At 54.9% G+C, this 56,812-nt stretch carries 50 protein-coding genes and 4 pseudogenes (2 of these 54 only partly in view); 28 read left to right on the top strand and 26 right to left on the bottom strand.

Features of this window, described 5'->3' with window-relative positions; genetic code table 11:
• Both ascF and E0E17_RS18530 read left to right on the top strand, forming a co-directional pair.
• A protein-coding gene (gene ascF / locus E0E17_RS18525) for a PTS cellobiose/arbutin/salicin transporter subunit IIBC (protein WP_130835646.1) crosses the window boundary here: on the top strand, positions 1-311 show its final stretch. It extends 1,141 nt beyond the left edge of the window; the window shows 311 of its 1,452 coding nt (coding positions 1,142-1,452); the start codon falls outside the window, past its left edge; it ends in the stop codon at positions 309-311.
• Between the two features lie 35 nt (positions 312-346).
• Positions 347-1,777 carry a 6-phospho-beta-glucosidase gene (locus E0E17_RS18530; protein WP_130835647.1) on the top strand — a complete coding sequence of 477 codons (1,431 nt, stop codon included), beginning with the start codon at positions 347-349 and terminating at the stop codon, positions 1,775-1,777.
• A 66-nt stretch (positions 1,778-1,843) separates the two neighbouring features.
• Here E0E17_RS18530 and E0E17_RS18535 read toward each other — a convergent pair whose 3' ends face one another.
• A complete protein-coding gene (locus tag E0E17_RS18535; protein ID WP_130835648.1) occupies positions 1,844-2,761 on the bottom strand; it encodes an alpha/beta fold hydrolase in 918 nt (305 codons plus the stop codon).
• Between the two features lie 102 nt (positions 2,762-2,863).
• Between E0E17_RS18535 and E0E17_RS18540 the strand changes: the two genes are divergently transcribed.
• The 3 genes from E0E17_RS18540 to rluF all read left to right on the top strand — a co-directional run bounded on the left by E0E17_RS18540 (position 2,864) and on the right by rluF (position 6,284).
• Positions 2,864-3,859, top strand: coding sequence for an AraC family transcriptional regulator (locus E0E17_RS18540; RefSeq protein ID WP_130835649.1), 996 nt, complete (start codon positions 2,864-2,866; stop codon positions 3,857-3,859).
• 169 nt (positions 3,860-4,028) lie between these two features.
• A complete protein-coding gene (locus E0E17_RS18545; protein WP_237680845.1) occupies positions 4,029-5,273 on the top strand; it encodes an OprD family outer membrane porin in 1,245 nt (414 codons plus the stop codon).
• Between the two features lie 135 nt (positions 5,274-5,408).
• Positions 5,409-6,284, top strand: coding sequence for a 23S rRNA pseudouridine(2604) synthase RluF (gene rluF, locus E0E17_RS18550; protein ID WP_130835651.1), 876 nt, complete (start codon positions 5,409-5,411; stop codon positions 6,282-6,284).
• Between the two features lie 25 nt (positions 6,285-6,309).
• Here the strand turns inward: rluF and E0E17_RS18555 are convergent, their stop codons facing one another.
• Positions 6,310-7,218 carry a LysR family transcriptional regulator gene (locus E0E17_RS18555; RefSeq protein WP_130835652.1) on the bottom strand — a complete coding sequence of 303 codons (909 nt, stop codon included), beginning with the start codon at positions 7,216-7,218 and terminating at the stop codon, positions 6,310-6,312.
• Positions 7,219-7,316: 98 nt separating this feature from the next.
• Here E0E17_RS18555 and E0E17_RS18560 point away from each other — a divergent pair, with 98 nt between their 5' ends.
• Complete coding sequence (locus tag E0E17_RS18560) at positions 7,317-8,162, top strand: SDR family oxidoreductase (RefSeq protein WP_130835653.1); 846 nt, start codon at positions 7,317-7,319, stop codon at positions 8,160-8,162.
• Between the two features lie 126 nt (positions 8,163-8,288).
• Here the strand turns inward: E0E17_RS18560 and E0E17_RS18565 are convergent, their stop codons facing one another.
• The 3 genes and pseudogenes from E0E17_RS18565 to E0E17_RS18575 form a co-directional block, all read right to left on the bottom strand.
• Complete coding sequence (locus E0E17_RS18565) at positions 8,289-8,570, bottom strand: helix-turn-helix domain-containing protein (RefSeq protein ID WP_130835654.1); 282 nt, start codon at positions 8,568-8,570, stop codon at positions 8,289-8,291.
• Positions 8,551-8,880: a type II toxin-antitoxin system RelE/ParE family toxin gene (locus E0E17_RS18570; protein WP_130835655.1), complete on the bottom strand. Its 330-nt coding sequence runs from the start codon at positions 8,878-8,880 to the stop codon at positions 8,551-8,553. Before E0E17_RS18570 ends, E0E17_RS18565 begins: the two co-directional genes overlap by 20 nt.
• Positions 8,881-9,122: 242 nt before the next feature.
• Positions 9,123-10,068 (bottom strand): annotated as a pseudogene (locus E0E17_RS18575) (LysR family transcriptional regulator).
• Positions 10,069-10,210: 142 nt separating this feature from the next.
• On the opposite strand from E0E17_RS18575, the gene E0E17_RS18580 reads away from it, so the two are divergent.
• Both E0E17_RS18580 and E0E17_RS18585 read left to right on the top strand, forming a co-directional pair.
• A complete protein-coding gene (locus E0E17_RS18580) occupies positions 10,211-11,641 on the top strand; it encodes an MFS transporter (RefSeq protein ID WP_130835656.1) in 1,431 nt (476 codons plus the stop codon).
• 263 nt (positions 11,642-11,904) lie between these two features.
• Positions 11,905-12,525, top strand: a complete 621-nt coding sequence (locus E0E17_RS18585; protein ID WP_130835657.1) for a hypothetical protein — start codon at positions 11,905-11,907, stop codon at positions 12,523-12,525.
• A 136-nt stretch (positions 12,526-12,661) separates the two neighbouring features.
• Here the strand turns inward: E0E17_RS18585 and E0E17_RS18590 are convergent, their stop codons facing one another.
• Positions 12,662-13,585, bottom strand: a complete 924-nt coding sequence (locus E0E17_RS18590; protein WP_237680842.1) for a LysR family transcriptional regulator — start codon at positions 13,583-13,585, stop codon at positions 12,662-12,664.
• Positions 13,586-13,776: 191 nt separating this feature from the next.
• Between E0E17_RS18590 and E0E17_RS18595 the strand changes: the two genes are divergently transcribed.
• The 6 genes from E0E17_RS18595 to E0E17_RS18620 all read left to right on the top strand — a co-directional run bounded on the left by E0E17_RS18595 (position 13,777) and on the right by E0E17_RS18620 (position 21,620).
• Positions 13,777-15,045, top strand: a complete 1,269-nt coding sequence (locus tag E0E17_RS18595) for an ABC transporter substrate-binding protein (protein ID WP_130835659.1) — start codon at positions 13,777-13,779, stop codon at positions 15,043-15,045.
• 90 nt (positions 15,046-15,135) lie between these two features.
• The gene (locus tag E0E17_RS18600) at positions 15,136-16,140 is read left to right on the top strand and encodes a carbohydrate ABC transporter permease (RefSeq protein ID WP_130835660.1); all 1,005 of its coding nucleotides are present in this window, start codon (positions 15,136-15,138) and stop codon (positions 16,138-16,140) included.
• A gap of 2 nt (positions 16,141-16,142) precedes the next feature.
• The gene (locus E0E17_RS18605; protein WP_439654643.1) at positions 16,143-16,982 is read left to right on the top strand and encodes a carbohydrate ABC transporter permease; all 840 of its coding nucleotides are present in this window, start codon (positions 16,143-16,145) and stop codon (positions 16,980-16,982) included.
• 79 nt (positions 16,983-17,061) lie between these two features.
• The gene (locus E0E17_RS18610) at positions 17,062-18,177 is read left to right on the top strand and encodes an ABC transporter ATP-binding protein (RefSeq protein WP_130835662.1); all 1,116 of its coding nucleotides are present in this window, start codon (positions 17,062-17,064) and stop codon (positions 18,175-18,177) included.
• Between the two features lie 30 nt (positions 18,178-18,207).
• Positions 18,208-19,866 (top strand): glycoside hydrolase family 13 protein, encoded by a 1,659-nt coding sequence (locus tag E0E17_RS18615; RefSeq protein WP_130835663.1) that lies wholly within the window; start codon positions 18,208-18,210, stop codon positions 19,864-19,866.
• A gap of 74 nt (positions 19,867-19,940) precedes the next feature.
• The gene (locus E0E17_RS18620; RefSeq protein WP_130835664.1) at positions 19,941-21,620 is read left to right on the top strand and encodes a glycoside hydrolase family 13 protein; all 1,680 of its coding nucleotides are present in this window, start codon (positions 19,941-19,943) and stop codon (positions 21,618-21,620) included.
• A 47-nt stretch (positions 21,621-21,667) separates the two neighbouring features.
• Here E0E17_RS18620 and E0E17_RS18625 read toward each other — a convergent pair whose 3' ends face one another.
• From E0E17_RS18625 to E0E17_RS18645, 5 genes are all read right to left on the bottom strand, one after another.
• Positions 21,668-22,978, bottom strand: a complete 1,311-nt coding sequence (locus tag E0E17_RS18625) for an MFS transporter (protein ID WP_130835665.1) — start codon at positions 22,976-22,978, stop codon at positions 21,668-21,670.
• 105 nt (positions 22,979-23,083) lie between these two features.
• Positions 23,084-23,722 (bottom strand): N-carbamoylsarcosine amidohydrolase, encoded by a 639-nt coding sequence (locus E0E17_RS18630; protein WP_130835744.1) that lies wholly within the window; start codon positions 23,720-23,722, stop codon positions 23,084-23,086.
• Positions 23,723-23,732: 10 nt separating this feature from the next.
• Positions 23,733-24,485 (bottom strand): aspartate racemase/maleate isomerase family protein, encoded by a 753-nt coding sequence (locus E0E17_RS18635; protein ID WP_130835666.1) that lies wholly within the window; start codon positions 24,483-24,485, stop codon positions 23,733-23,735.
• Positions 24,482-25,303, bottom strand: a complete 822-nt coding sequence (locus tag E0E17_RS18640) for an alpha/beta fold hydrolase (RefSeq protein ID WP_130835667.1) — start codon at positions 25,301-25,303, stop codon at positions 24,482-24,484. The genes E0E17_RS18635 and E0E17_RS18640 overlap by 4 nt, the downstream gene beginning before the upstream one ends.
• Positions 25,303-26,448, bottom strand: a complete 1,146-nt coding sequence (locus E0E17_RS18645) for an FAD-dependent monooxygenase (RefSeq protein WP_130835668.1) — start codon at positions 26,446-26,448, stop codon at positions 25,303-25,305. Before E0E17_RS18645 ends, E0E17_RS18640 begins: the two co-directional genes overlap by 1 nt.
• Before the next feature lie 322 nt (positions 26,449-26,770).
• On the opposite strand from E0E17_RS18645, the gene E0E17_RS18650 reads away from it, so the two are divergent.
• From E0E17_RS18650 to E0E17_RS18675, 6 genes and pseudogenes are all read left to right on the top strand, one after another.
• Positions 26,771-27,823, top strand: coding sequence for a 2,5-dihydroxypyridine 5,6-dioxygenase (locus E0E17_RS18650; protein WP_130835669.1), 1,053 nt, complete (start codon positions 26,771-26,773; stop codon positions 27,821-27,823).
• A gap of 79 nt (positions 27,824-27,902) precedes the next feature.
• Positions 27,903-28,364, top strand: a complete 462-nt coding sequence (locus tag E0E17_RS18655; RefSeq protein ID WP_130835670.1) for a MarR family winged helix-turn-helix transcriptional regulator — start codon at positions 27,903-27,905, stop codon at positions 28,362-28,364.
• A 48-nt stretch (positions 28,365-28,412) separates the two neighbouring features.
• Positions 28,413-28,937 carry a (2Fe-2S)-binding protein gene (locus E0E17_RS18660; protein WP_439654644.1) on the top strand — a complete coding sequence of 175 codons (525 nt, stop codon included), beginning with the start codon at positions 28,413-28,415 and terminating at the stop codon, positions 28,935-28,937.
• The gene (locus E0E17_RS18665) at positions 28,934-32,515 is read left to right on the top strand and encodes a molybdopterin cofactor-binding domain-containing protein (protein WP_130835672.1); all 3,582 of its coding nucleotides are present in this window, start codon (positions 28,934-28,936) and stop codon (positions 32,513-32,515) included. Before E0E17_RS18660 ends, E0E17_RS18665 begins: the two co-directional genes overlap by 4 nt.
• A 158-nt stretch (positions 32,516-32,673) precedes the next feature.
• Positions 32,674-32,989, top strand: a pseudogene (locus E0E17_RS20475) (type II toxin-antitoxin system RelE/ParE family toxin).
• Positions 32,990-32,992: 3 nt separating this feature from the next.
• Positions 32,993-33,323 (top strand): annotated as a pseudogene (locus E0E17_RS18675) (helix-turn-helix domain-containing transcriptional regulator).
• 345 nt (positions 33,324-33,668) lie between these two features.
• Here the strand turns inward: E0E17_RS18675 and E0E17_RS18680 are convergent.
• The 5 genes from E0E17_RS18680 to E0E17_RS18700 form a co-directional block, all read right to left on the bottom strand.
• On the bottom strand, positions 33,669-35,300 hold the full coding sequence (locus E0E17_RS18680) for an FGGY-family carbohydrate kinase (protein WP_130835673.1): 1,632 nt from the start codon (positions 35,298-35,300) through the stop codon (positions 33,669-33,671).
• 50 nt (positions 35,301-35,350) lie between these two features.
• Positions 35,351-36,079, bottom strand: a complete 729-nt coding sequence (locus E0E17_RS18685; RefSeq protein ID WP_130835674.1) for an SDR family oxidoreductase — start codon at positions 36,077-36,079, stop codon at positions 35,351-35,353.
• A 29-nt stretch (positions 36,080-36,108) separates the two neighbouring features.
• Positions 36,109-37,359 (bottom strand): sugar ABC transporter permease, encoded by a 1,251-nt coding sequence (locus E0E17_RS18690; protein ID WP_130835675.1) that lies wholly within the window; start codon positions 37,357-37,359, stop codon positions 36,109-36,111.
• Complete coding sequence (locus E0E17_RS18695) at positions 37,356-38,174, bottom strand: ATP-binding cassette domain-containing protein (RefSeq protein WP_130835676.1); 819 nt, start codon at positions 38,172-38,174, stop codon at positions 37,356-37,358. The genes E0E17_RS18690 and E0E17_RS18695 overlap by 4 nt, the downstream gene beginning before the upstream one ends.
• Before the next feature lie 63 nt (positions 38,175-38,237).
• Positions 38,238-39,260: an ABC transporter substrate-binding protein gene (locus E0E17_RS18700; RefSeq protein ID WP_439654645.1), complete on the bottom strand. Its 1,023-nt coding sequence runs from the start codon at positions 39,258-39,260 to the stop codon at positions 38,238-38,240.
• A 299-nt stretch (positions 39,261-39,559) separates the two neighbouring features.
• On the opposite strand from E0E17_RS18700, the gene E0E17_RS18705 reads away from it, so the two are divergent.
• The 3 genes from E0E17_RS18705 (at position 39,560) to E0E17_RS18715 (ending at position 42,269) form a co-directional block, all read left to right on the top strand.
• On the top strand, positions 39,560-40,579 hold the full coding sequence (locus E0E17_RS18705; RefSeq protein WP_130835678.1) for a LacI family DNA-binding transcriptional regulator: 1,020 nt from the start codon (positions 39,560-39,562) through the stop codon (positions 40,577-40,579).
• Between the two features lie 45 nt (positions 40,580-40,624).
• Positions 40,625-41,422 (top strand): hypothetical protein, encoded by a 798-nt coding sequence (locus E0E17_RS18710; RefSeq protein ID WP_130835679.1) that lies wholly within the window; start codon positions 40,625-40,627, stop codon positions 41,420-41,422.
• Positions 41,423-41,528: 106 nt separating this feature from the next.
• Positions 41,529-42,269 carry an SDR family oxidoreductase gene (locus E0E17_RS18715; RefSeq protein WP_130835680.1) on the top strand — a complete coding sequence of 247 codons (741 nt, stop codon included), beginning with the start codon at positions 41,529-41,531 and terminating at the stop codon, positions 42,267-42,269.
• Positions 42,270-42,307: 38 nt separating this feature from the next.
• Here E0E17_RS18715 and E0E17_RS18720 read toward each other — a convergent pair whose 3' ends face one another.
• The 4 genes from E0E17_RS18720 to E0E17_RS18735 all read right to left on the bottom strand — a co-directional run bounded on the left by E0E17_RS18720 (position 42,308) and on the right by E0E17_RS18735 (position 46,564).
• Complete coding sequence (locus E0E17_RS18720) at positions 42,308-43,234, bottom strand: alpha/beta fold hydrolase (protein ID WP_130835681.1); 927 nt, start codon at positions 43,232-43,234, stop codon at positions 42,308-42,310.
• 85 nt (positions 43,235-43,319) lie between these two features.
• Positions 43,320-43,937, bottom strand: coding sequence for a TetR/AcrR family transcriptional regulator (locus E0E17_RS18725; RefSeq protein WP_130835682.1), 618 nt, complete (start codon positions 43,935-43,937; stop codon positions 43,320-43,322).
• Positions 43,938-44,146: 209 nt separating this feature from the next.
• The gene (locus E0E17_RS18730; RefSeq protein ID WP_130835683.1) at positions 44,147-45,235 is read right to left on the bottom strand and encodes a tartrate dehydrogenase; all 1,089 of its coding nucleotides are present in this window, start codon (positions 45,233-45,235) and stop codon (positions 44,147-44,149) included.
• A 15-nt stretch (positions 45,236-45,250) separates the two neighbouring features.
• Positions 45,251-46,564 carry an MFS transporter gene (locus E0E17_RS18735; protein WP_130835684.1) on the bottom strand — a complete coding sequence of 438 codons (1,314 nt, stop codon included), beginning with the start codon at positions 46,562-46,564 and terminating at the stop codon, positions 45,251-45,253.
• Between the two features lie 123 nt (positions 46,565-46,687).
• Between E0E17_RS18735 and E0E17_RS18740 the strand changes: the two genes are divergently transcribed.
• Both E0E17_RS18740 and yjbD read left to right on the top strand, forming a co-directional pair.
• Positions 46,688-47,596 carry a LysR family transcriptional regulator gene (locus tag E0E17_RS18740; protein WP_130835685.1) on the top strand — a complete coding sequence of 303 codons (909 nt, stop codon included), beginning with the start codon at positions 46,688-46,690 and terminating at the stop codon, positions 47,594-47,596.
• 90 nt (positions 47,597-47,686) lie between these two features.
• The gene (gene yjbD, locus E0E17_RS18745) at positions 47,687-47,992 is read left to right on the top strand and encodes a DUF3811 domain-containing protein (protein WP_130835686.1); all 306 of its coding nucleotides are present in this window, start codon (positions 47,687-47,689) and stop codon (positions 47,990-47,992) included.
• A gap of 52 nt (positions 47,993-48,044) precedes the next feature.
• Here yjbD and E0E17_RS18750 read toward each other — a convergent pair.
• Positions 48,045-49,449, bottom strand: a pseudogene (locus tag E0E17_RS18750) (MFS transporter).
• Between the two features lie 495 nt (positions 49,450-49,944).
• Here E0E17_RS18750 and E0E17_RS18755 point away from each other — a divergent pair.
• Together E0E17_RS18755 and arsC are read left to right on the top strand one after the other, a co-directional pair.
• Entirely contained in the window at positions 49,945-50,868 is a 924-nt protein-coding gene (locus E0E17_RS18755; protein ID WP_130835687.1) for a Kdo(2)-lipid IV(A) acyltransferase, read from the top strand.
• A 180-nt stretch (positions 50,869-51,048) separates the two neighbouring features.
• Positions 51,049-51,504 (top strand): arsenate reductase (glutaredoxin), encoded by a 456-nt coding sequence (gene arsC / locus E0E17_RS18760; RefSeq protein WP_130835688.1) that lies wholly within the window; start codon positions 51,049-51,051, stop codon positions 51,502-51,504.
• 102 nt (positions 51,505-51,606) lie between these two features.
• Here arsC and E0E17_RS18765 read toward each other — a convergent pair whose 3' ends face one another.
• Entirely contained in the window at positions 51,607-52,536 is a 930-nt protein-coding gene (locus E0E17_RS18765) for a DUF7916 family protein (RefSeq protein WP_130835689.1), read from the bottom strand.
• A 398-nt stretch (positions 52,537-52,934) separates the two neighbouring features.
• Positions 52,935-53,522: a TetR/AcrR family transcriptional regulator gene (locus E0E17_RS18775; RefSeq protein ID WP_130835690.1), complete on the bottom strand. Its 588-nt coding sequence runs from the start codon at positions 53,520-53,522 to the stop codon at positions 52,935-52,937.
• A 134-nt stretch (positions 53,523-53,656) separates the two neighbouring features.
• On the opposite strand from E0E17_RS18775, the gene E0E17_RS18780 reads away from it, so the two are divergent.
• Positions 53,657-54,055 (top strand): RidA family protein, encoded by a 399-nt coding sequence (locus tag E0E17_RS18780; RefSeq protein WP_130835691.1) that lies wholly within the window; start codon positions 53,657-53,659, stop codon positions 54,053-54,055.
• A gap of 40 nt (positions 54,056-54,095) precedes the next feature.
• On the opposite strand, the gene E0E17_RS18785 is transcribed toward E0E17_RS18780, so the two are convergent.
• From E0E17_RS18785 to E0E17_RS20280, 3 genes are all read right to left on the bottom strand, one after another.
• Positions 54,096-55,007 carry a LysR family transcriptional regulator gene (locus E0E17_RS18785; RefSeq protein ID WP_130835692.1) on the bottom strand — a complete coding sequence of 304 codons (912 nt, stop codon included), beginning with the start codon at positions 55,005-55,007 and terminating at the stop codon, positions 54,096-54,098.
• 20 nt (positions 55,008-55,027) lie between these two features.
• Positions 55,028-56,005: an MBL fold metallo-hydrolase gene (locus tag E0E17_RS18790; protein WP_130835693.1), complete on the bottom strand. Its 978-nt coding sequence runs from the start codon at positions 56,003-56,005 to the stop codon at positions 55,028-55,030.
• Positions 56,006-56,727: 722 nt separating this feature from the next.
• On the bottom strand, positions 56,728-56,812 hold the 3' portion of the coding sequence (locus E0E17_RS20280) for a hypothetical protein (RefSeq protein ID WP_165446266.1). The gene runs 53 nt beyond the window's last position; the window shows 85 of its 138 coding nt (coding positions 54-138); the start codon falls outside the window, past its right edge; its stop codon occupies positions 56,728-56,730.

Consider the following 56,812-nt stretch of genomic DNA (forward strand, 5'->3'; position numbering starts at 1 on the left):
TTGCCGTACGGCTCAAACGGCCGTTAATAGCCGCGCTGATCAGCGGTTTTATCTGCGGTGCGGTTGCCGGTATTGGCGGACTTGCCAGCCACTCTATGGCGGCCCCCGGACTCTTCACCAGCGTGCAATTCTTTGACCCGGCGAACCCGTGGAGCATTGCCTGGGTGGTGGGCGTCATGATTCTGTCTGTGGTGCTCTCCTTTATTCTGACGCTGATCCTCGGCTTTGAGGATATCCCGGAAACGAATACGGTGGAGCGCAGCAGCCATGAAAAAGCCGTTGAGCCGGTCAAGATGGTAAATCCCGGTTAATTAATTGATTTTATTTGTTATTGAATGAGGTAATCATGTCTGGAACGGCTTTTCCGAAAGGATTTCTTTGGGGCGGCGCACTGGCCGCCAATCAGTCGGAAGGGGGGTATCGTGAAGATGGAAAAGGACTCACCACCGTTGACATGATCCCCCATGGCCCCCACCGCATGCCGGTAAAGCTGGGGCTGGAGAAGCGGTATACCCTGCGTGATGATGAGTTCTATCCCAGCCATCAGGCGATCGATTTTTATCATCGCTATAAAGAGGATATCGCGCTGATGGCGGAGATGGGGTTCACCGTGTTCCGCACCTCCATCGCCTGGAGTCGGCTGTTTCCTCAGGGGGATGAACTGACACCGAATCCGCAGGGGATTGCCTTTTACCGTGACCTGTTTCTGGAATGTCGCAAATATGGCATTGAACCACTGGTCACTCTTTGTCATTTTGACGTGCCGATGCATCTGGTCACGGAATATGGTTCCTGGCGGAACCGCAAAATGATCGATTTTTTCGCGCGTTACGCGCGCAGCTGTTTTGAAGCCTTTAACGGACTGGTGAAATACTGGCTCACCTTTAATGAAATTAACATCTTGCTGCACAGCCCGTTCTCGGGTGCCGGTCTGGTATTTGAAGAGGGTGAAAACCCTGAACAAGTGAAATATCAGGCTGCCCATCATGAACTGGTGGCCAGTGCGCTGGTGACGCGCATTGCCCATGAAGTCAACCCGGAAAATCAGGTGGGCTGTATGCTGGCGGGCGGGAATTTCTATCCGCGCACCTGCAAACCGGAAGATGTCTGGACGGCGTTAGAAAAAGATCGTGAAAACCTGTTTTTCATCGATGTGCAGGCCCGGGGCGCATACCCTTCCTATTCCGCCCGCACCTTTCGCGAAAAGGGCATCACTATTGTGATGGAAGAGGGAGATGCGGAGATACTGAAAAATACCGTAGATTTTGTCTCCTTCAGCTACTATTCATCACGCTGCGCCTCTGCAGAGATGAATGAGAACAACAGTAGTGCGGCGAATGTGGTGAAGTCGCTGCCGAACCCCTATATCGAACGCAGCGAGTGGGGCTGGGGCATCGACCCGCTGGGCCTGCGCATTACCATGAATATGATGTATGACCGCTATCAGAAACCTTTATTTCTGGTGGAAAACGGGTTGGGCGCACGGGATGAAATCGATGCTAACGGTGAAATCAATGATGATTACCGGATCAGTTACCTGAAGGAGCATATCCGGGCGATGGCTGATGCGATAGCGGATGGCATCCCGGTCATCGGCTATACCACCTGGGGCTGTATCGACCTGGTGGCGGCGTCAACGGGTGAGATGAGTAAACGCTACGGTTTTGTCTATGTTGATCGTGACGATTTGGGTAAGGGCACGCTGGCGCGCACCCGTAAGAAATCGTTCTGGTGGTATAAAAAGGTGATAGCCAGCAACGGTGCAGATTTAGATTAAGTCTGACTGTTTTTCCAGGCGGCCTGGCGGGCCGCCTGGAACCACACCCTGGCGTGTCAGGCTCTTTTACTGACCGCGACGCGCTGCAACCTTCTGTACAAAAGCTGCTAAATCCTGATTAAAACGCGCGGTCTCTTCCAGAAAGGGCGCATGGCCTGAATTCTCATAGCGCTGCGCTTCAATCCGCGGATTAAATTGCCGGGTACGCGCAATACTGGCTTCCGTGTTAACCAGTTCATCTTTCGCTCCATACAGCAGCAGGATCGGCATGTGCGCTTGCGATAAACCCTCGGCAGCGGCCAGGGTCATGGTCGGGATGGTGCGAGTCAGGGTCCAGGAGGCCATAGCCGCATTTGCCAGCAACCGCTCCCATGTTGCGCGGTCGGGCTGCTGGTAGAAGCAGAGCCGGAGGAAATCACGTACCGCATTAAGATGGGTGTGAAGGTTGTCAGAAGCCATACCCGCATAAACTTGCGGATGCGGCGTAATAAGCGTGGAATTCAGTTCAATGACACCATCTGCATAGAGGGCGCCACCGATGTTGCTATCGCCATAAGCGGCGAGGTAACTGGAGATAACCGCGCCTCCCAGTGACCAGCCCACCAGCACCGGCTGTCTGGCATCAGTCGCTTTCAACACTGCAGCCAGATCGTCAGCAAAATACCGGCCGTTGCGGTAAGCCTCCACCTCGTCCGGCTTATCCGATAATCCATGACCGCGCATATCGTAAGTAATCATCCGGTAACGCTGGAGAACCGGGCTGTTGATCTGCTGTTCCCAGTTGAGACGGCTGCCAAGCAGACCGTGAATAAAGACAATCGCCGGGCCGTCCGGATTACCGGCCTCCTGCACGGCAAGGCGAATGCCATCGGGTGCCGTGACGGTATAATTTTTTTCGCTGGCGGCGGCCATGCATGACAGGCAAGTCAGTAAGACCACCAGCCATACACTACGCAGTTTATTAACGAGAGAATAATGATTCATAAGTTGCTCCGTGAAGAATGAACTCCGGAGTCTAAAAGGATGTACCGGGACGATCTATGATGTAGAGTACCTGTATATTGATAATTCGTCCCGATAACAGCGATGCCAACATCCTCCCCCCGCAAGCCCGGTGAACTGATTAATGAACTGCTCACCGGCATGCACGTGTCCGGCGTGCAGTATCGTAAAATTGTTATGGCCGGTACGCCGGGTCTGGGGTTCAGCAACAGTGCCGGACGGGCGCAGTTTCATTTTGTGGGACGCGGTCCGGTGTGGCTGCGCAGCCCTGGCGGGGCATTGCATGAACTCAACACGGGAGATGCGGCGCTGATTCCGCGCGGCGGGGCGCATGCGGTATTGTCTTCTGCCAGCGTCGCGGCGCGTGACGTTATCACTTTTGAGCCCGCCGCCTGTTGTGGCTGGACAGCGCACCCCGCTGATGCAAGCCACGCCCTTATCTTCAGCGCCTGCATGGAGTTTGATTTGGGCGGCATGCAGCCGCTGATTGCGGCGATGCCTGAGATCCTGCTGGTCAGCACGCTGATGGCGGCTTTACCGGAGCTGCAACCCATGCTTGATGCCATGGAACGTGAAACGCTCAAAGCTCAGGCGGGCTATGCCGGTATTCTGGCGCGCCTGGCGGAAGTGGTGGCGGCGCTGATTGTCCGCGGCTGGGTGGCTAGTGGTTGTGGTGAAGCCACCGGCTGGATCGGCGCGTTGCAGGATCCGCGTCTCAGCACCGCCATCGTCCTGATGCATCAGGTGCCTGGCAGAAACTGGACAGTGGCGGAACTGGCAAAAGAAGCGGGAAGCTCTCGTTCGGTGTTTGCCCGACGTTTTCTGGCGGCTACGGGTGTTTCGCCGCTGCGTTATCTGACAGATTTAAGAATGCGTCTGGCTTTCAACCGCCTGAGCCGTGAGGGGCAGCCGGTAGAAGCGGTGGCCATTGAGCTGGGATATGGCTCGCTGGCGGCCTTCAGTCGTGCTTTCAAGCGTAATCTGGGCATTTCACCCGGCGCGGTGCGCGCCAGTCGATCCCAACTTTCTGCCGCTACACCCTTTCCGTTCCCCCCTGACCGGCTGGATGACATGCGCTAATTTGCATAATAATTCGCATAATTTGATAAATTTTTTTCCGATAATTTTAAGAAAAATGATAAGTTGTGCGCCCGCAGGGAAAAGGGAAACCGGATTGCTGCGTTATTAGTCCATAAAATGAATAAGATCAGGTTAACACAACGTGAATAAAGCACTGTTAGTAACGGCAATTGCAGCCCTGTGCGCGCAATCTGCTGTGGCCAGTTCCGGGCCGGAAAACAACGGGTTTATTGAAGACAGTCATCTGGATGTACTGCTGCGCAATGCCTATATCAACCGTGATTATAAAGACAACGGTGTCAGAGATCGCAGCGAGTGGGGGCAGGGGATTATTGCCACTTACTCATCCGGCTTTACCCGGGGTCCGGTCGGATTCGGCGTTGATGCCATTGGTCAATACGCGGTGCGTCTGGATGGTGGTCGCGGGCGTAGCGGTGCGGGCGGTATCGACTTCTTTGCTCAGGATCAGGATGGCCGCGCGAAATCTGATTTAGCCAAATTTGGCGCCACGGCGAAAATGCGTTTTTCAGACACCGTATTAAGTTACGGTACGCAGCGCCCGATCCTGCCGATCCTCTATGCGGATGAATCCCGTCTGCTGGATGAAACCTATACCGGCTTTATGCTGAATTCAAAAGAGATCGCGGGTCTGGATATCAGCGCCGGTTATTTCACTGCCGAGCAGCGTAAAAGCGATGACAGCCACGATTCCGGACTGAAAAAGCTGACCTTTGGCGGGGCGAGCTATCAGTTTAACGATCAAATCAGCGGCGCTTTCTACGCCTCTGATGTGCAGGATGTCCTGAACAAACAGTATCTGGGACTGAACTTCCAGCAGCCGCTGGCGGCGGGACAACGTTTCGCGCTGGACTTTAACGGCTACAACTCACGACTCGACCAGGATTATGCGAACCAACTGGGTACCGGTCGCAGCAATACCATCTGGAGTCTGGCGGCAAGTTACGTCTGGGATATCCATACCTTTAAAGTGGCTTACCAGCAGAGCAGCGGCAGCACCGGCTATAATTACGGCGGCTACCGCAATCAGGGCGGCGTGGGCGATGGTGGTAGTACTATCTGGCTGGCCAACTCCTATTGGTCTGACTTCAACGGCGAAGATGAGCGCTCCTGGCAGCTGGCATGGTCGGTAGACCTGAGCGGTCTGGTGCTGCCGGGTCTGAGCTATGACGTGGCCTATGTGCGTGGCGATAACATCAAAACCGCGCAAACCAGCAACGGCCATGAGCATGAGTTCTTTAACCAGCTGCAGTACAAAGTACAGGATGGCCTGGCCAAAGATCTCAAACTTAAGCTGCGTTATTCCGCGCTGCGCGTCTCTTCTGACGCTGCCGCTTATAATGTCGGCGGGAATGAGATCCGCGTCTTCGCGGAGTATCCTTTCTCTCTGATGTAACGGCCGACCCGCCCGGGACGTCGGGCGGGTAGCAGGCTGCCGGTTTGCCGCTGAGGTGCTCTCAGCGGCAAACCGCGCTTCAGACTTCGCAACCTCACGCCACTCATGTATAGTCCGCTTCTTTCTGGAGGAAGCATGCTGACCAACTTGTCCACCCGTCTTAACAAATACATTAGCGAGAGCGGTATCTGTTCTCGTCGCGACGCCGATCGTTATATTGAACAGGGTAATGTTTTTATTAACGGTAAACGTGCTGCCGTGGGCGCGCAGGTATTTGCCGGCGATGTGGTGAAAGTGAACGGCCAGCTGATTGAGCCGCGTGCGGAAGATGATCTGGTGCTGATTGCGTTGAATAAGCCGGTTGGCATTGTCACCACCATGGAAGAGGGGGAGCGGGATAACATCAGCGATTTTGTGAATCACAGTAAACGCGTTTTTCCCATCGGGCGTCTGGATAAAGATTCACAGGGGCTGATTTTTCTCACTAACCATGGCGATCTGGTGAATAAGATCCTGCGTGCCGGTAATAACCATGAAAAAGAGTATCTGGTGACCGTCAATAAGCCGGTCACCGATGAGTTTATTCAGGGCATGAGCGCCGGTGTACCTATGCTCGGCACAGTGACCAAGAAATGTAAGGTGCAGAAAGAAGCCCCCTATGTTTTTCGTATTACCCTGGTGCAGGGACTGAATCGTCAGATCCGCCGCATGTGTAAACACTTTGGTTATGAAGTTACGAAGCTGGAACGCACGCGTATCATGAATGTCAGCCTGAAAGGGTTGCCGCTGGGCGAATGGCGGGATCTGACCGATGATGAACTGATCGCATTGTTTAAACTGCTGGAAAACTCATCGTCGGAAGAGAAAAAACCGGCCAAAAAAGCCCCGGCGAAAGCGGTCGCGGCAAAAAAAACCGGCAGTAATACGCGCAAGAGCCCGGAAAAAGCGGAAGGCAATCCGGCTTCCCGTAAGCGCTTTGTGCAGCCCGGGCGGAAAAAGAAAGGGCGCTAAGCCTGACCCGACCGCTGCTCTGGTTTCAATGCGCGTCGGCAGCGGGCAGGGATGATCTCACCCTCTGTAAAAACGCCGTCATCGCAAAGGAGAGATGCCTGTTATGGGGAAAATAGAGAAACAGGCCATGCGAGACCGGGCTCCATGCCTCAAGAACGCTGACCAGCGTGCCGTTATCGAGTGAAGTCCGGGCATACCATTCAGGTACATAAGCAATACCCAGCCCTTTGCGCGCCGCGTCGACCATCAACTGACTGTGGTTGAGCGTCAGGGAGCCGGGCACATCAATGGAAAGCGCAGTATTATCGCGCATAAACTCCCAGGCATAGCGTTTCCCCCCCGGAAGGCGGTGGCGAATACAGCTATGCGCAGCCAAATCTTGCGGCACCTGAAGCGGCGGTGACGCCTGCAGATATGCTGGCGAAGCAACGGCCAGAAAACGTAGCTTATCGCTGATCCTGACGGCAACCATATCCTGCGGAATATCTTCATATAAACGAATCCCGGCATCAAACCCCTCTTTAATCACATCGCCGAAGCGATTCTCGATCACCAGATCCAGCTCGATACCAGGATACTGCGCAGTGAAAGCCGGGATAACCTCATCCATTAAAATGCTGATCGCGGCGTCATTGCCGTTGATGCGCAGCGTACCGCCTGGCTGGTTGCCCAGCGCCGTCACGCTGCTCAGCGTATCATCCATTTCCTGCAGCAGGGGCTTTACCCGGGCATAGAAGTGCTGACCCGCTTCGGTCAGCGCGACGCTGCGTGTGGTGCGGTGAAACAGGCGCACCTGTAAAAGTGACTCCAGTGTCTTGACCGCATGGCTCAGCGTAGAGGGCTTCATGCCGAGCAGATCGGCTGTACGACGAAAATTTTTCTGTTCAGCAAGGGTGATAAAAATCAGTGTTTCATTCCAGGAAGGGCGTTTCATTGATGGCTTTTTCTCACTAATGCAGACAAATTGTTGGGTATTATCATAACAGTCTGCGGTCGCTAAGCTGGTTCCTGAATCACATACAGGAGTCAGTTATGAGCAAATCATGGTTAATTACCGGCGCATCGGCAGGACTGGGGCGCCTCCTCAGCGAAAAATTACTCGCCAGAGGCGATCGCGTGTTTGCAACGGTGCGCAAAGCTGGCGTGCTTGACGAGCTGCAACGGCAATATGGCAGCAGGCTGAGCGTGTTCACTCTGGATCTTACCGACACGGACGGGTTACGCACCGCAGTCGCGCAGGCATTTGCCCGGACGGAGCGCATTGATGTGGTGGTCAGCAATGCGGGCTATGGCTTATTTGGCGCGGCGGAAGAGCTGAACGATGCGCAGATTGCGCGTCAGATAGCCACGAACCTGACGGGATCTATTCAGTTGATTCGTGCCGTCATTCCCTGGCTGCGCCAGCAGGGCGGCGGGCGTATTATGCAGCTCTCTTCTGAAGGCGGGCAAACTGCTTATCCCAACTTCAGTCTTTATCACGCCACAAAATGGGGGATTGAGGGTTTTATTGAATCGGTCGCTCAGGAGGTGGCGGATTTCGGTATCGATTTTATTCTGGTAGAACCCGGACCGACAGGTACGCAATTTGCCAGCAATCTGGATTACGCGCCTGCGCTGGCCAGTTATGAACATAATGCATCAGGCGCGATGCGCCGGGCGCTGGAATCGGGCAGTTTTGAGATAAAAGGTGATATCGATAAAACCGTGGAGACGATGATGGCATTTGCCGGACAGGCGCATCCGCCATTGCGCTTGCCGCTGGGCAGCATCGCTTATACCCGCATTCATCAGGCGCTGAGCGCGCGGCTTGCTGCACTGGAACAGCTTCGCGCTATCGCCTGCGCAGCAGATATCACGCCTGAGCGAGAGGGTCACTAAGGCCGTAAAAGCAAGGGCCCGACCTGCTGGCGACAAAGGCGCAGCACCTGTTGTCGCAGCCAGCGGTGGGCCTCTGTATACCTGCTTGCAGCGCAAGTCAGCAATAGTGACCTAAAAGGCTACTGTTCAGTAAAGCGTAATGACCGGATTTTTAATACCGCAGGCATATGCATAGCGCGTCAGGGTATCCAGACTGGCTCGGGTAACATTGTTTTCCAGACGGGAAATCACGGGCGGCTTAACCCCCATTCTCTCTGCAACCTGAGCTTTGGTCAGGTTGTTATGGCTGCGCCATTCAGCAAGCAGAGCTCTCAGTTTTTCCTTACGTTCCTCTTCGATCCAGGCAGCCCGATATTCATCTTCCTGCATCCATTCATTATGTAATTCTTTATGGCTTACCAGTTTCATTTAACACCTCCGCTAACCGTTTTCGGGCGATTTCTAACTCATTCGCTGGGGTTTTTTGCACTTTTTTAATGAAAACCCGAAGCATAATGATGGTATTTCCTTTGTGGTATACCCATATGCCCCGTGTGATATCGGTACCCATTGTGCGAATTTCAAAAAAGCCATCGCCGAGTGGTTTGGTATCTGGTTCACCTAATAAGCGGGCATCATGCTCAAGTTTGCCAATTAAACGGTCAAATTTCACCCGTATTTTAACGGGAAGCTCTGTGGCCTCATCCCTGGCCCGGGGATGATAAATCACGTTAAACATGGGGCATCTCCTTTACCCAACGTTAGCCTGCAGGCTAATTTTCTTCAAGATGAAATTAGCTTCTATGTTAATTTTAAAGGCCTGTAAGGGCTTGCTGATTATAAAGCCATTATTGCTGTTATCTGTGAAAAACAGGCAGAGTTTATACGCACAAGACAGGTGATGACAAAGAGATGCCAGACGCTGGAACAGCTTCGCGCTACCGCCTGCGCAGCAGATATCACGCCTGAGCGAGAGGGTCGCTAAGGCCGTAAAAGCAAGGGCCCGACCTGCTGGCGACAAAGGCGCAGCACCTGTTGTCGCAGCCAGCGGTGGGCCGGATCGGCCTCGGCCCGGGGATGCCACATTTGCGATATGGTAATAACATCGGTTTTCACCGGTAATTCAAAGGCAAACAGCGTAGCTGTTGCCGCATCCCGATCGGCTTCCGGATGGTTCAGCAGAAAAGAGGCGGGCACCAGTGCCAGCAGATCGGATGCCTGAGCAACCGCTAAGGTTGCGGGAAAACTGGGGACGATGGCGGCGATATGGCGCGCTAATCCCTGTTCTGCCAGCGCGCGGTCTACCGGCCCAGACGCCTGTTCGTGGCGCGAGGCGACAACATGTCCGTAAGAGATATACTGCCGGACAGTCACCTCCCGTTCCTGTTCCAGGGGATGGCCTTTTCTGGCGATGCCCACAAAGCGATCACGAAATAACGCCTGCAGCCGGATTTCCGGTCCCATCTCTCCCGCTACCCCGATTTCAAAGTCCACCAGTCCTTCACGTAAATAGCGGGAACTTTTTTCTGACTTTGGCGCAAAACGCAGGCGTACCCGGGGGCGCGATCCCGGCCAGAGCAGCGATAAGCACAGCGCCAAACGCCTCCACAAAACCCTCGTTGGCGCGCAGGGTAAAGGTGCGATCCAGGGTGGCGGGATCGAACTGGTCAGGAGAGGGGCGCAGCAGGGCGCGTGCCTCATACAGGGCACTGTGTGTGCGCTCACGTATCTCTTCCGCATAGGGCGTCAGTACCATGTGCCGCCCGGCGCGCACCAGTAAGGGATCGCCCGTCACGGCGCGCAGCCGCCCCAGTGTGCGGCTCATCGCTGAGGCACTTAAGCTGAGACGCCGGGCCGCGCCAGCCACACTGCCTTCGGCAAGCAGCGCATCCAGGGCAACCAGGAGATTAAGATCAGGTTCAGTCATGACCCATCATAACCCCCTTTGCCGGATGATGAGAAGGCGTCTGGTGCAGGTTATCAGTGCAAATGCTGCGCCTTCCGCCTGGTCGTCAGCGTGGTTATAGTCTGCTGGCAGACCTATACAGCCACTGGCGCAGGAGTTTTTTATGGAAATATTTTCGGATCAACCCGGCGACGAGGGATTGCCGGGACATAAACGTGGTTTAGCCATGGCTGCGGTGATGACCACAACGACCATGGTGGTTTTTGACGGCGCGATAGTGAATATTGCGCTGCCGCAGATCGCTCAGGCACTGGCGGTGCCCGCCGCGGCTGCGGTCTGGGTGGCTAACGGCTATCTGTTATCAGCGACTATGACGCTGGCAATTTTCGCCGCGCTGGCCACCCGGCTGGGATTTCGTCGACAGTTTGTTGCCGGGCTTAGCCTGTTTACCCTGGCCTCGCTGGGCTGCGCGTTATCCTCATCGCTGGAAATACTGATTGCTATGCGCCTTCTGCAGGGGATTGGCGGGGCGGCAACGCTTAGTATCGCACCCGCGCTACTTCGCCTGATTTTTCCGGGGCGTCTGCTGGGACGTATTCTGGGGTTAAATGCGTTGCTGATTGCCACCTGTACCGCTGTAGCTCCTCTGTGTGGCGGCACCCTGCTGGCGGTGCTGGACTGGCAATGGCTGTTTGCTATCAATATTCCATTGGGTGTGATTGCGCTTGTGTTGACTCTGCGCGTTATGCCGGGATACCGGCAACCTGCACAGAAGCCTTTTGATATCGCAGGCGCTCTCCTCTCTGCGATAATGTTGGGAGCGCTGATTATGGCGGCAGAGGCCTGTTCGCGAGCGGCAGACCAGAAGGTGGCCGCGCTGGCTTACGCGATAGCGGCCGTCCTTGCTGCAGTGGCCTTTATCAGACGTCAGCGTCAGGCGGCAGATCCGCTTCTGCCACTGGAGATGTTTGCTTCGTCACGCTTTTCTCTCGCTGCGCTGACCTCGCTGGCATCTTTTATCAGTCAGGGCATCACCTTTATTGCGCTGCCTTTTCTGTTTCAGAGCGTTTACGGTTACAGCGTCTTTGTCTCTGCGCTGCTTTTTACCCCCTGGCCTGCAGGCATTGTGCTGGCTGCGCCCTGTGCCGGACGCTTTGCCGACCGCTATCCGCCTGCCGTCATCTCCACTCTCGGGTTGTGTCTGTTCGCCCTCGGACTGGCATTGCTGGCGCAACTCCCCGGGCAGCCACAGGTGTGGGATATCTGTCTGAGAAGTTTGCTGTGCGGCATCGGTTTTGGTTGCTTTCAAAGCCCCAATAACCGGGAGATGCTGGCAAATGTCGCCCGACAACATAGTGGTTACGCCTCAGGAGTGCTGGCGATAGTACGTACCTTTGGGCAGTGTCTGGGGGCGGCACTGGTGGGGATCATTTTGTCTCTCTCTGTGGTGCCACAAAACACCATGGCACAGGTTGTGGCACAACAGGCGGAAGCTGTGCACCTGAGTCTCTGGTTAGCCGTGGCAGCGACGGTGCTGGCTGTGATGTTCAGCAGCAGCCGTATCCGGGCCACAGCACAGTGCCAGACGGAATAATAACAGGCCGGCATTCAGGTGCTGTGACATGCCGCCAGACAGGCTTTTTCGCCGGAGGATCACATCAGGCGGGTAATGATCAGATAGTCATAATTATTTCATTTCTAATAATTGCGCCAATCAAATTTAGCCTTGTATTTATTAATCAACCTGTAACAGATGAATATTATCAACGAGGGCGAATTTTATAAGTTAAATAACAGGCACTGTGTGACGATATAAAATATACGAAGGGTTATCCTTTATTATTTACAGGGAAGTGAATGATGTTTTCCGATTTCGATATTTCATCAGCCCGAAAAAATCAGCAGGCTGCCAGTGAAGAGGCAAGCTGTATTTCTCATATTCATTTTCTGGCGGTCTGGTATGACTGGCTGAAAAAAGCAGATGCAAAAAAAACAGAGCAGCGGGATATTGCGGTTGACAGAATGATGCGATGCCTGGAAGATGAAGCGAAACCGCTTGATTTACGCGATCTTGCTTTAAGTTCATTACCCTCGCTGTTGCCTCCTAACGGAAAGCTTACTATCAGCGAAGCGTTATTGCCGGGGCTGTTTAATCATATGTTAAACAATAATCTGGATGAGCGGCTGTTAACAGACTTTGTTGATAACTTTATCTGCTTTAAAGCTCATTGTGATGGCAAATTATTGCCTTATGGCTATCATCACTGGCAGCTCAGCCGGGAGGGAGTGTCAGCGCCTTTGATTGCTGTGCGCGGCACAGATAATCCAGTCCGCCAGGGCCTGATTAATTATATTAAACTTAATGAGCTGGCGGGGTTATCGGAAATCGAATCAGCACTACATGCGCTTATTAAAGAAACTTTTTTTTCACCTGTTGCCGCTTATCACCATCATGTTCATGATGAGAAAGTCGCATAAATCAGCAACGGGTTCATCACGGCGACTGAAAATAAAAGGACTCTAAGGGCGACGTCGATGCAGGCGTATTGTCTGTGCTATCGCCAACTGACAATAGCCTGCTCCCCTCATATATCGCCATCAACGTGACGAACGTCTATGCCAGTAAACCAGACTGTTGCAGGCGCTGATAGATCAGACTGATCGCCTGCTTAACATGCGGCGTGTCCGCCATCTCCTGACGCAGATAAATGCCAGCGATCGCCCGGCTGTTCTCCTGCGTTAAAGACAAGGGAACAATATGATAACGTTTAAAATAGTCCGCGAGGCACGAGGGGTAAGGCATAATAGCGTTGGTATCATGCATAATGTCCATGGCGGCCAGCAAGCAGTTAGTGGAATAAATAACGCGTTCCGACAGATGGTACTGTTTACGTTCGCGTCTTTTGGGCTGCATATCATCAATAATATGCTGATGACGCACTGCATCGGGACTCATAATGACATAAGGGTAATCACGGATTTTTTCCGGGCTCAGGGGTAAATTGAGTAACGGGTGACCCGCACAGACAAACAAGTTATTTTCGGTACTAAACAGAGGCATAAAAATAATGCCGGGTTTAGGATTAATTCCCTGGATTTCATGACCAACAAAGAAATCAATATCTCCACTTAACAATAAATCCATCAGCCAGAGGTGATTACCCAAATCGGCATGCATGCTGGCTGCGGGATAACGCTGGCGATAGTCAGCAAAGGCTTGTTTTACAAAAAGATGCCACCAGGCATGACCGCTACCGATACGCAGACTCTGCTTCTGGCGCGCCTTAATAAAAGCCATTTTCATCAGGGTATTATCATAAATACGCTGCATCATGCGTCCCTGCTCCAGCAATAATTCGCCGTACTCTGTTAATTTCACGCCGTTTGAGGTGCGCTCAAGTAATTTAACCCCCATGTTTTCTTCCAGTTTTTTCATATTATGAGTCAGTGTCGGCTGGCTCAGACAGAGCTTATTTGCAGCCTGACTCACATTTTTGAAAGTCGCAACTTCGATGAACTGACGCAGAATTTTATCCATGATCACATTTCGTATGAGAAGTATAGATAAACTCTATATCACGGCAGGGAAAAATAATTTCTGTCAAATATCACGATCCTATAACTTCTTTTTTTGCCGGTGCGGGTTATACCAGGCGTTCTGAACGCAGAGTTCGGCATAGCTGAATGTTCTCTCTGCATACTTTTCTGGACGGTAACGGAAGAGAAGAGATGAAAAAACTGATAATGACAGTGATGGCAACGGCACTGAGCTCCGCTTTTTCCCAGGCTTACGCCGATATGTTACGCATGGAGTGTCCGTCGACGCCAGGAGGCAAAGAGTATTGCCAGTATGTAAAACAACGCTTCGAGGCGGCCAGCCCGGGAAACACCTTACAATTCGTCGACTTACCGCCCGCTTCCGATGAAAAGCTGGCGCTGCTGCAGCAACTGTTTGCTGCACGTGATGAAAGCGCTATCGATCTGTTCCAGGCGGATACGGTATGGATTGGTCTGCTGGATAAAAACACCCTCGACCTGACGGATCACGTAGCGGATATCAAAGACGCCTTTTTCCCCGGCGCCTGGCAGAACGACATGGTAAACGGACGGGTAAAAGCCGTGCCTTCTTACCTTGATGCCGGGGCGCTCTACTACCGCAAAGATTTACTGGATAAGTACAACGAGAAACCCCCCACCACCTGGGATGAGCTGACGCGCATCGCTACCCGCATCCAGCAGGCCGAGCGTGAGGCGGGCCACAAGAATTTCTGGGGAATGGTGTTTCAGGGGAAATCCTATGAGGGCCTGACCTGTAACGCGCTGGAGTGGATTGACTCTTATAACGGCGGCACCTTTATCGACAGCAACGGCAAGGTCACGATTAACAACCCCGCAGCAGCGAAGGCGCTGGATATGGCTGCAGGCTGGATCGGAAAAATCGCACCGCCGGGCGTGCTTGGTTACAAAGAAGAGGAGTCACGCGCGGTATTCCAGAACGGGGACGCGCTCTTTATGCGTAACTGGCCTTATGCATACGTCCTGAGTCAGGGCGATGACAGTTCCATCAAGGGCAAGGTTGGCGTGATGTCGCCGCCCAAAGGCGAAGGGGGTAAATCGGTCAGTACCCTTGGCGGCTGGCAGTGGTCAATCAACGCGGCCAGCAAAAATCCTGAGCTGGCGATTTCACTGTTGAAAATGGTGAGCGACAGCGAATCGCAGAAGATGGCACAGAAGCTGCTGGGTTACGCGCCAACGCGCGTGGCGCTCTACGAAGATAAAGAAGTGCTGGAACGCGCCCCCTATCTGGCGGAGTTCAGGCAGATCTTTATTGACGCCGTGCCACGCCCGGCGACGCAGACCAAAAGCCAGTACGCCAGAGTCTCCAATGCGATCTTCAATGCCACTTTTGATGTGCTGCGCGGTCGCACCGATGGCAAGAAAGCGGTTGCCGATTTAGAGCAGCGGCTGAATCGCATTAAAGGCAGAGACTGGCGTTAAGTTGCGGTTACCGCTCCGGGCTGGCCTGTAGGCAGGCTGGCCCGGTTGTCCCGGAGTATTGCTGCGTCGTTAACAGTCTGGAGTCGTGTAATGAAACGGTATACGCAAACCTTAGCGCCGCCCGATGCCGCTGCCGGGCCATCCCACAAGCCTGTGCTGTCTGACAAGCCAACCCGCAGGAAACTGAACTTTCAGCGACGACGCAGCCGCATTGCCTGGTGGCTGGTTGCTCCGGCTTTGCTGCTGCTGATCCTGGTGGCAGGCTGGCCGCTGTTTCGCACGCTGTTTTTCAGCTTTACCGATGCCAGGCTGGACGCCCCCCAGGATTACAGTTTCATTGGCTTCGATAATTATCTTACCCTGGCGGAAGATGGCCGCTATGGTGTGCTGGCCGATCCGCTCTGGTGGCGTGCGGTCATGAATACCCTGTGGTTCACGGTGCTTTCTGTGTCCGCAGAACTGGTGCTGGGGATGTTACTGGCGCTGCTGATGAATCAGAAATTCCGTGGACAGAGTCTGGTGCGGACGGCCGTGCTGGTGCCCTGGGCGATTCCGACTATCGTAACGGCAAAAATGTGGGGCTGGATGTTCCACGATCAGTATGGTGTGGTGAACGATCTGCTCAACAAATTTGGCTTTATTGATGGGCATCCGGCCTGGCTGGCGGAGCCTTCGCTCTCGATGTGGGCGGTGGTGATCACCGATGTCTGGAAAACCACCCCCTTTATGGCGTTGATGTTGCTGGCGGCGCTGCAGCTGATTCCGGGCGATCTCTATGAGGCGGCCAGAGTGGACGGTGCCAGCGCCTGGCACCGCTTCCGCCGCATCACCCTGCCGCTGATTATGCCGGCGATGATTGTCGCGCTGATTTTCCGCGCCATGGATGCCATGCGGGTGTTCGATCTGATCTATGTACTGACGTCCAACAGTGAGGCGACTCAGTCCGTCTCCAGCTACGCGCGCGACCAGATCATGAGCTATCAGGATATGGGCAGCGGGTCTGCCGCTTCGGTGCTGGTATTTATGCTGGTAGCCGGGGTTGCCGCCTGTTTCCTCTGGGTCTCACGCCTGAACGACAGGGAGGAACGATCATGAAAATGAGCAATGCGCAGCGCCAGAGATGGCACAAAATCGTGTTGTATAGCGGCGCGCTGCTGGCCTGCGTCTTTTGTGTTTTTCCCTTCTATTACGCCATGCTGACCTCGCTTCGCTCCGGCCAGGCGCTGTTTCAGGTGCACTACTGGCTGAGCGATTTTCACTGGAGCAACTATGTGACGGCGCTGCTGGATAACGGTATCGCCCGCAGCCTGTTGAACTCGTTTGCGGTCGCGACCCTGACCGTGGGGATCTGTCTGCTGGTCTCGATCACCGCGGCCTTTGCGCTGGCGCGCATCTCCTTTCGCGGGCGTAAATTTCTGCTGTTCACCATCCTGTGCGTTTCAATGTTTCCACAGGTGGCGGTGCTGTCGGGGATGTTTGAGCTGGTGCGCTTTCTGGGCCTCTATGACTCGCTGGGCGCGCTGGTGCTTTCCTACACCACCTTTTCACTGCCCTTTACGGTTTGGGTGCTGACCACCTTTATGCGATCGATGCCGGTAGAGCTGGAGGAAGCGGCGATCGTCGACGGTGCCAGCACCTGGGTGATTATCAGTCGCGTGTTTGCGCCGATCATGGGCCCTGCGCTGGTTACTACCGGCCTGCTGGCATTTATCGGCGCCTGGAACGAGTTCATGTTTGCGCTGACCTTCATTATCAGCAGCGGCAAACGCACCGTACCGGTGGCAATCGGCATGTTTCAGGGCACTTCACAGTATGAGCTTCCCTGGGGAAGCATTATGGCGGCATCGGTGGTGGTTACGCTGCCGATCATTATCCTGGTACTGATTTTCCAGAAACGTATCGTCAGCGGCCTGACCAGTGGCGCGGTGAAAGGCTAAGGCCAGCGCAGGCTGAACACAGCGGAACCCGCATGTGGGTTATCTCTGATAGGTGAACAATGTAAACAGGAAGCGAACAATGGCACAGTTAACGCTGCAAAAATTGCAAAAGCGCTACGGCAAATCCGCCGAGGTGATTAAATCGCTGGATTTACAGGTTAACAGCGGGGAGTTCGTGGTGATCGTCGGGCCTTCCGGCTGCGGTAAATCGACGCTGCTACGGATGATCGCCGGTCTGGAGGAGATCAGCAGCGGCGGCATGTATATCGATGATACCTGTGTCAACGACGATACGCCGGCAGAGCGCGGCATCGGCATGGTCTTTCAATCTTATGCGCTCTATCCCCATATGAGCGTCTATAAAAATATGGCGTTCGCGCTGGAACTGGCGGGCTACTCCGCTGAGGAGATCGATGCGCGGGTACGCGCCAGTGCACGGATTCTGCAGCTGGAGCCGTTGCTGGATCGGCGTCCCAAAGATCTCTCCGGCGGTCAGCGGCAGCGGGTCGCCATTGGCCGCGCCATCGTGCGCGAACCTAAACTGTTTCTGTTTGATGAACCGCTCTCAAACCTTGATGCCTCGTTACGGGTGCAGATGCGCATGGAAATTGCCGCCCTGCATAAACGGCTGGGAGCCACCATTATTTACGTGACGCACGATCAGGTCGAGGCGATGACGCTGGCGGATCGCATCGTGGTGCTGAACAAAGGCAATATTGAGCAGGTAGGCACGCCGCTGGAGCTCTACGACAGTCCGGCCAATGAGTTTGTCGCTCAGTTCATCGGTTCGCCGCGCATGAACCTGATCCCGGCAACGCTCAAACGTAGCGGAAAGCAGCAAAGCGTGGTTCTGCTGGATAACGGCAAAGAGTTGCTGTTGCCGGTAGTGACGCCGCCAGAGGCGGAAGGACAGCGCGTGAAGCTGGGGATCCGTCCTGAGCATATCCAGTTAAGCCATACGCAGGAGTGTGAATACCAGGGTGAAGTGATGTTTGTGGAGCATATGGGCAATGAATCCTGGCTTTACCTGGATAACGGCAACGCCAGCGATCCCTGGGTGGCGCGCAACCCGCAACGCTCACTAACGGTGACTGGCGAAAGCGTGGGCATTCGCTTACCGGTTGAGTGCTGTTATCTCTTCAGCCACGACGGCTACGCATTTCAACGCCTGCCCACTTCCAAACAGACGCATTAACTTTTTTAATTGCGAAGGGAACCCGAAAACATGCAGCCGGTAACAGACAAGAAATGGTGGCATAACGCGGTAGTTTATCAGATCTACCCGCGCAGCTTTATGGACAGTAACGATGACGGCATTGGCGATTTACCCGGCATCATCAGCAAACTCGATTATCTGCAGCAGCTGGGGATTAACGTTATCTGGCTCTCGCCGGTATTTCGCTCGCCCATGGACGATAACGGTTACGATATTTCCGACTATCAGGATATCGCTCCGGAATTCGGCACCCTGGCGGATATGGAACAGCTGATTGCCGAGGCGGCCCGGCGCGATATCCGCATCCTGATGGATCTGGTGGTCAATCACACCTCGGATGAACATCCCTGGTTTATTGAGGCGAGAAAATCGAAGGATAACCCCTGGCGTGATTTCTATATCTGGCGGGGTCCCGCGCCGGACGGCGGGCCGCCAAATGATTATCGTTCGAACTTCGGCGGCAGCGGCTGGGAGTACGATGAAACCACCGGCGAATATTATCTGCATCAGTTTACCCGTCGGCAACCGGACCTGAACTGGGAAAACCCCCGGGTGCAGCAGGAAGTGCACAAAATGATGAACTGGTGGCTGGATAAAGGCATTGGCGGTTTCCGGATGGACGTGATCGATCTGATCGGTAAAGAGGTGGATAAGCAGATCATGGCTGACGGGGCGAATCTCCATCCGCTGTTACAGCAAATGAATCGCGCGACTTTTGGGCATCGCGATGTGCTGACGGTGGGGGAAACGTGGAGCGCGACGCCGGAAAGCGCGCGTCTCTATTCCGATCCGGCGCGTGAAGAACTGTCGATGGTGTTCCAGTTCGAACATATTGTGCAGACCTGGGATGCGCAACGGGGCAAATGGCGCAGCGCACCTTTTGATCTGATGCGCTTTAAATCGGTGATGGATAAATGGCAGGTCGGGCTGGCGAAATGCGGCTGGAACTCACTGTTCTGGAACAATCACGACCTGCCGCGCGCCGTGTCGAAATTTGGCGATGACGAACGTTATCGGGTTGAGTCGGCCAAACTGCTGGGCACTGTGCTGCATGGTCTGAAGGGAACGCCCTATATCTATCAGGGTGAAGAGATTGGCATGACCAATGTGCGCTTCGAAACGCTGGAAGCGTATCGGGATGTGGAGAGTCATAATTTCTACCGTGAGTTTATCGCCAGCGGCGTGCCACACGAGGAGATGATGGCGGGCATCCATGCCAATGGCCGGGATAACGCCCGCACCCCGGTGCAGTGGAACCGGGAAAAACATGCCGGTTTTACCGGCGGCGATCCCTGGATAGGGGTAAACCCCAACTACCAGGAGATTAATGTTGAGGCGGCGCTGCAGGACCCTGACTCGGTTTTCTACCACTACCAGCGACTGGTTCAGCTGCGCAAAAAGTATGACATTCTGGTGTATGGTGATTACCAGCTGCTGCTGGCGGAGCATCCACAAATTTTCGCTTACCAGCGTACGCTGGATGAACAGCGGCTGATGGTGTTTGCCAACTTTTCTGGTGAGCCGGTAGAGCTGGCGCTGCCGCAAACGCTGCGCCATCTGGCGGGAGAGTGCCTGATCGCCAACTACAGTCCGCGCAACGGCTGGCAGGACCGTCTGTCACTACAGCCGTGGGAAGCATTTATGCTGCTGTTGCGCCAGCCTCAGTAAAAATAGCTGTTATGTTCTCGCTCATGCCGTTGCCCGTGTCGGGCAGCGGCTGTTTTGTCTGACAAGGAAAATCTATGCCCACAGAACTTACCCCTGCCCCGCAGAAAATGTGGTGGAAAGAAGCCGTTGCCTATCAGATTTACCCGCGCAGTTTTATGGACAGCAACGATGACGGGATTGGTGATCTGAACGGGATCACCAGCAAACTGGATTATCTGCAGGATTTAGGCATTGATGTCATCTGGATCTGCCCGATGTACCAGTCCCCCAATGACGATAATGGCTATGACATCAGTGATTATCAGGCCATTATGGCGGAATTCGGCACCATGGCCGATTTTGACCGTTTACTGCATGAAGTGCATGCGCGCGGCATGCGTCTGATTATCGATCTGGTCGTTAATCATACCTCCGACGAGCATCCCTGGTTTCTCGAATCACGCTCAGCCAAAGATCATCCCAAACGCGACTGGTATATCTGGCGTGACGGTAAAAATGGCGCTGAGCCGAACAACTGGGAAAGTATCTTTAAAGGCTCGGCCTGGAAAAAAGATGAGCTTACCGGGCAATACTTTCTCCATCTGTTCTCTGCGCGTCAGCCCGACCTCAACTGGGATAATGCAGAAATGCGCCATGCCATCTATGAGATGATGCGCTGGTGGCTGGACAAGGGCATCGACGGATTCCGCATTGATGCCATCTGCCATATGAAAAAAGAGCCTACGCTGGCGGACCTGCCCAATCCTCAGGGGTTGCGTTACGTTCCCTCTTTTCCCAGCCACCTTAATTACGACGGCCTGTTTGATTATGTGGATGAGATCTGCCAGGAAGTCTTCAATCATTACGACATCATGACTGTCGGCGAGGTCAACGGTGCGTCGCCGGAGCAGGCGGAAGAGTGGGTCGGTGAGCAGCGCGGGCGGCTGAATATGATTTTCCAGTTTGAGCATGTCCGGCTGTGGGAAACTACCAGCCCGGATAAACTGGATCTTGGCGCGCTGCGCGAAATTTTTACCCGCTGGCAAAACGCGCTGGAAAACCGTGGCTGGAATGCGCTCTATGTAGAAAATCACGATGTGCCGCGCGTCATCTCCAAATGGGGCGATACCGGACGCTACTGGCGCGAAAGTGCCACTGCCATTGCGGCAATGTATTTCCTGATGCAGGGCACCCCCTTTATTTATCAGGGCCAGGAGATTGGGATGACCAATACCCGTTTTGCCAGCCTGGGTGATTTTAACGATGTCTCAGCGCGCAATTATGCCGCTGAACTGCAACAGCAGGGCATGAGCGACGCGGAAATTATCGCGTTCCTCGGCAGTATCGGGCGCGACAATTCACGCACCCCGATGCAGTGGGATGACAGCCCCTATGCCGGTTTCAGTCATGCCGCGCCCTGGCTCAATGTAAATCCGAACTACACCCGGATCAATGTGGCGCGTCAGCAGCAGGAACCTGATTCGGTACTTAACTTCTATCGTGCGCTGATCCGTCTGCGCAAAAGCGAGCCGGCGCTGGTGTACGGGCGTTATCAGCTGCAGATGGCTACTCATCCGCAAATCTACGCTTATACGCGCACGCTGGATGAGGCGCAGTTACTGATTCTCTGTAACCTGAGCGGGGAGGCAGCGCGCTGTGAGGCGCAGGCGATGCCGGCAGAGACGCTGACACCGCTGTTGTCAAACTACCCTGGGGTGCAGGAGCACCTCGTCTTACAACCTTATGAGGCGCGGGTCTACCGACTGGAGCGTTAAAAATAACTTGCCGGGCCGTTTCCACGGCCCGGCTGTGTGTTGGTCAATCAGCGATTGACCAGTCTGGCGGGCAGGGCAATGACCAGTAAACAGCTCAGTAACAGGCACACCGCAAAGAACCAGAGGGCGCCACTGCTGCTGCCGGTGAGATCCAGCGCAATCCCCATTACCGAGTTACTTACCAGACCGGCGATATTGGCTACCGAACAGGCGAGGGCAAATCCGGCGGCTGCGGCGGTGCCTTTCAGGAAGGTGCCCGGCAGGCTGAAAAAGACCGGCACGGCACCGATAATCATCGCCTGCGCCACCGAGAATAACGCCACAGTGACCACCACATTGTGGGAAAAGAAGGTGCTGAGGCCCATCGCGATAGCGCCGATAATAAAAGGCACAATAATATGCCAGCGGCGTTCACGCAGACGATCAGAGCTGCTGCCAATGGCGATCATGCCAATCAGCGCCGCGATGCTGGGAATGGCGGTGAGATAACCGATGGTGCTGATATCGCTCACCCCTGCATTTTTAATAAAGGTGGGCATCCAGAATCCCATGGCATAAGCGCTCAGCAGGATTGAGAAGTCGATACCTCCCAGCATGATGACTTTGATGTTGAGTAAGCCGTCGCGCAGGCTGTGTTTCGCCCCGGTGGCATCACCTTCATCTTTTTTCAGCTCCTGCAGGACACTCTCTTTCTCCTCCTGGCTCAGCCAGCTGGCTTTTTCCACGCTGTCAGGCAGCAGCCAGAAGGTCATCACGCCCAGCAATACGCTTGGCAGGCCCTCCAGTAAAAACAGCCATTGCCAGTTACGCATGCCGTACACATCCTGAAAATGGCCCATGATCCAGCCCGACAGCGGTCCGCCAATCATGCTGGAGAGCGGCAGGCCAATCATAAACAGGGCGATGATGCGGCTACGACGCCATGAGGGGAACCATTTTGTCAGATAGAACAGCACGCCAGGCAGGAATCCCGCTTCGGCAGCGCCCAGTAAGAAGCGAATGATGTAAAACTGGGTCGGGGTTTGTACCAGCAAGGTGGCGGTGGAAAGCAGGCCCCAGGAGATCATAATGCGTGCGATCCAGATTCTCGCCCCGACGCGTTGCAGCACCAGGTTGCTGGGCACTTCAAACAGGATATAGCCGACAAAAAATAAGCCCGCGCCGAGACCAAATGCGGTTTCGCTCAGTTGCAAATCGTTCGCCATTTGCAGCTTGGCCAGACCGATATTAATACGATCAAGATACGCTGCCAGATAACAGAGGCACAGAAAAGGAATCAGTTTCCAGGTGATCTTACGATAAATTGATGCAGTATCCTCAGCTGTCAGTACTGCAGGACGAGTCGAAGCAACAGTCATAATTCTCTCCGGGCGCGATGTACCCTAAGGGCGTATGGTGTAGCGTTTCTGGCCGGGCCGAAACGTGATAGTTATGCGCACTCCGTGCAGGTAAAAAAACGCCCGTTAGCGGGCGTTGAACTGTCCAAGGTAATCCAGCGAAGCAGCTTTACTCACCACATCGCCATATTTACTGTCAATATCAAACAGATTGGCTTCATGCGGTGCTGTATGCCGATCGCCTACGCACTCCCGCACCACCATGGCGCGAAACCCATACTGCAGCGCATCCACCGCAGTGGCGCGCACGCAACCGCTGGTAGAGCAACCGGCGATCAGCAGGGTGTCGATGCCTTCGGAGACCAGCAGCGACGCCAGCGCAGTGCCGAAAAAGGCGCTGGCATACTGCTTGGTGATCACTACTTCATCATCAACAGGCAACACCTGGGGACAAAACGCCGCCAGCGGATGGCCTTCCACCATATCGCGCATTACCGGCGCTTTTTTTACCCAGATGCCGCCATCGCGCTGATGCTGCGGATGGTAGCGGATTTGGGTATGGATCACCGGAATGCGGACCTCCCGGGCGGCTGCGAGTAGCGCGACTGATTCACTGACCGCCTCCACCACGCCCGGGGCAAATAAAGGTGCGCCCGGGGTGGTATAGCCCTGCATAAAGTCGATCATTAACAGCGCAGGACGCTGACCAAAACCGATACGATTTCCCCAGACGCCGGCGTAATTGTCACTCAGGCTTTGCGTCATCATCGCCTCCTTACCAGGCGCCCGAGAGCAGGGCGCCAGCACCAGGCACCACAGGCTCAAGCTCCAGCGCTTTTAACATGGCATAGGTGGTGGCGATGGCGGCGGTGATAACCGGCTTACCGGTTTGCGCTTCCACTTTCGCTACCGCAGGCAACGAAGGCATCTGAACGCAGGCGGAGAGCACCACCACATCGACATCGTCTAACGGCATATCGGCGACGATACCCGGTAAGTTGGCCGGATCGTGCGCCGCGACGGCGAGATTATCCGCAATTTCCAGCGCACGCCAGACCTTTACTTCAATGCCTTCGCGCTGAATGTAATCAACCACCAGCTCCGTCAGCGGTTTCATATAGGGCGCAACCAGCGCAATTTTTTTCGCGCCCATAATGTGCAGGGCATCCACCAGCGCACCGGCACTGGTGATCACCGGCGCGAGCGCGTCGTTTTCACGTGTTACGGTGGTAAGGCGTTGTTGTGACTGGCGGTGATAACCGGGTCCCATCGCCATAATAGCCACCAGGCAGGCGTATCCCAGCACGTCGACCTTCGCGTCAGAAAGTTCCAGCGCGCAGCGATCGGATTCTTTATCCATCGCCGCCAGCTCATCTTTATTCACATGCTTCATGCGCATCCGGCTGGAGTGGAACGTAAAACGCTCTGGCCGGATCAGCTGACGCGCCTGCAACATGGCCGGGATTTCCGTCTCCATGGTGATGTTAGAGCTGGGGACAATCTGTCCGATACGATAATGATTTTTCATGCGGGTTCTCCCGGCTGAAGTGGGTATCCAAGAAAATGCCCAAAGGCGTGAAAGAAGCCGGAGAAATCATCCCAGGGGATCATATGACCAGCATCAGGAACATGGACAATGTCGATAGCGGGCAGCAGTTCGCGGATTTCGGCTTCATCCTGCGCCTGGATCACCCCGCCTTTACCGGCGACCATCAGCAGCGTTTTGGCCGGTAGCTGCGCAAAGTACTGATGAATATCCAGCTGATGGAAATCGTCATAGGCGCGGCGGATGGCCGGTTCATAGCAGGTATGCAGCCATTCCGCGCGCAGTTGCCGCTGCTCCTCGCTCCAGCTGGGGCAATATTTTTTCATGGCTTCCGCATCCATCCCCTGCTGCGCTTCGCGGATGGAATCCTGATACCAGGGCCACTGGCCGGGATAAACACGACGACCCGGTCCCGATACCGGCGGATCGATCAGACTCAGACTCAGTACCCCGGCCGGTTTCTTCACCGCCGCGCGCATTATAAAGCGCGCGCCCATTGAGTGACCCACCAGATGATATTCCCTGATGCCCAGCGCCTCGACGAAGGCGTTGATATCGTCGGCACAGCACTCCATGCCATAATCGAGCCCTTCACCGCTGCTGGAGAGGCCACGCCCGCGCGCATCCAGAACCCAGGTATCAAAATGTTGCGCGAAAACCTCCGCCACAAAGCCCCAGGTGATGGCGGGGCTGGTGATGCCCGGAATCAGGATCAGCGTCGGGCCTTTACCGCCATAGCGCAGGTAGTGCTGACGAATGCCGTTGGCATTGACCTGTCCGCCACAAACAAAACGTGACATCAGACCCCCTCGCTTTTTAATGGCTCGCTGAACACGTCATAACCGTAAACCCAGGCGGGATCTTCCTGGGTGCGCAGGAAGGTATTGGCATTCGATACCGCCTGTACGCGTGAGGCGCGCTCTTTACGGTTGGCTTCATACAGCCGGAAGGCGGTGGTGTAATCTTCCAGTCCGGTTTCGCTCAGGCAGCGGGTCAGCATTGCGGCATCTTCGATGGCCATGGCTGCACCCTGCGCCATATGCGGTTTCATCGGATGGCAGGCGTCGCCCAGCAACACAATGCGTCCTTCGCTCCAGACCGGCAGCGGCTTACGATTAAGCAGCGGCCATTTGGTGACGGATTCACTGCAATCAATCAGCGCCTGCACCACCGGATGGTAGTTGCCAAAGGTTTCCCGCATCTCCTGCTGGCTGCTGTCGATAAAGCTCCCCTGGAAATCCCAGGCCGGATGTGGCACGCCAGAGACGAAGTAATATTCGTCGCGTGAGCGGGTGGTGTAATAGACCATCAGGTGTCGATCGGCGGACCACCACTTCACGCAGTCTTCAAAGTTCAGGTTATATTTCAGCAGTTTCTCGCCGCGGATCAGGGCACGGTGCGCGACCCAGCCGCTGTAGGTCGGGGCTTCTACCCCCAGTAAATGCTCACGCAGTTTTGAGTTGATGCCATCCGCGCCAATCACAATGTCCGCACGTGCTTCGCTGCCATCCTGGAAACGCAGCAGCACATCATCCCCGCTGTCGACTACGCTGCTCAGGCATTTGCCGAAATGCAGGCTGCCGGGTTGCAGCGTGGTGATCTGCATCGCCTGTAAATCACCGCGATGCACCGTGACATAGGCGGCGCCATATTCGGAACGGGCAAAATCCCCCAGCGGGATACGTGACAGGTAGTCGCCGGTTTCGCCATCGCGGCTGTACCAGAAGTCCGGGTGAGAGGCGAGATCTTCCAGCGGCTGCTCGATGCCCATGCGACGAAATACTTTCATCACATTCGGGCCCATATGAATACCGGCGCCCAGGCGAGAAAAGGATGGGCTCTGCTCATAAACATCCACCTGGAAACCGGCCCTTTGCAGCAGTGAGGCTGCGGCTGCCCCGCCTAATCCTGCTCCTACAACCGCAATACGTTTCTTATTGCTCATCTTTTCCTCTCAGCATTCAAAGTTAAATCCGGGTACACGCTCTACCTGGTGGTGCATAAGCTGACGCGGTTTAAAGTGTGTACACTTTATTTATAAGCGTTAAAATTTTGTGAAAATCAAACTTTTTTACCGCTTCAGGCCGATAACATGATGTTAATCACAGGTTGAGAACGGTGTTAAATAGGCTTTTCTTATGATGGTAATTAATGCTTGCACTGAAACTGCTTAATTGCCTATAACGTAAATAAGTAGCGTATGCGCTTTAATTGGCCGGTTTTTTAACCGGTTTGCGATTCCGGGTTTATCACAAGAGGATCACGCCATGGCCGTCAACCAGAGTCAGTTGGGACAGATGTTTGAGCAGGTACTGCGCTTGTCAAAAGTGGACGCTACGCAGAGCGTCGCCATTCTGAAAAGTCACTATTCTGATGCGCGCACAGTGCAGGCGGCAACAGACGCTGCACTAAGATTGGGCGCAAAGGTTTATTGCGTAGAGTTGCCCGCCTTTAATCATCCGACGGCGATGGGCAACGATATGACCGCTTACTGTGGTGACACCGCGCTGACCGGTAATCTTGCGGCGCAGCGGGCGCTGGAAGCAGCAGATCTGATTGTGGACACCATGATGCTGCTGCACTCGCCGGAACAGGAGCAGATCCTGAAAACCGGCACCCGCATCCTGCTGGCCGTTGAGCCACCTGAAGTGTTGGCACGAATGTTGCCTTGCGAAGAGGACAAAACACGCGTACTCGCGGCTGCGGCGGTCCTGGAAAAAGCCCGCATGATGACGGTGAAATCCCGGGCAGGCAGCGATTTTCGCGCCCCCCTGGGTCAGTACCCTACGGTCACCGAATATGGTTATGCCGATGAGCCAGGACGCTGGGATCACTGGCCGAGCGGCTTCCTGTTTACCTGGCCGAATGAAGATCAGGCGGAAGGGGTATTAATGCTGGATGTGGGCGATATTCTGCTGCCATTTAAATCCTATGCCCGCGAGCGGATCACACTGGAGATTGAAAAAGGGTTTGTTACCGGAATTCATGGTGGTTTTGAAGCGGAATATCTGCGTGACTACATGCGTTATTTCAACGACCCTGAAGTGTACGGTATCTCGCATATCGGCTGGGGTCTGCAGCCGCGTGCGCAGTGGACGGCTATGGGGCTGCACGATAAGAATGATGGTATGTGTATGGATGCCCGCGCGTTTTATGGCAACTTCCTGTTCTCTACAGGCCCGAATACCGAGGTAGGCGGAAAACGTAAGACACCATGCCATATGGATATTGCATTGCGGCATTGCGACATCAAAGTAGACGATCTGCTGGTGGTGGCGGAAGGGGAAGTGGTTGCCCCTGAAGCGTCGCGGGCACGGTGATCTTCTGCAGGGAGCGGCTGCCAGCGTGGTGACAATGCATTACACTGCCTGGCAATCTGCGAGAAAAAGGACATTTGTTATGGCGCAAGATCCGGCTGCAACACCCGAAGAGAGTTATGACTATACCCACCAGGTGGGCCATCTGTTACGCAAGGTTTATCAGCGTCATGTGGCCATTTTTCAGCAAAACGTGGGTGATTCGCAGCTGACTGCTGTGCAATTTATCACCCTCTGCGCGCTGCGCGACCACGGTCCCAGCGCACAGAACGACCTGGTGCGTTATACCGCAGTGGATCAGGCCACCATTCGCGGTGTGGTTGAACGATTAAAAAGCCGCGATTTAGTCAGCCTCGGCCCGGATCCGGTGGACAGACGAAAAGTGATTGTGATGCTGACCCCCACTGGTCAGGCGCTGATTAACGAAGTTGCGGCCAATGCTATGCGCATCAGCGAACTGACATACGGGCCCTTAAATCCGGCGGAACGCGTAGCGCTGATCTACCTGCTTAACAAAATGCTGGACGATACGGGCCAGCCCTGATTTGAGGCGCATCAGCCGCCTCAGTAAAGGCGGTAAATAATGAAAATGATGGCAAACAAACCTGCCACGCAAGCTTCATCTGCAAACCTTCATCGCTATCCGTTACTGATTAATGGCGAAGAGAAAGAAGTTACCAGTTATCGCGATACTTCACTGCTGCTGGTTTTACGCAACGAACTGCAGCTGAACGGGCCGAAATATGGCTGTGGGCTGGGTGAATGCGGCGCCTGCACCGTAATGATTGATGGCGTCGCGGCCCGCGCCTGTGTGATCCCGGCCTACGGCGTGCGCCAGCGTGCCATCACCACCCTTGAAGGGCTGGGCCAGCGTGATGCCCTGCACCCGGTACAGCAGGCTTTTATTGAAGAGCAGGCGGCGCAGTGTGGTTACTGCATGAACGGCATGATTATGACCACCGCCGCCCTGCTGCGGGCAAATCCTGCACCAACGGAGCAGCAGATACGCGCGGCGCTGAGCGGCAACCTCTGCCGCTGCGGCACCCATCAGGAGATCCTGTGCGCGGCCAGACGTGCAGCGATCCTCTGTCAGCAACAGACGGAGGAGGCACCATGAGCCATTCTGCTATCCCCTCGCAACAACAACTTCTCGCTGCGCCGGAAGGGCTGCTGATCATTGATGAGATTCAGCCGCCGCCGGGTCTGGTGCCCAAAGGACAGACCCCGACGCTGAAGCCCAAAGAACAGGCATTATTTCTGGCGATTGACGGGCAGGGGAGTGTCTGGGCGTTTAACGGCCATGTGGATCTCGGCACCGGGGTAAAGACCGCACTGACGCAGATTGTCGCCGAAGAGTTAAATCTGCGCATGGATCAGGTGAATATGGTGCTGGGTGACACCCAGCGCGCGCCCAATCAAGGTGCCACCATCGCCAGTGCCACATTGCAAATCTCAGCGGTGCCGTTGCGTAAAGCCGCTGCCGAGGCGCGTCGCTGGCTGAGCCAGCAGGCCGCCAGTCGCCTGCATGTTTCTCCTGACAGCCTGACGCTGGATGAGGGGGGGGTCACCGCTCCGGACGGCCGTGGGATCGATTTCGCGGCGCTGGTGACCGGACAACGTACTGAACTGCCGCTCACCGAGGATGTGCCGTTAAAGCCGGTCGATGAGTACCGTCTGGTGGGCACCAGCTCAGCGCGGGTCGATATTCCCGCCAAAGCCACCGGTGAACTGACCTGGGTGCACGATTTGCGCGTGCCCGGTATGCTGCATGGTCGCGTTATTCGCCCGCCTTATGCTGGCTATGATACCGGCGCTTTTGTCGGCACTTCGCTGCTCTCTGTTGATGAAAGCTCCATTGCTCACCTGGAAGGCATCGTTAAGGTGGTGCAAATTGCCGATTTTATCGGGGTGGTGGCGGAACGCGAAGAGCAGGCGATCGCGGCGATGGAAACGCTGAAGGTGCGCTGGAAGCCCTGGGAGCACCTGTTACCCGATTTAAGCGATGTGGAAAAAGCGATTCGCGATAATCCGCGTACCTCGCGCGTCGTCCATGATACGGGCGAGGTTGATGAGGCGCTGGAGCAGGTGGCGCAGCGTTTTACCCGCAGCTACCTCTGGCCTTATCAGTTGCACGCCTCTATCGGCCCGTCATGTGCCGTCGCCGATTATCAGCCGGATGTGCTGCGCGTCTGGAGCGGCACCCAGAACCCGCATCTGCTGCGTGCCGACCTCGCCTGGCTGCTGGAATATCCGGAAGCGGCGATTGAAGTCAATCGCATGGAGGCGGCCGGATGTTATGGCCGTAACTGCGCCGATGATGTAGCGGCTGATGCGGCACTGCTTTCGCGCGCCGTGGGCAAACCGGTGCGTGTTCAATTGACCCGCGCACAAGAGCATGTCTGGGAGCCGAAAGGCACCGGTCAGCTGATGGATGTGGATGGCGGCCTCGACGCCGAAGGCAATCCGCTGGTCTACGACTTCACGACTTCTTATCCCTCCAATGGCGCGCCCACGCTGGCGTTGTTGCTGACCGGGCGTGTTGATCCGGTAGCGCTGGCCTATGAGATGGGTGACAGAACCTCGATTCCGCCTTATGCCATACCGCATATGCGCATCACCATTGAAGATATGGCGCCGATTATTCGTGCCTCATGGATGCGCGGCGTTTCCGCGCTGCCCAATACGTTTGCCCATGAATCTTATATGGATGAGCTGGCGCATGCGGCAGGCGTCGATCCGGTTGAGTACCGGTTACGCTATATCAACGATGAACGCGCTGCAGCCTTGATCCGCTCAACCGCCGATCGCGCGCAGTGGACGCCACGCACCGGGCCGATGCAGCAAACAAGCGAACCGGGCATTCTGCGTGGACGCGGTTTTGCCTATGCGCGTTACATTCACAGTAAGTTTCCCGGCTTCGGTGCCGCCTGGGCCGCCTGGGTGGCAGATGTGGCGATTGATAAAGAGAGCGGCGAGATTGCCGTGACGCGCATTACGGTGGGCCATGATGCCGGGATGATGATCAACCCGGACGGGGTAAAACATCAGATCCATGGCAATGTGATCCAGTCTACCAGCCGGGTGCTGAAAGAGCAGGTCACGATTGAAAGCAACCAGATTGCCAGCAAAGAGTGGGGCAGCTATCCGCTGTTAACCTTCCCTGAAGTGCCCGATATCGATGTGATGATGGTGCCCCGCCCTTATGATCCGCCGCTGGGATCGGGGGAGTCGGCATCAGTGCCCAGCGCGGCAGCGATTGCCAATGCGGTGTTTGACGCGACGGGCATCCGCTTTCGTGAGCTGCCCATCACCTCCGATAAATTACGCCAGGCGCTGAATGGTCCCGATGCGCAGCCTGCGCCGCAGCTTGCGGCGACACCAGAGAAGCGCAGCGTGGCAAAAAAACGCTGGATGCTGGGCGGTGCAGCAGGCGTGCTGGGGACAGTGATGGGCATCGCCACAAATGCCTTGCCCTGGCGGGCAGAAATCGCGCCGGTGACGCCGCCGGATGCCAGCAGCTGGTCAGCGGCGATGCTGGAGCGCGGTCGTCAGGTGTCGGCGGCAGGCGACTGTGCAGTGTGTCATACCGCCGAGGGCGGCGCGACCAACGCCGGCGGCCTGAAAATGGACACGCCTTTCGGCACGCTCTATTCCACCAATATTACTCCGGATAAGGAGACGGGCATTGGCAGCTGGTCCTTTACCGCCTTTGATCGCGCTATGCGACAGGGGATCAGCCGTGATGGTCATCATCTCTATCCGGCGTTTCCCTATACCGCGTTTCGCCAGATAAGCGAAGCGGATATGCAGGCGCTCTATGCCTGGCTGATGTCGCAACCGGCGGTGAAACAAACTGCGCCGGATAATGATCTGCGCTTTCCCTTTAACATGCGTTTCCTGATGGCGGGCTGGAATACCCTGTTTCTGCGTCAGGGGGAATATCAGGCCGATCCCACGCAGTCAGCGGAGTGGAACCGCGGCGCCTATCTGGTGAACGGCGCGGGTCACTGCGGCGCCTGTCACTCGCCGCGTAACCTGCTGGGGGCGGAGAAGGGCGGGGCGAACTTCCTGGCTGGCGGCTGGGTCGATGGCTGGGAGGCGCCGGCGCTCAATACATTGAATAAATCGCCACAGCCCTGGACCGCCGAAAGCCTGTACAACTATCTGCGTACCGGTTTTGATGAAAAACATGGCGTGGCTGCCGGGCCGATGGCTCCGGTCGTCAGCCATCTGGCGACGCTGCCCGCCGCAGATGTGCAGGCGATGGCGACCTATCTTGCTGATATCAACGGCCAGGCGGCGCAGGTAACCGAAAGCGTCGCTGCGCCTGTGCCCGCCGTCAGGACGGCGCTGAATACCGCAGCGGGGGAGCGGCTGTTTAAAGGCGCCTGTCAGGCGTGTCATACCGCCAGTGAGGGCGGGCCGCAGTTGTTTGGCGTCAGTCCTGCGATGGCAAACAGCAGCAGCCTGACCAGCGCCACACCGGATAATCTTCTGCAGGTGGTACTGCACGGCATTGATAAACCGGCGACAGATGCGCTGGGTTATATGCCGGGTTTTGCTGCCAGCCTGTCGGATAAGCAGATTGCAGAGATTGCCGCCTGGCTACGTCAGCGCTACGCTCCCAATGAGCCAGCCTGGAGCGATCTCACGGAGAAAGTGGCGCATGTGCGCGCTAATCCCGGCAGTCACTGATGGGGGAGCTATTTTCGGAGAAGATATTGTAAAAAGCGCGCCGCAAGGCGCGTTTTGCGTCAGTGATGCCGTCACCGCGTCCTTTATAACTTACTCATTTGTCTCTTTTTAAGCTAAAAACAGTGGCTGTAGAGTAGCTTTTAGGCACAGTTATCATTATGAAAACGATAAAAACTTACATCGCTGCTGACGGGCGGGATTTGTTTGCAGAGTTTTTAAAAGGCTCCGTGATCCCCTTGCGAAAGTCAGGATCGCTTCCCGGGTTAACCGGATGGCTTCTGACAATTTTGGCGATCACAAACCCTGTCGGGAAGATGTCTGAGAGCTCAGAATAGATCAGGGGCCAGGGTATCGGGTTTATTACAGTCTGGTGGTGAGGAAGTCGTGCTGTTGTTCCTGACAGGTGATAAACGCACGCAGCGAGCAGATACAGATAAGGCTATTCACTGCCTCAAAAATTATTTAAAGAGATGAGGTATGGCGAAAGAACGTTTATATGATGATGTAATAGTGGATGCTCTTAAAGAAGACCCTGCCTTTGCTCAAGCCTACTTGCATCAGGCATTCCTTGATATGGATGAAGAAGGGGGACAGGAAGCCTCTTTACTTGCGTTACCTCATATTGTTACTTGCGTTACGTCATATTGTTGAAGCCAGAGGCGGTATGGCTTCCGTTGCTCAGAAAGCGAGAGTCTCACGCGAATCGCTTTATCGCACACTTTCTCCGGCAGGTAACCTGACGTTAAAAACACTCCGCAGTGTCGTTCATGCAACCGGTTTCCAGTTCTCCACGCTCGCCAGTGCCTGAAGAAGGTGCCAGGCTGCTGTCAGATGCGGATGATGATCATCGTCTGACAGCTTGCCGGGATAACACTGCCTTTGTGCCATATTGACCAGCCCACACTTATCCACAGAAAATGGGGATAGCCTGTGTATGAAAAAGTATAAAAAACAGGCGCGGCTGCTCCTGTATTAACCTTCCATGGGGCCTGTTCTGCTTACCGGGCGGTATTGACCGATAAGGGTGACACTGTCACGACAGAGAGGAGTCTGGTTCCTTGTCCTGGCTTACCGGCGCAGATGCAGCTCACGACGACAGCGCAGCACAGGCTGTCGTCGCGGGCAGAAGCACACCTTCCTGAGTGACGAAACCTCATCCCTCCAGCTGTCGCGCACTCTCCTGCAGTCGCTGAAAAGTCGTATAGCGCAACTGATGACGTTCCAGGTATGACACGGCAGGCAGATATTCATGGGCAACGGACGAATAGCGCGCCATGCCTTCGCTGACCGAGGCCACAATCCCACCCGCCGTCGCGGCGAGAATCGCGGTGCCCAGCAGCACTGGTTCACTGGCGCGGGTTGCCAGCACCGGGCGGCCGGTGGTATCAGCCAGTAGCTGACGGATTAAGGGATGCTGTCCTGCGCCGCCGCTGACCACTATATGCTCAATGGGCGCACCGGCCTGCTCCTGTACCTCAATAATTTGCCGCAGCCCGTAACCAATGCCACAGATTCCGGCGATATACAGCGCCAGCAGATTATCCGGAGCGTTTTCCATTCCCAGACCGGCAATAATGGCCCGGGCGTGGGGATCGGCAAAGGGGGCGCGGTTGCCCAGAAATTCCGGCACCACATGAATGCCGTGAGTATGTTCGACCGCGGCGGAGGCGTCAGACACTTTTTCCAGCACCCGATCCGCCAGCAGTACCGGTAAGGGCACCGACCGTTCTCTGGCAAGCCGGGCGGCTTGCGCGGCTGCCGGATGAAATGCCAGCAACTGATCGATGGCAGCGCCAGCGGCACTCTGCCCGCCTTCGTTCAGCCACATACCTGGCACCATGGCTGAATAATAGGGGCCCCAGACGCCGGGAATAAATACCGGATCGCGGGTGGTGGTCATGGTGCAGGAAGAGGTGCCAAATACATAGGCGAGGTTCTGCGTCGCCTCTCCCCGGGCGCCAGCCGTCCCGATGCCTCCTGCATGGGCATCGATCATCCCGGCGGCGACTGGCGTGCCGATCGGCAGTCCCAGCTCCGCTGCCGCCTCTGCGGTCAGGCCGTTGCCACAGCGCGTGCCCGGCTCGACAATCTGCTGACCGATACGCCTGAACTGCTCATCAGCCAGCTCTGGCAGGCCAATCTGCCGAAAATAGTCTGCATCCCAGCGTTTCTCATGGGCCACATAGGTCCATTTACAGGTCACTGTGCAGGTCGAGCGCGCCAGATCGCCGGTGCAGCGCCAGGTAAGGAAATCGGCCAGATCAAAGAATTGCCATGCCTGATCAAAAGTTTCGCGCCGGTTTTCCTTCAGCCAGAGAATCTTGGGCGTCTCCATCTCGGGCGAGATTTTGCCGCCCACGTATTGCAACACCGGATGACCAAGCGCATTGATGCGCTCAGCCTGTTCAGTCGCACGATGATCCATCCAGACAATAATATTGCGATCGTTATTGCCGCTGTCGCTGGTCGCCAGCGGCGCGCCAGCTGCATCCAGCACTACCAGCGAACAGGTGGCATCAAAACTGATACCGGCCACCTGTTGCGGGTCCACGCCCGACTGCGCCAGCGCCTCCTGCACTGCTGTACACACCGCCTGCCAGATCTCGCGGCTGGACTGCTCAACAATATGACCCGGCCCACGAAAAACAGTGATCTCCCGTTTAGCTGTCGCCAGCATGTCGCCTGCCTGATCAAATATCCCTGCGCGCGCACTGGCGGTACCGACATCCACGCCGATCATCACGCGATTATCCGCTACGCGTTTCTCCTGTGGTTCGCTGTTCATTCGCTCTCCCTTCACATGCTGATAACTCAACGTCTCGATCACCCGGGCACTCAGAGGTCAACGCTGTTAGGCAGGATCACCAGATCGCGTACCGTGACATTACGTGGGCGCGTAACCATAAACAGTACCGCTTCGGCGACTTCTTTGGGCTGCATCAGGCTGCCGTTGGCCAGCGCCTCTTCCATCTTCTCTTTTGGCCAGTCATCCAGCAGCGCGGTCACCACCGGTCCGGGCAGAACGGCACCGACACGCACACCATGCTTCGAGACCTGGCGGCGGGTGGTATGGACAAAGGCCTGCACGGCAAACTTAGAGGCGGTATAGATGGGTTCCCAGATCACCGGCACAACACCCGCAATGGAACTGGTAAACAGGATATCACCCGATTTTTGCGCAATCATATGGGGCAAGACCGCATGTACGCTGCGAAAGGCGGCATTGATATTCAGGTTCAGCATGCGATCCCACTCATCCGGATTACCCTCTTCAATCGGGCCGCCGACGTAAGCACCCGCGTTAGCATAGAAGATATCCAGTCCGCCCGCCGCATCCAGTATCCCCTGTAGCATGCCGGAGACCTCCTGCGGCTTCAGCAGATCGATGACCAGTGGAAACGCATTGTCGCCCAGCTCACGGGTCAGCTGCTCCAGCCGGTCGCCTGCGCGATCGATCATCACAACTTTTGCGCCGGCGTTCAGAAAGGTACGGGCGCACTCCAGGCCAATCCCCGATGCAGCACCGGTGATAGCGACAACTTTGTTTTCAAGCGAGTTATGCATAAATCTTTCTCCTGTTGAAATAGGGATGTTCAGGCACGACCGTGCGTGACACGAGAGCGCCGGGCAAGTGAGTCGACAATAACGGCAATGGCCAGCACGCCGCCGGTGATCATATAACGCAGCGAAGAGGGCAGATTCAGCAGCGTCAGGCCGTTGGAAATAGACTGAATGACGATAATCCCCAGCAACGCCGACCAGGCACTGCCACGGCCGCCAAACAGGCTGGTTCCGCCAATCACCGCGGCCGCGATAGCATTCAGGTTGACGTCGCCAGTACCGGCCTGCTGGCTGGCGGATGCCAGACGCGAGGCAGCCAGAATCCCGCCAATGGTGGCGAAGGTGGTACAGAGGACAAAAGCGCTGACATAAATTGCCCGCACATTGATCCCGGAACGACGCGCCGCTTCGCGGTTGCCGCCGACGGCAAACATTGAGCGTCCCCATTTAGTACGTTTCAGCGCGTAGTTAAGCAGCGCCGCAAACACCACAAACAGGCCAAAGATCCAGGGGATGCCGCGGCCCATGTTCAGGTAGAAAACCGCGAATTCAAAGACCGCCGTCAGCACAATGGCGCGTACTAACAGGGCGCTCACTGGCTCGGAGGAGAGGTTCACCTGCGCACGGCGCGCACGGGTTCTGACGCCCTGAATCACCATCAGTACACCAGGCAGCAGGGCAACCAGATGAGCAAACCAGCCGGGCATCACCATAATCTGACCAAAGCGCACCAGCGGTGAGATATAGGGCAGGTTAATGCTGCCGGATGGACCCAGGATATAGAGCTGCATGCCCAGCAGTGCCAGCAGTCCGGCCAGCGTGGCGACGAAACTGGGCATGCCGAGGCGGTTATACAGCAGGGCATAGACCAGCCCCACCAGCACGCCGACCACCAGCGCCATGGCAATTGCGGCAGCCACGGGCCAGCCCATATTGACCCACAGTACGCCAATAATCGCCGAGGCGAGTCCGCTCATGGAACCCACAGAGAGATCGATCTCGCCCAGCATCAGCACGCAGACGATGCCCAGCGAAATAAACCCGACAGTCGCGCAGTCAAACAGCAGGTTGACCAGGTTATTGGGCGCCAGATACACCGGATTAAGGATGCTGAACACGGTAGAAATCAGGATCAGGCCGAGCACCACCGGCAACATGCCCAGATCGCCGGTTTTGATGCGGGCGATAAACGCGCGCAGTACGCCGGAAAGGCTTTCGTTATGCTGCACGCGTTCATCGCTGCGATCGAGCGCGGCAGGCGTTTTTTTCAGGGTAGTGTTCATGGTTTCAGACCTCCAGGCTGGCTTTGCTGCGTTTTACGCTCGACCCGACGGGAAACGGCATTCTCTGTGGCGCCGGTGATCGCCGCGATCAGTTCCTGGTTGGAAGCATCGGGCGTAAAAATGCCGGTATTACGTCCCAGGCGCAGCACCACAATGCGATCAGCCACGGCGCGCACATCTTCCATGTTGTGACTGATAATAATCACGCCGAGGCCACGTGCGCGGACACGCTCAATCAGGTTCAGCACTTCAGCGGTCTGGGCCACGCCGAGCGCGGCGGTGGGTTCATCCAGCATGACGATTTTGGGATTGAGCAGCAGCGAGCGAGCAATCGCCACAGTCTGGCGCTGACCGCCAGAGAGGGAAGCGACAGGTTCACGCACGGAGGGAATACGTGCCGCCAGTTCCTGTAACAGGGTCCAGGCGCGCACTTCCATGGCGACCTCATCCAGCTGCCAGGGGGCGAGCTCATGACCTAAAAACAGATTGGCAACCACATCGAGGTTTTCACACAGCGCCAGGTCCTGAAACACGGTGGCAATACCGTACTCCAGCGCTTTGCCGGGGCTATCGAGATGAACCTGTTTGCTCTCAAATTCGACCGTGCCTGAGGTTGGCTGATGCACACCTGCAAGAATTTTCACCAGCGTCGATTTCCCGGCGCCGTTGTCACCCACCAGCGCCACGACCTCCCCCGCATAGATCTCCAGATCGATATCGGTCAGCGCAGAAACCGCGCCGAAATTTTTCGAAACCTTGCTGAGTTTCAGTATCGGCTGTGCTGTAGCAGGCGCCTTGTTATTTTCATTCAACATGGATATATCCTGGTCAGATAAAAAGACGTCCGCAGACAAGGCTACGGACGTATCACTATTGAATTACTGGATACCTGCTTTCTTACAGGCTGCGCTGTATTCACCGGTACAGATCTGTGCCGGGTTCTCGATTTTCTTGTCGAAGATCTCGGCTTTGATGTTTTTCGCCGTGATCACCGCAGGCATAAACAGCTGGGAAGGCGTGTTATACAGCGTGGTGCTGGCTTTGGGGGTTTTGCCCTGAATCAGTTCCATTGCCACGTTGGCAGCAGCGGCGGCCACAATCTCGGAGGGTTTGGAAATGGTGTTGTACTGATCGCCAGCAATAATCAGCTGCAGCGCGGCGATGGTGGCATCGTTGCCGGTAACCGGAGGAAGCGGGTTGACCCCGGCAGCTTTGAAGGCAGCGATGGCACCGCCACCCGTACCGTCGTTAGCCGCAACCACCCCTTTGATTTGATCGCCGAAGCGGGTGATCTGGCCAGCTGTCCACTCCTGCGCTTTGGGCGGTGCCCACTCCGGCGTATCGTACTCAGCCAGGGTTTTGTAACCTGAATCCTTCAGCCCGCGATGGATACCGTCGCGAATCAGTCCGGCCGCGGCATCGGTGGGGGAGCCGTTAATCTGCAGCACGCCCGCGCCCTGCGGCACGCCGCTCTCTTTCAGATGATCGACCAGCGATTTTGAAATCGCATAGCCAATCCCTTCGTTATCAAAGGAGACGTAGAAGTCCGCCGGTTTATCGGGGATCGGGCGGTCATAGGCGATCACTTTGACATCCTGCGAATGGGCGATTTCCACCAGGCCCGCGGCGGCAGAGGAATCCACCGGGTCCAGCACAATCACTTTCGCTCCCTGGGCGATCACAGAGTTGAATTGCTGTTGCTGCAGTGAGGCGTTGGCATTGGCGTTCTGATAAATCACCTTACAGTCGGCGCACAGTTTCGCCATTTCAGTTTTGAAACCCGGATAGTCATGCTGTTCATAGCGGGTAGACGCCTGATCGGGCATCAGAAACGCCACGGTCGCGGAGTCTGCAGCCCGGGCAGCACCTGCAACGCAAGCCATCACGACAGCGGATGCCATTAGTACATTGCGATAACTCATCTCTCTTCTCCTCGGTTGGACGGGAAAACATTTCAGCGCATTTCCGGGCATGCTGGCCGGAACAGTGGCTACTGAAAAACGGGACGGAGAAAGGTGCTGCGGGACATCAGGGGGTCTGTAAGGAAATACAGGCTTCTCCCGGCTGGCTTTTTCCTCAACGTTTTTTCATTGTTATTACATTCTGGTTTCATCGACTTTACATTTGCTCAATCGATGGAGCATGATTGTCACTATTGAAAATTAGTGTCAAGCTGAGCCAAAAAGGGAGATATAAATTTGTGATTGAAAGCAGGAAAAACAGGAAAACCACTATCTATGATCTCGCTGAACTGAGCGGCGCATCCGCCAGCGCGGTAAGTTCAGTGCTCAACGGTAGCTGGAAAAAGCGTCGAATCAGTGCAAAGCTGGCAGAAAAGATTACCCGCATCGCTGAGGAGCAGGGCTATGCGTTAAACAAACAGGCCAGCCTGCTGCGCAGTGAAAAATCCAGAATTATCGGGATGATTGTGCCGAAATACGATAACCGCTATTTCGGGTCGATCGTCGAACGCTTTGAAGCGATGGCGCGTGAACGGGGGCTTTTCCCGATTATTACCTGCACCCGCCGCGATCCGGCGCTGGAAATTGAAGCGGCCAGCGCCATGCTCTCCTATCAGGTGGACTGGATGATCTCAACCGGTGCCACTGACCCTGATAAAATCACCACTATCTGTACTCTGGCCGGGGTGCCGACCCTGAATCTTGATCTCCCCGGCAAGCTGGCGCCCTCGGTCATTTCCGATAACTATGGCGGCGCAAAAGAGCTGACGCGCCGCATTCTGCGCAACGGTGAAAAACGCCTGGGCCAGGCACAGCCGCTGATCTTCGTGGGCGGGCGGCGCAGCGATCACAACACCACCGAGCGCCTGCGCGGCTTTACCGATGCGCACCATGAGTTTGGCCTGCAGGTGGCCGAAGCCAATATTCTGGCCTGCGGCTATGCGCCGGAAAAATCAGAAAATGCCCTGCGGGTTTATCAGCAACAGGGTGATCGGCCGATTGCCGGGCTGTTTGTGAACTCCACTATTTCGCTGGAAGGGGTGATGAGATGGATGTCAGCGGCCGGCTATAGCGGTGAAAACCAGCTGGCAATGGGCTGCTTCGACTGGGATCCCTTTGTGGCGCTGTTGGGGTATGACATTGAAATGGTCAGGCAGGATGTCCCGGCCATGCTGGAGGCGGTGTTTAAAATTATCGATGACGGCTCTACTGAAAGGCAGTTAATTGAAATTCCCCCGCTGTTTTGTGTGAAACAATAGCCCGCCTGACAAGGGTAGAACCTGCACAAAATCAGGGTGGAAGGTATGCGCATTAGATTGCATCATGCAACGCCGTTTGTGGCGGCGGAGTCACAGGCTGCGGATTTTCTCCGGGAAACAGAACGGCAATTTTCCCTTCTGAAAAAGGAAATTCATCGCAGGAAGGAACGTGACGAATCAGGAAAAATCGCGTTAAATAGCGCCATATTTGCGCAAGTTAACTGCACTGAAGCTATTTTAAAACGCCCGCAAGAGATAACCCCTGACCAGAAAAAAAGATTGCATCTACTGCTGATACAATACGGTATGGCTGCGTTGAAATGCGGTGATACTGACTGGGAGAGCTTTGGCCTTGCGCAGGAAATCTTTCACAATAATGAACAATTTGCTGTCTCAAACGATTTCCTGCCATCCCTGGCTGACCTGCAGAAGAAAAATATTACGCCAGAGGAGAGGGAATACGCCTGGCGTTGTTGTCAGTATAATTTCGCCTGTAATATCACCTACCTGGGCATGGCTCGCCCCGCTGATCCTTATCAGGCCGGATTCTCTGACTGGCATGAAAAGTTAATTCCCGCACATATTTCCGCAGAAGTGGCTACCGCGGCAATCAATGCCCGGCTGGCTGAACAGTTGTGCCTTGCCTCGTTACAGGCAGTTCCCTCTGAGCAGCGGGACCCGCTGGCCATTGCGCTGAAAAGCCTGAACAGGTTTTACGACCGTTATCTGCAATGCACAAGCCCGGAGCGGGACTGGGACCTGATATCCGATGGCAGAATTTTACGTCTGGGGATGGGGGTTTTTCTGCCCGCTGAAATAAAACGCAAATTAGATCTCGATTAACTGCCAGCAAAGGCAGCAGGAGAGTCTGTTCCCGGTGCAGTAGCGGCTACACTTAAGCTCTGACTTTTTGGTGACTGTCTCCTGATTCGGGTGAGGAAAGCAGCGTATGAACATGAATATCAGCGGCAAAGTGGTGGTGATTACCGGAGCCAGCAGCGGCATTGGCGAAGCCACGGCACGACGCTTAAGCGCTGAAGGCGCCTGTGTCGTACTGGGCGCCCGGCGTCTGGACAGGCTAAAAGCGCTTGCCCGCGACATTGTGGCTTCCGGCGGCAGGGTGGAAGTGGTGCAGACAGATGTCACGAACCGGCTGGACGTTGAAGCGCTGGTGGAAAAGGCGGTAACAGTGTTTGGCCGCGTTGATGTGCTGATCAATAACGCCGGTATTATGCCGAATTCCCGCCTCGACCAGCTGCGGGTAGAGGACTGGGAGCGCGCTATCGACGTCAATCTGAAAGGCACTTTGTACGGTATCGCTGCCGTGCTGCCGGTGATGAAGAGCCAGAAAAGCGGTCATATCATTAATATTTCCTCGCTCTCCGGCCACCGGGTACGCCCGACCAGCGCGGTCTACTCGGCCACAAAATTTGGCGTACGCGCCATTTCTGAAGGGCTGCGCATGGAAATGACGCCTTATAACATCCGCAGCACGCTTATTTCTCCGGGTCCGGTTGATACCGATCTGCCTTCCAGCGTCACTGACCAGGCGGTCGCAGAGCAGGTACGCAAAATTCACGAAATGGCGATCCCGGCTGATACCCTGGCTGAGGCTATTGCTTTTGCCATCAGCCAGCCGGAAAGCGTCGATATTAACGAAATCCTGTTACGCCCGACCGCCATGGAGTAAGCCAGAATTCACGCGGCGTACGCACAACAGCAAGCGGGTCAGATAAAGAAGGCGCTCAGTTCTCTGGCAATCGCCTGAGGCTGTTCCTCCGGCAGAAAATGCCCGCAGTGAGGCACCACCACGCCCGTGACCTCATCCGCAAAAGCCCGTAAAGGCGCCGCCATATCCGCGATGGAGCCCTGTCCGGCACTGACTGCCAGTATCGGCATTTTCAGCTTCCCTTTTGCCTGTAAGTCCCGGTTCTGCTGAGCTGACTGCGTCACGGCCCGGTAAAAGGCCAGACCCGCGCGTAGCCCGCCGCTGGAGCAGAATACGCGCAGGTATTCGTTGATATCTTCATCAGAAAAAGTATCCGGTGCCGCCGTTTTTCTTTTCAGAAACCACTCCAGATAAAGACGTTCGCGTCCGGCAATCAGCGCTTCCGGCAGATCGGGCAGGGTATGGAAAGCAAAATGCCAGGTTTTCCAGGCGTTGTCTGGCGAGACGGGCAGCGCCTCTGGCAGGGTGACCCCCGGAATTCCCGCATCCAGCAGCGCCAGCTTTCTCACCTCGTCCGGATAGCGCGCCGCACAGGGCCAGGCCACCCAGGCGCCGACATCATGGGCGGCCAGAAAATAGCGGTGGATCCTGAGTTGCCTCAGCAGTCCGTGTACTTTTTCCGCCAGAGAACGGGTATCGTAGCCCGTTTCCGGCCGGTCAGAATCACCCTGGCCGGGAAGATCGGGCGCAACAATATGATAAGTGGCGCCCATCTGCTGCATCACTTTCCGCCACGCATACCAGCTCTGTGGGAAACCCGCCAGTAATACCAGGGTATCGCCCGCCGGATTGCCGCCGGTGACATAATGTATTCTGACGCCCTCTATCGTGGCATAACGGTGTTCAAAACCCGGCACTGTTTTATCACTCCAGCTGGCAGGTTCTGCATGTGCCTGGCGGAGTTCAGGTATTGCGCGATGTGTCATCTCAATTCCCCCTGATGTTGTTGTTCTTGCCAGTGCGGCAAGGCGGTTGTTCAAGAAAGTGCGCTTTCATGGCGCGGTTATGACGTTAATCCAGAAGCTTCATCGCCAGGCGTATCGTCTCTTCTCTGTCTGTCAGGTCTTCCACTTTTCCCACCACACGCATGCCAAAGGCGATGCAGAGGATCAGTTCTGCGGCCGTCTCGCTGTTGAGATGGGGCGATACCGAGCCATCCTGCTGACCCTGCTCAAGCAGAGAGATAAGAAAGGCTTTATTGCGCCGCACGGCCTCACCTACCAGGGTGGAAAGCTCCTCATCCAGTACCTGAAGCTCAACGGCACTGCCAACCACCAGACAGCCTCGCCTGCCTTCCACCTGATGAGCGGAATCGAGATAGAAGCGCAACAGTTCCGCCAGCTGTTCCCGACCGGTGGCGAGCGGCGCCAGACGCTGGCGCAGTTGTGCATTACGTTCAGAGGTATAGCGTTCGAACACCTGAAGAAACAGGCTACGTTTGTCTTTAAACGCTTTGTAAATGCTGCCGGCCGTCAGCGTCATCGCCTCGCTTAAATCCGCAATTGAGGCGGCATGAAAGCCTTTCTGACGGAAAACGAGCATGGCCCGTTCCAGCGCCTGGTCAATATCAAATTCCCGGGGGCGGCCACGCTCTTTCACCCGGCTCTGCACATTAAGCGCTTTCGTCATACTACACCCAATAAGGAAATGAATGTTTCCAAAATGACAGAAATTTTCGTCGACGGCAAGTCCCTGTCATCGGGGCAGGCTGCAAGCGGAGAAGGTATAAGCGGCGGCTCTTAAAAGCGCTCAGGGGAAGACAGTGTTGCAGAGGCGAACAGGCCCGACTCGTCTGAGCGACGCAATAAGTCGGGCCTGTCCTTTGTTGTGACTGACGATTATGCCGTCGCGGCCAGCGGCATTTTGGCGTCAATGAAGTTGACCACGGCGCGGGTGACTTCTGCTGTACTGGCTGTTCCGCCTACATCCGGCGTCAGAATGCCTTTACTGCAGGCGTGTTCGATACCTTCCATCACCAGCGCAGCGGCTTCCCGCTCCCCCAGATGTTCCAGCATCTGTACCGCCGTCCAGAAGGTGGCGACCGGGTTGGCGATGCCTTTGCCGGTAATATCAAAGGCCGAACCATGAATAGGTTCAAACATGGAGGGGAAACGGCGCTCCGGATCGATGTTCGCGGTGGGGGCTACCCCCAGGCTGCCCGCCAGCGCCCCGGCCAGGTCAGAAAGAATATCGGCGTGCAGGTTAGTGGCAACGATAGTATCCAGGCTCTGCGGATGCAGGGTCATACGGTGTGTCATGGCGTCAACCAGCATCTTATCCCAGCTGACATCCGGGAACTCCTCAGCAACCTCAGCGGCAATTTCATCCCACATCACCATACCGTGACGTTGAGCATTGGACTTGGTCACCACGGTCAGTAACTTCCGTGGTCGCGACTGCGCCAGTTTAAAGGCATAACGCATGATGCGCGTTACGCCGACCCGGGTAAAAATGGCCACTTCCGTTCCCACTTCTTCCGGCAGTCCGCGATGCGCACGACCGCCATTGCCTGAATACTCGCCTTCGGAGTTCTCACGCACGATCACCCAGTCGAGATCCCCCGGACCGCAGTTGCGTAACGGCGGAATGATGCCCGGCAGAATTTTGGTAGGGCGCACGTTTGCATACTGATCGAACCCCTGGCAGATGGGCAAACGCAGACCCCACAGCGTGATATGGTCCGGCACATCGGGTGCGCCTACTGCGCCAAAATAAATCGCGTCGAACTTTTTCAGCGTCTTCAGGCCATCTTCCGGCATCATCACGCCATGCTTTTTGTAATAGTCAGAGCCCCAGTCAAAGGTTTTAATAGCGAATCGCAGCTCGCTATTCTGGCGCTCCAGCGCACGCAGCACCTCAATGCCAGCGGAAATCACTTCCGGACCAATACCGTCGGCGGGAATAGCTGCAATCGAATAGTTACGCATAAGGATCTCCAGATATTAAGAATGAATTTCAGGGTGTGAAAGGTTAGCGGCCTGCCGTTTGCGTTGACCGGATGAGAGCCATAAAACGACAACCGCGGAAACGAGGAGCAGGCCAGCCACGAAATAGAGGCCCCACTCATAACTGCCGGTCTGCTGGCGGATCACGCCAATCATCATCGGGCCGAAGAAGCCGCCGAGATTACCGATAGAGTTGATTGCGGCGATGCCTGCAGCGGCAGCCGGACCGGAGAGAAAGAGGGTAGGCATACTCCATAATGGCGGCTTGGAAGCGCTAATTCCGAGGTTAACCAGCGTCAGCGCCAGAATAACGGTTAGCAGCGAGCTGACGGTGCCCGCGTAAATCAGACCGGCACTGGCCAGCAGACAGGCACCAATCACATGCCAGCTGCGCTCGCCGGTACGGTCCGAATGGCGTGCCCAGAGGATCATTCCGCCTACGCCAGTCACTGCCGGAATGGCGTTGAGGAAGCCAATCGCCAGTGACGAGGCGCCAAACGAATGGATAATTTGCGGTGACCAGATACCCAGCGTGTAGAGACCCGCTGAAGTGCCAAAATAAACCAGCGCCAGCGCCAGTACCCGCCGATCGGCCAGACCACGCCAGACACTGCTGTGACCATGACTGGCGACGCGCGCCTGCTCTTCGGCCTGCATCGTGTCCTGCAGCCAGTGGCGCTCTTCATCCGTCAGCCAGTGCGCTTTTTCAGGGCGATCGGTCAGATAAAACAGCACAACGATGCCCAGCACTACTGCTGGCAGAGCCTCCAGCACAAACAGCCATTGCCAGCCGGCATAACCCAGCATGCCGTGCATTTCCAGCAGGGCGGCAGAAACCGGCGATCCCAGCGCCGTAGAGAGAGGGGCGGCCGCCATAAAAATAGCGGTAACCTGGGCGCGACGCGCCGCCGGGAACCAGTAGCTCAGATAAAGAATGATGCCGGGAAAGAAACCGGCTTCAGCCACGCCCAGCAGGAAGCGCAGAATGTAAAAGCTGGTGGTGCCCTGTACAAAGGCCATGCAGCCGGAAACCAGGCCCCAGGTGATCATAACGCGCGCAATCCAGATGCGGGCGCCTACTTTGTGCAGAATAAGATTAGAGGGCACTTCAAAAAGAAAGTAACCGAGAAAAAATATCCCTGCGCCCAGACCAAAGACCGTTGGAGAAAAACCCAGATCCTGATTCATGGTCAGTGCGGCAAAACCGATATTCACACGATCGAGAAAAGCGATGAAATAGAGCAGCATAATGAAAGGAACAATGCGCAAAGTAATTTTGCGCATGACCCTTTTTTCGAGATCAGTTTTCATGTTCGGGTGCTCCAGGGTTGTCAGAGGGTTATTTTTTATGTCTTTCAGTATGCATTTTCGGCTTGCTTTATCGCCGTGAGGAATTTATATAAATTATTTGAATAATGCGCGGGTGAGGCAAAAATGGATATAAATCAGCTACGTTGTTTTATCGCTACAGGTGAGGAACTTCACTTTGGACGGGCAGCACAACGCATGAATATGATGCCTGCGTCACTGAGTCGTTTTATTCGCTTACTGGAAGATGACCTCGGCGTACGTCTGCTGAACCGATCAACACGTAATGTCTCCCTGACGCCGGAAGGGGCCGATTTTCTTCACGGCGCGATAAAAGTGGTGGCGGAGTTCGATGCGTTTGCCCGGCGCTTCAGAAAAGGGTCGCAGGTAGCAAAAAGGACGCTGCGCATTGGCGTCATTGACAGCGCAGCACGCGGTCTGATGCCAACGCTTATCCAGTTTTTTATTAGGGAGTTTCCGGAAGCAGATATTCATCTGACGGAAGATAAAACCGTAAATATGCTTCCCCGTCTCAAATCAGGATGGCTGGATATTATCTTTGCCCGCCCGCCGGAAAATATGGATGTCAGCCTGACGTCGCGTTTTATTACTGATGAAACCTGTGTGCTCGCCGTTCCTGCGGATCACCCTCTGGTGGCTAAAAATTGCGTAAGTGTGCATGACTTTGCAACCGAGGCGATGATTATTCCCGAGCGTAAAACCCGCCCGCACAGTCACGATCTGACAATGAATATATTCAAAGCCGAGGGGCTGGAGCCGGTGGTGGCGCAGTTTGCCGAAGAGAAACAGACAATTTTAAGTTTCGTGGCGGCAGGCTTGGGATTAGCCATCGTGCCGGCGTCTTATAAAAATATGAACAGCGATGGGGTTCACTATATTCCACTGGTTCTGAATGAAAAGGTGAAAGGACTACCGTTGAGCGTGATCTGGCATCAGGGCAATAGCGATCGACTGGTTAACGGATTACTGACTATCCTGACGAGGGAAGCGGATACTTTAACCGCAGGGTTGTGACGTTTTAACCGCAGCCTCAGCGCGAAATCACCTTTTACTGCGCAGCTATCTGTTAAGCTGACGCCACGCATACTTTACCAGGCAATATTTATGAACGAAAAGAAGATGATTTCCATCGATCAGTTCAGCGCTGAGGAGCGTCTGGCCGTGGATGAAACCTTCAACAGGCTGGTGCAAAAGTACCGGCTGCGTAGCGGTAAGGAACCTGACAGTAAGAAAGAGAAGGAGCTTCTCACTGAAGCCCGGCAAACCATCATGGCTGAGAAACAGGAAAAAGAAGAAGCGAAAGCGCGTGCTGCCAGTAAGCCGCCACGGAAGAAGAAACCGGAGACGCTGACAGAGAAAGAAGTGAAAGATTTTAGCTGGTCAGCCTCGGTGGTGCGCGGCAGACGATAAACCGCAACGGGACGAAGCGGGCAGCGACCCGCTTCACTACCCGCGTTACGACTTACTCCGGCTGAATAATCCCCTTTCTGATCCCTTCTGGCGTCTCGCTGTCTCCTGTTACCGAAGGATGAAACACACCTTTTCGCAACGCGGCTTTGATAACTGCATGCTCGTCTTCGGTAAATTTATATTTACTCATGATAACGATGCGCAGCAACGCCCCTATCGCTGGCAGCAAAGCCACGCAGAAAAATAAACTATTCAGCGTGGACGGCGTCTGCGTGGTATTGGGAATGTAACCAGACAGCGATAACAGCAAGCCGGAAGCGCCGCTTGCCACAGCAACAGAGAGTTTGTCAGTGAAGGTCTGACCGGAGACGGTCATCGCAGCACAACGCTTTCCGGTGTGGTAGCAGGAATCTTCTACCGTGTCGGCGATCATTGCCGAGATCTGCGAGTTGGTCATCATAAAAATAGCCGTTATCAGAGTGAGCCAGACCAGCACGCTGGTTGCGCTGTGATAGCCGGTAAACCAGAAGCCCAGACGCGCCACAATTTCCAGCAGACATAACGCGATAAACAGATCGCGCTTTTTAAAACGTCGCGTCAGCCACTGGGGGCCCAGGCAAGCCAGCGCGCAGGCGAGGGTAATGGAGCCGAGAACAGAAACCAGCGCGGCATCCCTGATGTTACAGGTAAAGAATAGATATAAAGGTTGCCGAGCACGTTGGAAAACACATTCATGAAAAAGGCGCTGAGAATGAAAAACAGGGGTTTGTTTTTCCAGTCGGCAATGAATGTTTGCTTCAGCGTAATTTTTTCATTTTCCGCACTACGGATACGCTCTTTAACGTTAAAAAAGCCATTCAGCATTAACACTACGCCTGACAGTATCAGTGCTGCCGCACCCAGAAAATAACCGCCATCCTGACTGTATTGCGCGAAGAATTTAATCAGATAAGGGAACAGAATCAGCGTGGCGCCAGTACCCGCATTGACCCCAGGCATGGCGCAGGTTTCCGCTTTGGCGCGCTCCTGAGGTTCGCCGGTCATCACGGAGGTCATGGACCAGAAAGGAATATCAGACAGGGCATAAAGTGTGCCCCACAAGGTACAGGTGACGCCGGCATAAAGGGTTTTTGTGGTCAGGCTGGCATCGATATTATAAAAGGCCGCCACCGTGACAAGAGCGATTAACACCGGCGCGATCAGCATAAAAGGACGAAACTTGCCTGAGCGCAAATGTAACGTATCCATGATGCCAGCAATCAGAGGATCATGAATGGCATCCCATAGGCGCGCGCATAAAAAATAAAGCTTGTCGCCACCTGAAAAATACCCAAAACATCCGTTTAAAAACAGAGGATAAAACTTCCGACCAGCCCGAAATTAAAGCACTGGCCCATGCCATAACCAAAACAGGAGGTAAGCTCTTTGAGCGGAATTTTACTGGCTGAATGTTCCATGGATATTTTAGCTTTTTTAGGTGTAGAGCACAGCAGAGCTGTACTGACGCAAAGATCTGATGAGTCTTTAACGCCAGTACAAGGCTTTAACCGGTTAACTTGCCTGCAGAATAAGCGATTTGATTAATTGTTTTCAGCTTCATCATAAGGCCTGCCATCTTCATCAAAGAAATCGTGAGCCAGCGACCCTGGAAATCATTGTCGATATGCTTGATTTCAGGCCATACAACGCTCAGGCGGTTATCTGAATTCTGTGATTGCTTTTGGTCCGGCAGAGAGATTTCACTCCCCGGGCAATATCACTGTTATTCAGCAGGTTACAGCCCACTGACCTCTACTGCCGCTCTGGCTGTCGGTGCTGACCGTCATTGCCGTGCCTGTTGCGGACAGGGGTAATGTTGAATTTGCCGGGCGTTGGAATATACAATTACAACACTTTGAAATGTAAGCTGTTGAGGGCACTTCAGGTGCAGAAAGCAGACTGAACCGTTAAATATGACCAGACTACCTGAATTTTCATCCGAGCTTCTTCGTCCTCGCTACTGGCTAACCTGGATCGGTATTTTTTTGTTGTATGTTATTGTCCTGCTGCCTTATCCGCTGCTCTCTTTTCTGGGGCGTAACGTGGGCAGGGCGGCCATGCGCTTTATACCGCGCCGTGTTTTTATTGCCCGCCGGAATCTGGAACTCTGTTTTCCCGACATGCCCGCAGCCGAACGTGAAGCGATGCTGAAACAGAATTTTGAATCTGTTGGCATGGGGTTACTGGAAACCGGTATAGCCTGGTTCTGGCCAGACTGGCGTATCAATAAGTGGTGCACCGTTACCGGCTACGAGCATATGCAAAAGGCGCGGGAAAAACAGCGCGGCGTACTCCTTATTGGCATGCACTTTCTGACCCTGGAGCTTGGCGCGCGCGTCTTCGGCATGCAGAATCCTGGCATTGGCGTCTACCGCCCGAATGACAATAAATTACTCGACTGGCTGCAGACCCGCGGCCGTATGCGCTCGAATAAAAGTATGCTGGATCGCAAAGATCTGAAGGGTATGATTCGGGCGCTGAAGCGTGATGAAATCATCTGGTATGCGCCTGACCATGATTACGGCCCGCGCAGTAGCGTTTTTGCGCCTTTCTTCGCTGTGCAGAACGCGGCAACCACCGTAGGCAGTTATATGCTGATCCGTAGCGCCAGTCCCGCCGTCGTGCCCTTTGTTCCCCGGCGTCTGCCGCATGGGCGTGGTTACGAACTGGTGATTTTGCCGGATATCAGTGACGAAATATCACTGGAGAGTGACGTTGCGGCGGCAACCTGTATGAATCAGGCGGTGGAAAAAGCGGTATGGATGGCACCGGAACAGTATATGTGGCTGCACCGGCGCTTTAAAACCCGTCCTGCAGGTGAACCTTCGCGCTACTGATCCGCCAGCCCGGCGCGCTGGCTGTACTTACTGGCGCAGAGAAGCGCTGCGCCAGTAAGAGTGATAACATTACTGCGCGGGTATGCTACCCTGGCATCTACCATTCCCCACGCTGCTTCTGCACCTTTCAACTTAACAACTGGAAAGGGAAGCAGGTTTGATCCTGGAGCGGAGAATTTTATGACTGATATTACTCTCTACCACAACCCGGCCTGCGGTACATCGCGCAATACGCTGGGGCTGATTCGCAACAGCGGCGTGGAGCCTACTGTGATCCACTATCTGGAAACGCCTCCGTCGCGTACTGAGCTGCAAAAACTGATTACAGACATGGGCATCGGCGTGCGCGATCTGCTGCGCAAAAATACCGAGCCTTATGTTCAGCTGGGGCTGGCTGAAGCGCGCCTCAGCGATGATGAATTACTGGATACCATGGTGGCGCATCCCATTCTGATTAACCGCCCGATAGTCGTGACGCCGCTTGGTACCCGGCTCTGCCGTCCGGCTGAAACCGTGCTGGATATTCTGCCGGATCCACAACAAGGGGCATTTAGCAAAGAGAATGGGGACGCGCTGATTGATGAACAGGGTAAGCGTATCAGTCAGTATATGGATGGTTATGAAGAACGCCCCTGAGCCTTAAAAGGCTTTAATCGTTTTGTTACAGGAGGGAGGCGGCGGCATTCCGCTATCTGAGATTACCATTAATACCGTAACGCCTCCCGTCCGGAATAGTTATTACCGGTTCACCGAACGCGCAATACGGGTATAGGTATGCCTGATACCGCGTATCGCAATACTGTAGGCGAGAATATTCTCCGGCAGCGCCACGCCCATATAGCCGGTATCGCCAATATGGTGCAGATCGGCACCCGCCATTTTACTCATTAATGCAATTTGCCGAATGGTAGTGACGTCCGCACCTTCCTGAGAAGTACCGATCGCCGTCATCGCCATGGCACCGTTGGCATGCGCACAGGCGATTAGCGAAGCGACTTTTTCCTGACTCATGCCCGGTACCGTACCTGGCGCCGGTAGCAGAATGATATCGGCGCCCTGTTCGGCAAACCAGGCGACATCCTTCTCGGTAATAATGTCGCTGCCGCTTTCCCGCACTATGCCCGCACCGTGCATTTTTCCGGTAATCAGCACTGCACTGTCGCCTGTTGCTTCGCGAATCTCTCTGAGTGCCAGCCCCAGCGCGCGGTTACTGACGCCGTTGTTAGGATTGCCGGTTAAGACGATGACTCTGGCTCCCATGTCAATCGCTTTACGGGCGTTTTCTGCGCTAGCGGCCCGGCCCGGTTTCATTTTCCACATATCATCATGATTCGCCGCAAATTCAGGATCGATCGCTTCCAGATTGATACCGATAATGCGACCCGTCAGGCGTTGCAGCTCGCGTAACCGTTGCTCCGGCGTGATGTCAGCAGGCAGTCCCTGGATGACCGGATTGTCCGTATCGAACATATTAATCAGCAAAATATCCGCGCCCTGGGAAGCGGCAAGCTCTGCATTGGTGACGTTACCGAGCAGGGGTTGGGTAATGGCGATGGTTTCACTCACCAGCACACGTCCTTCGCTGGCGCGGATAGCGTACAGCAGGGCCTGTTTATCCATTTGCATCATGTCAGAAGCGCAACAGTCCAGTAACCGTTTGTTTTGCATGTTCTCTTTTCCTTAATGATTAACGCCTGTCTGAATTCCACTCTCTGAACCTGCCTGGTGAATAACCGGCAAAGCGGGGAACGCGTCTGCTCTAATTAACCATAAATGTGGATGAAATAATTAATCTATTGAAAGATTTTTTGCCTGGCTTATGCGGGACGGGAGTATTTCAAATAATAACGATAAGGCGGCTAATTAGTTACATCATACTTTATGCAAAAAAACCTCTTCAGTCCGCCAGCGGCCAGAACCTGTTTGCGCAGCGGCAAGCGGGTCAGGGTATTTGCGGAGGATCTCAGCCTGCCGGTCAGCGCGCATCATCTGCTTTACCCGCGCGGATTTAGCCAGTTTCCGCGCGTAAAGAGCTTTCTGGCCCGGATTCACCAGGAACGTTACGGCTAAGCCAGCAGCCCTGAGGCAAAATACTGAAAAGCCCTGATGGCTTTGGGCAGCGTCTGGCGGGGCTCGTCACTGGCCGCCACCCATAACGCCGCATTCAGTGCCGCGCCATTAAGCAGGCGGGCAGCGGCTTCAATATCCACCGGTTTAATTATCTTGTCCGCTGCCAGCGTGGCCAAAGCCCGTTGTGTTTCCTGCAGGCAGACATTCTGGCTTGGCCATTGTGAGGGATCGCCCAGAAAAGCGGGGCCGTCCAGCAAAACAATACGCTGAATTTCAGGATCCAGTGCCAGCTCGATGTAGGCAGCGCCTTCTGCCAGCATTCTCTCCCAGTCATTTGCGGCATCCTCAGCGCTCTTTTTGGCGCGTGCGGCCATCTCGCCATCAACCTGCGCGACAACAGCCGCCAGTAACCCTTTTTTATCGCCAAAGTTGTGGTAGAGCGCACCGCGCGTGAGGCCGGCATCCGCTGTCAGTTCATCCATTGAAGCGGCAGCAAAACCCTTAACTGCAAAGGCTTTACGGGCAGCAGCAATCAGCTTTTCCCGGTTTTCTCTCATGGTATCAACGCGACGCCTTGGGGTCATTCTTCTTCACTCCATTATAATGATTGACATACGATGTGTATGTGGATTCTAATTCACATACGAGAAGTATATAGAATTGCGGAATACCCTGGGTAGTTTTTAGTGCAACCATACCTATTAAGAGGAGAGTCACCATGACGCAACGTGAGGTAATTTTTCCAGCAGACAGACACGCTTTATATGAAGAACACGGTTATTCAGCCGCGATCCGCTCCGGCGATCTGCTGTTTGTTTCCGGACAGGTGGGAAGCCGCGCAGACGGCACGCCGGAACCCGACTTTGCCCGCCAGGTGAGGCTGGCTTTCCACAACCTGCAGGCCACGCTGGCTGCCGCCGGGTGCACTTTCGGGGATATTGTCGATGTGACCACCTTTCATACTGATCCTGAAAATCAGTTCGGCACCATTATGGAAGTGAAAAGCGAGGTCTTCAGCCAGAAACCTTATCCCAACTGGACCGCCCTTGGCGTTAACTGGCTTGCCGGATTCGATTTCGAAATCAAGGTGATCGCCCGTATTCCGGAAAAAGCCTGAGGATGAGAGGGCGGGCAAGCCAGTTTCCCGCCTCTTCCGTTCAGCTATCCAGACCCGCTGCCGCCAGCAGCTGTGAGCGCAACCATTTGCTGGCCGGGTCGTGATGGTTTTTGGGATGCCAGTACATGCTGATGACAATCGGCGACAGTGGTAATGGAGGAGAAAAGAGATCCAGGGTTTCAGCAAAGCGCTGCAGCATACGACGCGGTAAGGTGCAGAGCAGATCGGTGCCGGCGATGACCGGTGGTGCCATGGCGTAGCTCTGCGTTGACATCACCACACTTCGTTGCAGTCCCATGCCTGCCAGCGTTTGATCGATAAATCCCGTAAAAGGATCGCCCACGGATGAAACCACCAGATGAGGCAGGGCGCAAAAGGTGTTGAGGTCCAGCGGTTCCTGTCCTCTGGGATGGCCTTTACGCTGGGCGGTGGCGAATTCATCATCAAAAAGTTTCCGCCTGATCCAGCCGTCGTGTGCGCCTGCGTTGATACCGATGTAAATATCGATCTCGCCTTTCTCAAGCTGGGTCGGCAAAAGCTTCATTTCGGGTAAGACAAAGCGGAGGCGAACATCGGGAGCAGCTTTTCTGATGTGGTTGAGCAGATCGGAGCCCAGCGTCAGCGCCGGGTTCTCATGCAAGGCAATAACAAAGGTGCGGTTGCTGTTTGCCGCATCAAAACTGGCCGGTTCCAGCAGCGCGGCAAGACTGCGCAAAGCAAGAGCAACCCGGGGGCGGAGCATTTCCGCCCCCGGCGTCGGTAATACCCCACGTCCATGTGGGGAGGGGATAAAAAGGGGTTCGCCAAACAAGTGACGCAGCCGCGCAAGTCTGGCCGACATGGCGGGCTGGCTGATCCCTAAACGAATGGCGGCGTGGGTAATATTCTGATCGGTCAACAGAGCATCTAAGGTCAATAGCAGATCGATATCGATGTCTGAGATACGCGTCATTCATTTATCCTTCAATGGACTCAGTTACCGGCGCGGTTTGTGTATGTCACCGGCACCCACGCATAGCCGCCGTGGTCATTTTTTGCCACATAGCCGATACCCGGAAACGGCAGATGAGGCGCGGCAATTAATGTTTTATTTTTAACAAAGTCGGCAAAAGCGCTGTTTCTCACCCGGGCCGCACGGTCCGCATCTTTATCGTAAGCGATAGTAACATTGGGTTGCGGGAACTGCACCGCCGCGACATGGATGATATCGCCGACAAAAGTTATCTTTTCGCCGTTATTAACCAGCGTATAAAAAGCAGAACCTGGCGTGTGGCCAGGGTGAACCGTGCCGGTAATACCGGGAAGCACCTCTTCGCTGCCGGAAAAAGTGCGAACTTTGCCGGCATCGAGATAAGGTTTTACCGTTTTGCGGGCAATAGCAAAATAGCTCTGGTCATAACCACTTTTTTGCAGGCTTGCATCATTGAAAAAGAAATCAATATCCGGCTTGCCGATATGTACCGTCGCGTTAGCAAATACCCGCTGGCCATCTTTTACCATGCCGCCTGAATGATCCGAGTGCGCATGGGTTAACAGGATATCGGTGATATCAGCGGGATGAATACCCCTGGTCGCCAGGCTTTCAATCAATCTGCCGCCGTTGCCAGGACCAAACAGCTGACCGGAGCCGGTATCAACCAGCACCTTATGGCCGGGCAACTCAATCAGAAAGGCATTGATCGAGGCTTCCACCGGATTGGCCTGAAAGTTTTTCGCCAGCAGCCTGTCGATATTTTGCGTAGTAGTTCGTTGCAACAGCTTATACAAGTCTTGCGGTACGCTGCCGTCAGTCAGTGAGGTAATGCGAATGGTGCCCACCTGCACGCTATAGCCCCCGGCCTGCTGCTGCATGACATGCTGAGGTACAGCAGCTGTGGCGTAAAGCGCTGGCAACATCTGAAACGCACCGACAAATAATATTGATTGAGCAAGAGTTTTTACAGTCAACATAAACGATCTCCGAAAAGAAAAGCGCATATTAAGCGTTACAGATTTTCCGGGAATCCTCAGGAGCGTGATACGACCTATCAACGGGATGGATAGGTGAGGGCGAAAAGCTTTGATGAATGAAAATAGCGAATAAAAAATTTTATAATTTACCTTCCCTGTATCAGGAGCCGGTTATTTGAAAGTATTTTTCCACCATATTATGTAGCCTGTGGAATTTTATCGGAGAGGTGAAACTATGACGGTTATTTCTGCCCTGCCTTACCCGGCACATCAGACGGATAGTATAAATACAGAATCACAGAGAGTGAACCTGAAGCCCGGACTGCTATGGCGGCTCAGGTTACACGCGTACTGAACATGCGCAGCCCGGAGTGGATCGCATCAAAGAATGACCCGAATTCTGGCCTGGATTGTCTGAACAGAGCTGCCCCATTAATCAGCATTGATCAGGAAAGTTGTTCACGGCCAGCCAATAACTTATACAGATCGAATTGTTATGTGAAAGTGGATGAAGACTATTCCGTAGCAGACATTTTTGGGACGAAACCATAGCTCACTTTAAAGCCGCGAGCTGAATTTAAACTGGCTTAAGCAACCCCTAAAGCCATTAGACCGACTATTGCTGATAAGACAGAAGCTTGTCGTTGCTGTCGGCACTCAATTTTTTGCATGACAGTATCACCCGGCCCCCTGGTTTTGGGGCCGGGTTAAATCCCTGCTGCTTAAAGTACACCCGCAATCATGCCCGCATAATCAGGCGCAACGCAGCCCGTAATCATCCGCATCAGCACCGGCATCGCGAACCTT

The organism is [Erwinia] mediterraneensis (assembly GCF_900604315.1).
Classification (GTDB): domain Bacteria; phylum Pseudomonadota; class Gammaproteobacteria; order Enterobacterales; family Enterobacteriaceae; genus Pantoea; species Pantoea mediterraneensis_A.

What these genes read in the sequence shown, in the direction of transcription:
- E0E17_RS18530 (WP_130835647.1), top strand. Translation starts at nt 347, where the DNA reads ATGTCTGGAACGGCTTTTCCGAAAGGATTTCTTTGGGGCGGCGCACTG.
- E0E17_RS18535 (WP_130835648.1), bottom strand. Translation starts at nt 2,761, where the DNA reads ATGAATCATTATTCTCTCGTTAATAAACTGCGTAGTGTATGGCTGGTG.
- E0E17_RS18540 (WP_130835649.1), top strand. Translation starts at nt 2,864, where the DNA reads ATGCCAACATCCTCCCCCCGCAAGCCCGGTGAACTGATTAATGAACTG.
- rluF (WP_130835651.1), top strand. Translation starts at nt 5,409, where the DNA reads ATGCTGACCAACTTGTCCACCCGTCTTAACAAATACATTAGCGAGAGC.
- E0E17_RS18555 (WP_130835652.1), bottom strand. Translation starts at nt 7,218, where the DNA reads ATGAAACGCCCTTCCTGGAATGAAACACTGATTTTTATCACCCTTGCT.
- E0E17_RS18560 (WP_130835653.1), top strand. Translation starts at nt 7,317, where the DNA reads ATGAGCAAATCATGGTTAATTACCGGCGCATCGGCAGGACTGGGGCGC.
- E0E17_RS18565 (WP_130835654.1), bottom strand. Translation starts at nt 8,570, where the DNA reads ATGAAACTGGTAAGCCATAAAGAATTACATAATGAATGGATGCAGGAA.
- E0E17_RS18570 (WP_130835655.1), bottom strand. Translation starts at nt 8,880, where the DNA reads ATGTTTAACGTGATTTATCATCCCCGGGCCAGGGATGAGGCCACAGAG.
- E0E17_RS18580 (WP_130835656.1), top strand. Translation starts at nt 10,211, where the DNA reads ATGGAAATATTTTCGGATCAACCCGGCGACGAGGGATTGCCGGGACAT.
- E0E17_RS18585 (WP_130835657.1), top strand. Translation starts at nt 11,905, where the DNA reads ATGATGTTTTCCGATTTCGATATTTCATCAGCCCGAAAAAATCAGCAG.
- E0E17_RS18590 (WP_237680842.1), bottom strand. Translation starts at nt 13,585, where the DNA reads ATGGATAAAATTCTGCGTCAGTTCATCGAAGTTGCGACTTTCAAAAAT.
- E0E17_RS18595 (WP_130835659.1), top strand. Translation starts at nt 13,777, where the DNA reads ATGAAAAAACTGATAATGACAGTGATGGCAACGGCACTGAGCTCCGCT.
- E0E17_RS18600 (WP_130835660.1), top strand. Translation starts at nt 15,136, where the DNA reads ATGAAACGGTATACGCAAACCTTAGCGCCGCCCGATGCCGCTGCCGGG.
- E0E17_RS18605 (WP_439654643.1), top strand. Translation starts at nt 16,143, where the DNA reads ATGAGCAATGCGCAGCGCCAGAGATGGCACAAAATCGTGTTGTATAGC.
- E0E17_RS18610 (WP_130835662.1), top strand. Translation starts at nt 17,062, where the DNA reads ATGGCACAGTTAACGCTGCAAAAATTGCAAAAGCGCTACGGCAAATCC.
- E0E17_RS18615 (WP_130835663.1), top strand. Translation starts at nt 18,208, where the DNA reads ATGCAGCCGGTAACAGACAAGAAATGGTGGCATAACGCGGTAGTTTAT.
- E0E17_RS18620 (WP_130835664.1), top strand. Translation starts at nt 19,941, where the DNA reads ATGCCCACAGAACTTACCCCTGCCCCGCAGAAAATGTGGTGGAAAGAA.
- E0E17_RS18625 (WP_130835665.1), bottom strand. Translation starts at nt 22,978, where the DNA reads ATGACTGTTGCTTCGACTCGTCCTGCAGTACTGACAGCTGAGGATACT.
- E0E17_RS18630 (WP_130835744.1), bottom strand. Translation starts at nt 23,722, where the DNA reads ATGACGCAAAGCCTGAGTGACAATTACGCCGGCGTCTGGGGAAATCGT.
- E0E17_RS18635 (WP_130835666.1), bottom strand. Translation starts at nt 24,485, where the DNA reads ATGAAAAATCATTATCGTATCGGACAGATTGTCCCCAGCTCTAACATC.
- E0E17_RS18640 (WP_130835667.1), bottom strand. Translation starts at nt 25,303, where the DNA reads ATGTCACGTTTTGTTTGTGGCGGACAGGTCAATGCCAACGGCATTCGT.
- E0E17_RS18645 (WP_130835668.1), bottom strand. Translation starts at nt 26,448, where the DNA reads ATGAGCAATAAGAAACGTATTGCGGTTGTAGGAGCAGGATTAGGCGGG.
- E0E17_RS18650 (WP_130835669.1), top strand. Translation starts at nt 26,771, where the DNA reads ATGGCCGTCAACCAGAGTCAGTTGGGACAGATGTTTGAGCAGGTACTG.
- E0E17_RS18655 (WP_130835670.1), top strand. Translation starts at nt 27,903, where the DNA reads ATGGCGCAAGATCCGGCTGCAACACCCGAAGAGAGTTATGACTATACC.
- E0E17_RS18660 (WP_439654644.1), top strand. Translation starts at nt 28,413, where the DNA reads ATGGCAAACAAACCTGCCACGCAAGCTTCATCTGCAAACCTTCATCGC.
- E0E17_RS18665 (WP_130835672.1), top strand. Translation starts at nt 28,934, where the DNA reads ATGAGCCATTCTGCTATCCCCTCGCAACAACAACTTCTCGCTGCGCCG.
- E0E17_RS18680 (WP_130835673.1), bottom strand. Translation starts at nt 35,300, where the DNA reads ATGAACAGCGAACCACAGGAGAAACGCGTAGCGGATAATCGCGTGATG.
- E0E17_RS18685 (WP_130835674.1), bottom strand. Translation starts at nt 36,079, where the DNA reads ATGCATAACTCGCTTGAAAACAAAGTTGTCGCTATCACCGGTGCTGCA.
- E0E17_RS18690 (WP_130835675.1), bottom strand. Translation starts at nt 37,359, where the DNA reads ATGAACACTACCCTGAAAAAAACGCCTGCCGCGCTCGATCGCAGCGAT.
- E0E17_RS18695 (WP_130835676.1), bottom strand. Translation starts at nt 38,174, where the DNA reads ATGTTGAATGAAAATAACAAGGCGCCTGCTACAGCACAGCCGATACTG.
- E0E17_RS18700 (WP_439654645.1), bottom strand. Translation starts at nt 39,260, where the DNA reads ATGGCATCCGCTGTCGTGATGGCTTGCGTTGCAGGTGCTGCCCGGGCT.
- E0E17_RS18710 (WP_130835679.1), top strand. Translation starts at nt 40,625, where the DNA reads ATGCGCATTAGATTGCATCATGCAACGCCGTTTGTGGCGGCGGAGTCA.
- E0E17_RS18715 (WP_130835680.1), top strand. Translation starts at nt 41,529, where the DNA reads ATGAACATGAATATCAGCGGCAAAGTGGTGGTGATTACCGGAGCCAGC.
- E0E17_RS18720 (WP_130835681.1), bottom strand. Translation starts at nt 43,234, where the DNA reads ATGACACATCGCGCAATACCTGAACTCCGCCAGGCACATGCAGAACCT.
- E0E17_RS18725 (WP_130835682.1), bottom strand. Translation starts at nt 43,937, where the DNA reads ATGACGAAAGCGCTTAATGTGCAGAGCCGGGTGAAAGAGCGTGGCCGC.
- E0E17_RS18730 (WP_130835683.1), bottom strand. Translation starts at nt 45,235, where the DNA reads ATGCGTAACTATTCGATTGCAGCTATTCCCGCCGACGGTATTGGTCCG.
- E0E17_RS18735 (WP_130835684.1), bottom strand. Translation starts at nt 46,564, where the DNA reads ATGAAAACTGATCTCGAAAAAAGGGTCATGCGCAAAATTACTTTGCGC.
- E0E17_RS18740 (WP_130835685.1), top strand. Translation starts at nt 46,688, where the DNA reads ATGGATATAAATCAGCTACGTTGTTTTATCGCTACAGGTGAGGAACTT.
- yjbD (WP_130835686.1), top strand. Translation starts at nt 47,687, where the DNA reads ATGAACGAAAAGAAGATGATTTCCATCGATCAGTTCAGCGCTGAGGAG.
- E0E17_RS18755 (WP_130835687.1), top strand. Translation starts at nt 49,945, where the DNA reads ATGACCAGACTACCTGAATTTTCATCCGAGCTTCTTCGTCCTCGCTAC.
- arsC (WP_130835688.1), top strand. Translation starts at nt 51,049, where the DNA reads ATGACTGATATTACTCTCTACCACAACCCGGCCTGCGGTACATCGCGC.
- E0E17_RS18765 (WP_130835689.1), bottom strand. Translation starts at nt 52,536, where the DNA reads ATGCAAAACAAACGGTTACTGGACTGTTGCGCTTCTGACATGATGCAA.
- E0E17_RS18775 (WP_130835690.1), bottom strand. Translation starts at nt 53,522, where the DNA reads ATGACCCCAAGGCGTCGCGTTGATACCATGAGAGAAAACCGGGAAAAG.
- E0E17_RS18780 (WP_130835691.1), top strand. Translation starts at nt 53,657, where the DNA reads ATGACGCAACGTGAGGTAATTTTTCCAGCAGACAGACACGCTTTATAT.
- E0E17_RS18785 (WP_130835692.1), bottom strand. Translation starts at nt 55,007, where the DNA reads ATGACGCGTATCTCAGACATCGATATCGATCTGCTATTGACCTTAGAT.
- E0E17_RS18790 (WP_130835693.1), bottom strand. Translation starts at nt 56,005, where the DNA reads ATGTTGACTGTAAAAACTCTTGCTCAATCAATATTATTTGTCGGTGCG.